The sequence below is a fragment of the Pontibacter sp. BAB1700 genome (assembly GCF_000277005.1).
Taxonomy (GTDB): Bacteria; Bacteroidota; Bacteroidia; order Cytophagales; family Hymenobacteraceae; genus Pontibacter; species Pontibacter lucknowensis.
This window is the reverse complement of record NZ_AKIS01000048.1, coordinates 1-57,671: the sequence shown is the minus strand read 5'-3', so window position 1 is coordinate 57,671 and position 57,671 is coordinate 1. Positions and strand designations below refer to the sequence as shown.

Below are 57,671 nucleotides of genomic sequence, written 5' to 3'. Positions count from 1 at the left end.
ATTCCATTGGCCTAAGAAGCTGAAAACCGGAAAGTCACGCCCCAGCGCATAATTGGTACGGGCACCAGTCAGAATAGTGGCATTGGCGGAGGTGAGGGCAGGCCAGTGTCACAATGATGCCGATGAGCACCATGCCCGTGTCCCCAAGCGTCACCCGTACAAGGTCAGCTGCTATGGCATCAGAGACAGCCATCCCCTCCAGCCCCAGCACATGCAGGTAGGCCAGGTTGATGAGCAGGTAGATCAGGGTGATAACGGCAATACTGGCAATCAGGGCGGTTGCCATGCCCCGGCGTCCGCTCTTGAGCTCCGCAGAAATATAGGCTGCCTCGTTCCAGCCGCCGAAGGTGAGCAGCACAAACACCATGGCCAGGCCCATGGAAGTGCCGTTGCCCGTGCCTGCATTGCCTGCCGCTACTGCTTCATCGGGCGTAAAGAGGAAGCTGCGCCCAGTACGATCAGGATGCCCAGTACCTCCAGTATGATCAGAAAGCGCTGCACACCTGTGCCGAAGCTCACACCCACAATGTTAATCGTAGTGAGCAAGACCACAACCAGTCCCGCATAGATAACTGACGAAAGCTCCCCGATGCTGTAAATCTGGGCCATGTAGTCGCCGATGATAAAAGAAAGCAGCGCAATAGAGCCTGTCTGGATGACACTCATACGCGCCCATGCAAAGAGAAAAGCCAGCCGTTTTCCGAATGCCCTCGTCAGGAAGTGATAGTCACCCCCGGCATGCGGGAAGGTGGTGGTCAGTTCAGCGTAGCAGAGTGCCCGATCAACGAGACCAGCCCACCCAATACCCAGGTGGTGAGAAACATGGTGCCGCTCTCCACATTGGCAGCCACAAGCGAGGGCGTCCGGAATATGCCGGCTCCCACCACCACGCCCACAATCACGGCGATGGCGTCGAACATGCTCAGGGCGGGTCTGGGCTCTGCTTTGGGCTTTTCTTCGGCTGAAACTTCTGGTTGGGTTGAAGCGAGCGTCGCGTCTGCCACAGGATAGTCTTCGTTCAGGTTAGGCATAGTTTTATTGCTAGGTGTAGGCTTTATCGTCTCTGACCCACTGTTTACGGAGTGTAACAGGATCTAAGTTGTAAACCATGCACTTTTTTAAAGAGTAAGTAGTATATAGGAAGGTTTACTGGTTGGGACAAATCAGGTATAGCCTTTGAAGAAAATGTTCACTTCATTCTCAAAAACAGCTGTTATGAACTCTAATCTGCCTATCAGCCAACCCGGTCGTGCGATAATCGGTAAAGCAAGTGGTAAAACATCAATATTTATGGGAAAAGCTGTCGGCACTTTTTTGATTGCCATCCTTTCTGCCGTGCTGGCCATTGTGGGGTATAAACTCTTCGAGGGCAATTCACAACAAAACGGCAACTTCAACAACAATAACAATGCTGCCACACCGGTGGTCTCATCAGTTGGTAACCCGGATTTTGTGCCGGCCGCTGCCAATGTGACGCCTGCCGTCGTGCACATCAAAACGCTCTATAACGTCAACCAAACCAGTCGCAACCCGATCTACGAGTTGTTCGGCATGCCACAGCAATCTACCCCGGCACGCGGCTCGGGCTCAGGAGTACTCATATCAGGCGATGGCTACATCGTGACCAATAATCACGTGATCGACCGGGCCTCAGGTATAGAAGTGGTGCTGCCTGACCGCCGTACCTTCGAGGCCAAGCTAATCGGTACGGACCCAAGCACGGACCTGGCTTTGCTGAAAGTGGAGGCAAGTGACTTACCGGTGGTGCCGCTGGGTGATTCAGATAAAGTGCAGGTGGGAGAATGGGTGCTGGCCGTAGGTTATCCGCTTTCGCTGAACTCGACTGTAACAGCCGGTATCGTCAGTGCCAAGGGCCGCAGTATCGGCATCCTGAACCGGCCAGGGCAGGGCGGATACGTGGATCCGGCACAGGTAGCCAATACCGCCATCGAGTCTTTCATTCAAACTGACGCGGCCATTAACCCCGGCAACAGCGGTGGTGCACTGGTGAACACTTCCGGGCAGCTGATCGGCATCAATACAGCCATTGCCTCGCAAACGGGTAGCTACGCTGGTTATGGCTTTGCTATACCTGTCAACCTGATGCAGAAAGTTGTGGGCGACATACGGAAGTACGGCCAGGTACGTCGTGGCTTTTTAGGTGTGAACTTCCCTGTTCCTGCCGTAGAAGATCAGATGCTGCGGGCACGGGGCATCGATCCGGGTGAGGTGAGTGGCGTGTACATCATGGGGGTTCAGCCTGGTAGCGGCGCCGAAAAGGCAGGTTTGAAAGAAGGCGACATTATACAAGGTATAGACGACATTGAAGTGAACACATCAGCAGAGCTTTCAGAACGCATTGCCCGCTACTACCCCGGCGACAAGGTGGAGCTGGCGATATTGCGGGATGGCAAACAGCGAAAAGCTACGGTCACATTGCAGGGAGAAGAAGAGGAGACAGTTACCGAGGGCGCTGCCAAAGGCTTAGAGGCAAGGTTAGGTGCCACTTTTGCGCCAATCAACGACCGCATGAAGCAGCGCTACGGTCTGAGCGAGGGCGTGTACGTCACCAAGATTCAGCCAGGTGGTTTCTTCGACTCAGCAGGTATACCGGAGGGTACCGTGATCGCCAGAGTGAACGGCCGCCCTGTGAACAGTCTTGCTGACATTAGCAAATCGCTGGCAGCGTCGCGCAGCGGTATGGTGCGGCTGGATGGCATTACGCCAGACGGTACGGCCTTTGTGTTCAACTTCCCGCTGGGTGCGTAAGGCTCATGACGGATACAATTTCAAGTAGGCTGTACATCGGTACTTCCGGCTGGAGCTACCGTTGGCGGGAAGTGCTGTATCCGCCTGAGCTTAAGTCGGCGGACTTCCTGAGCCACTATGCCACTCGTTTCAACTGCACAGAGATCAACAGCAGTTTCTACCACTTCACCATGGCCAAAACCATTGAGAAGTGGCTGGCGCAGACACCGGCGCATTTTAAGTTCGCACCCAAGTTGCACCAGGAGATCACGCACAAGCGCAAGTTTAAGGACATCGAAGAACCGCTGCAGAAATTTATGTCGCGCTACCAGCTGATGGGAGAGCGATTGGGTCCGGTGCTGGTGCAGATCCCCGGTAGTTTCCGTTTCGACAAAGGTATAGCCGGTGATTTTTACCATACCTTGCGGGAGCTGTACCCGGAGCAGCCTTTTGCGCTGGAGGCACGCCACGTCTCGTAGTTCACAGAGGAGTCTTTTGACCTGATGCGCGAACACAACATCTCCACCGTTATCGCCAATGCCGGCAAGCGCTTTCCGGGCACAGAAGTCACGACCACCGATATTGCCTACCTGCGGCTCCACGGCGATGAGAAAATGTACGCTTCGTCCTACTCCGACGAAAAGCTGGAGCGTTATGCCTACATGGTGAAAGACTGGCTGGAAGATGGCAAAGAGGTATGGGTATTCTTTAATAACACCATCGTAGGCAATGCCGTGCTCAATGCCGACAGGCTACGGGAGTTGATTAACGAGCTATAGTTAATATCAGAAAAGGATGATTCTAAGTGTTTAAACTTCAATGAATTAAATTTGATGTTAACGCTCTGAAAATGTAGTCACTAAAAATATATAGTGTTTTCAAAACATTTCAGCTAGAAGTGTGTAATACCTGCGATATGATTTAGCCTTTCAACCATGCGCTTATTCTTCTTTTTCTTACTGCTTTTGCCAACACTTAGCTTTGCACAGTCTGGTGTGATTACGGGTACTGTGCGCGACGCCAACACCAGGGAAGCCCTGATTGGGGTGTCGGTGCAGGTGGTAGGCACGCGAGCTGGGTACGGTCACAAACGAGAGCGGCTCCTACCGGATCGACAACATTCCGCTCGGCAGTTATACCTTACAGAGTTCGTACATCGGTTACCAGCCACTGAGTAAATTCAACGTGAACGTGACCTCAGGCAATGCCAGATCATCAACTTTGAGCTGGTGCCGGCTTCAAGTCAGTTGGGTGAGGTGGAAGTGGTGGCACGTCGCCGGCAGAGCGCGGCCATCGCCGATATCGTGACGCCGCTGTCGGTGCAGAGCCTGAGCACAGAAGAGATCCGCAGCAACCCGGGCGGGAATTTCGACATATCGAAAGTAGTGCAAGTACTACCGGGTGTGGCCACCAGTGGCACAGGCGGGGGCAGCCGCAACGACCTCATCATCCGTGGCGGCGCGCCGAGCGAGAACGTGTATTACCTAGATGGCATCGAAATTCCGCTGATCAACCACTTCACCACGCAGGGCAGCGCCGGCGGCGCGACAGGTATACTCAACGTGTCTTTTATCGAGGACCTGAAACTGAGTTCCTCTGCTTTCGACGCCCGTTACGATAATGCCCTGGCCTCAGTGTTTGAGTTCAGGCAGCGCTATGGCAACCCGGAGCGTTTTTCGGGCAACGTGCGTCTGAGCGGTTCGGAGTTTGCGACAACGCTGGAGGGGCCGCTTTCTTCTAAGACAACCTCTATCTGGTCTCAGCCCGACGCAGTTACCTGCAGTTTCTGTTTAAGCTGCTTGACCTGCCCATCCGGCCAAATTACTGGGACTTCCAGTATAAAGTAGACCATAAGATTGACAGTAAAACCTCACTTTCTTTTATTGGCGTTGGGGCCATAGACGAGTTTGCCTTTGGGGTGCCGCGCAACAGCACGCCAGAAAGTGAGTACATCCTGCGGTCTATACCTTCCAACAATCAATGGAACTATACAACCGGCGTGGCGATGAAGCGACTGGTGCGTGATGGTTACGTGAACCTGGCGCTGAGCCGGAACGCTTTCAACATTGATCTGGAAAAGACGGAGGCGGCGCAGGAGGGAGGCGCATCGCAGCTCACGCTCAAGTCTACTTCACGTGAAACGGAGAACAAACTGCGTCTGGACGTGAACAAATACCAGAACGGATTCAAATACGCTTATGGTGTGTCGGGGCAGTATGTGCAGTTCACCAACGACATCTTCAGTCTGATCCGCAACGAGGTGCGCAACGAAAGTGGCAATCTGGTGCAGCCTGCTGTTACGGTTGATTACGATACTAACCTCGACTTCTTCCGGTATGGCGCATTCGGGCAAGTATCGCGTTCAGTGCTAAACAACCGGCTCGGGCTGTCTTTTGGTTTGCGCACTGACATGAACACCTTCACAGACGAAGGCCGCAATCCGCTGAAAACGCTCTCGCCGCGCCTGTCAGCCTCATACCTGCTCACTGATAAATGGACGATCAACGGCTCCTGGGGCACCTATTATAAACTGCCGACCTATACCGTGCTGGGTTATCAGGAGAATAACCGATTCCTGAACCGCTCAGCTGATTATATCCGGTCCATCCACTATGTGCTGGGCACGGAGTTTCTGCCTCGCGAGGATCTGCGCTTCACAGTGGAGGGCTTCTATAAAGACTATGACAACTACCCTGTGTCGCTGCGCGATGGTATTTCGCTGGCCAACCAGGGAGGTGATTTCGGTTCGATTGGTAATGAAGCCGTAAGCACCACCGGGAAGGGGAGGGCTTACGGAGCGGAGTTTTATGTACAGAAAAAGCTGACGGGAACGGTGTTCGGTGTGCTGTCCTATACCTACGTAATCAGTGAGTTTGCCGGTACCGACGGTCGCTATGTGTCCAGCGCCTGGGATTACCGCCACCTTGCCTCCGGTTTGCTGGGCAAGAAGCTGCCGCGCAACTGGGAGTTTGGGGCCAAGTACCGCTTCGCAGGCGGCGCACCTGCCACGCCCTTCGATCTGGAGGCTTCGCAGCGCAACTATGCCTCGCTGGGTGTAGGCATACTCGACTATACCCGCCTCAACTCGGAGCGCCTGCGGCCGTTCAGCCAACTGGACGTGCGCATCGACAAGAAGTGGAATTTCAGCCGTATCACCCTCGACCTGTTCCTGGACATTGCCAATGTGCTGGCCAGCAACACACCAGGCTTCGACCGCTATACCTTCCAACGCAATGAGGACAATACAGGCTTCGCGACCACCGACGGCAATCCGCTGCGCAACGATGGAAGCAACGCCATACCTGTCATCCTCAAAAACAATGATGGGAATCTAGTGCCTACGTTAGGGTTTATTGTAGAATTTTAGGACTGTAAATTTAGGCCGTTGCTGTGCCTTATTTCTTAAAAGACGTACCTTTGAGAAGTATGTCCTAACATCAGAGAAAGACACAGCATGAGCAACAGAAACTCCGTATTATACAGTATCTTTTTCAACAGATGCCCGCGTTGCCGTGAAGGCAAAATGTTCAAGAGTGGACTCTATACCACCAGGTTTTCTGATATGCACACCAACTGCCCCTGCTGTGGGCAGGAGTTTGAGCCAGAGCCCGGCTTTTATTATGGCGCCATGTACGTGAGTTTTGCCTTCAACGTGGCTATTTTCATTGTATGCCTTTTTATCCTGTACCAGTTCGTAGAGGAGATCACGATGGGCATGATGATCGGTGTAGTAGCAGCTGTGGTAATCGGTTTATTGCCTGTGATCTTCAGGTGGTCGCGTTCGCTGTACATCCACATTTTTGTGCGCTACGAAGGACCCTGTAGTGAAATCCCCAACAAGCTGCATCGTTAGTAACGCTAAACATACTAGCGCACAGTAAAACCCTGCATGGTGTAGAGTATACCCAAACCTAGTGACTGGTTATACTGCACGTCGCTGTCCTGATCGTAGTCGTAGATGAAGTTGGCCATCAGGTTGACGTTGATGTAGCGATTTACCTTAGCCGTGAGGGTAGAGTTGAGCATGTGGTCAATGCGCTTCCCGGATAGCTCCTCGTAATTGATGTATGACATATAATTCAGCCGGAGGTTGACATTAGTGAAGATGTCGCGGTTATAAGTGGCCTGCACCATGGCCGCCAACCACTCTGTGCGTACACTTTTGCCCTCCGGCACGCCGTATCGCTCATTAGCTGCCACGGCATCGTCTGCCAGAAAAGTAAAGCGGGGTGCAAAGGGGCTCAGGCGAAGCGAAAAGTAGGGGTTTGGCTTATACTCAGCCCCCAGCGCAAACGTCAGGAAGCCCGGAGACAGGAAGTTTGAAATAAGCCGGTCGTTGCCGTCGGCGTCCACGTCATATTCATAGCCCCTTGTGAACTGCGACAGGAAGTTAGCCGACACAAAAGTGTTCCAGTCCGAAGAAATAGCATAGCCATACTTGGAGTCCAGGAAGATGCGGTCGATACTCTTGCGCTGTTCCTCTCCCTTGTTTTTAAGCAGACCGTACTGCATTTGCACGGCGTTGTCCCAGGAGGTTTTGCCCAGTTTGTAATCGGCGCGTGCATCCAGGTGTGAATTAAAAGCGATTGAGCTAATGCCGCCTGCCTTCCAGTTGTCGCTGAAGGCGGCCTGGTTCAGGTTGATGCCCGCTGAAAAAGTTCTGCGCCAGGTGGTGTCGGCTTCTACCTGTGCCGAAGCTGTAATTACCGTTAAGAAGATGATCAGGAAGGAAAATAGAATTTTCTGCATGTGTAAGCTTTGTATGGCAAAGGGTTATAAAAAGTCAGGCAAGCATAGGATAATATCTATGCTTGCTGGTTGCTATATAGCGCTTACGCAATTTTGCAGGTATGGGTATGTTTTTTCAGATAACGCTGCCTAATCTATTCTACTTTAATTCGGGATGAAGGGTGATTACTGCTGTCCTTCCCTTGTAAAGGGGACAAATACGACAGGCATCAGGTTGCGGGTCACAGCTTTGCCCTTTTTCTTTTCGATCAGCTTGAGGGTTTGGGTACTGTACACAGGACCGACAGGTATAACCATGCGGCCGCCTTCTTTGAGTTGTTCAAACAGGGGAGGGGGAACTGACTCGGCACCGGCCGTCACGACTATGGCGTCGAAAGGCGCGTGCTTCGTCCAGCCAGCATAACCGTCGCCTATTTTGACTTCCACATTTTCATAACCCAGTTGTTTTAGTCGTGCAGCCGCTGCCCGCCCATGCTCCGGTACAATTTCGATGGTGTATACCTGCTTTACGATTTCAGCCAGCACAGCAGCCTGATAGCCAGATCCTGTGCCGATTTCCAGCACTTTCATATCTGGTTTAGGTCTGATCACCTGCGTCATGTAAGCTACCATGTAAGGCTGTGAGATGGTTTGTTTGTGCCCAATGGGTAATGCGCCATCAGAGTAGGCTTCGGCAGCGATGGAGGGAGGCACAAAGAGGTGCCGTTGCACGGAGCGCATGGCATTTAGCACGGCTTTGTCACTTATGCCCCGTCGCTTGATCTGCTGCTCGACCATTTGCTCACGCTGCACTTTGTAAGCGTCTTCCTGAACGGGCGCAAACAGCAGTATCAGAAAAATGAATATGTTAACCGGAGATCCCATCACACCATCAATCGTCACATCAAACCTCTTCCTTTATATACTTTAGATATAAGAAGATGTTGGCACATATTATACGACAAAAAATGCCCTGACTTAGCTGGAGTCGGGGCATTTCAATAGAATTATTATACCTCTATAGCTTATCGCTTCAGAACCAGCTTAAAGGTTTTAGAACCGGAACTACCTACCAGTCGGGCAAAGTACATACCCTCCTTCAGGTCTTTGCCGTTCACCTCAACACGTGTCATTTCGCCGGCTCTGGCGGTGCCTGACTGCAGTTGCTTTACCAGCATGCCCTGCGCGTCGTAGAGGTTGATGCTGTAGTTTTCTGTCTCACGCACAATGAACTCTACAGTTGTCCGGTCGCTGAAAGCGGTAGGATAGGCCATCGCATGGGTAAAGTTCTCCACAGCTACAGTGCAAGGGCTGCTTGTGACGCTCTCTGTGTGGAACTTGATGTTGTCGATAGCGGCTGATCCAGCAAAATCGCCAGACCCGTCTCTGCCATCCAGCACTACTTTCATTTTCATAACGCCTCTGGTATTCCCCAGGTTGACAAGTTGCTTGCTGTTCATGCCGAGCGGCTTCAGGTATACCTTGTTCAGCTCCTTGCCATTCGCATCGTAGAGGTATACCCAGGATAGATCCTCAAATTTGTCCATACCTACTACTCTGAACGATTCCATCGTCACAGGTCCGATGGCCGAGAAGTCCAGGATCAGTTCGCCGCCCCACTGTGTGGCATCCGGGTAGTCATTCTGGTACTGGTTGATGATGAGCACCTGGCCCCAGTCTGTAGTATAGAGGTTGGTGTCGTCGCCTGTCGGGTCTTGGGAGTCGAAGATGGCGGCATGGTTCTCTGGTGCGTATGTACCATCTGGGTTGCGTTTTCTTCCCGTTATCGCCACTGGTCCTGCTTCGGTGTCAATGCTCGAGATCAGGCCTCTTGGCTGGTCGTCGAAATCAATCAGGTGCTGCGTCATGGTCACCTCAGTTGAGCTAGGCGTTACCACCACACTGGTCGAAGCAGAGCATCCACCATCAGGGTCAGCCACGGTGAGGGTATAGGTGCCCGCCACTTTCACCACAGGGTTTTGTTCTGCTGAGGTATAGCCATTTGGGCCTGTCCAGCTATAGGTCGCATTTTCAGCTGAAGATGAGCTTGTAAGTTGCACGGTTCCAGTGGTGCAATCCAGCTGGCCGCCTGTAGCGTTTACCGTCATATCTTCCTCACGGATAACTTTTACAGTAAAATAAGATACGCAGCCACCTCTCATCAGATTAAGTTCCATCGTGTAAGTACCTGGGGCATCTACTACTGGGTTTAAGGTATTGTGTCCTGATACAATGTTACCTCCATGGCTTGCAACCCATTGCACCATGCCATGACCTGAACCTTCCAGAGTGACGGTGCGATTCTTGCAGGTCAGCACTTTTTCTGGACCGGCACTGCCCTCTGGCAAGGTATACCTGCTTACTCTAATCGGCTCAGATGTGGCGGTAAGATTACGGGCCGTATATGTAACCATTAAGGTATAATCGCCAGCCTCAGTAACAGACACGTTTTTGTCGTTGGATGTATAGCCATTAGGGCCGTTCCATTTGTAAGTGATTCCTTCTGTCACGGTCTGTCCATCGAGCATGGCAACGCCCATCATATAGAAAGAATCAGCAGGGTCACAACCAAGTTGCGGAACACCTGAAGTGGAGATACGTGCTACTAGTGGACTCTCCCCTTCTTCGCGGGTAACTACAACCTCATCAACAAATGTGCATTTGCCTAGACGGTCGGTAATTACCATACGATATGTACCAGGAGTATCAACTTCCGGATTGAGGCTCCATGGTTCCTTTATGGAAGCACCAACATTATTAAACCACATTACTTCATAAAAATCATTGGGTACTGACCCTGGTACTACTGACCCTTCGAGTCTAACAGTAGGGTTTTCGCGTGTCAGTACTTTGTCGGGGCCTGCACTTCCTTCGGGAGAAGGCATTCGAGAAACAGTCATTGTCGCGGTTGCTGTTGCTCCTGTGGCAATGTGTGTAGCCACAAGTGTATAATCCCCTGGCTCATAAATGATTGCTTTCTGTTGTATTGACGTGTAACCAGTAGGACCAGTCCAACTGTAAGTAATACCCTCTTTTATTTCCTCTCCATTAAGTGTAGCGTAGGCATTCAGTGTAATAGGATTTCGATCACAATCCAGTTGTTTTGAAGAGCCATCACCAATGCGTGCAATGAATTGATCTTCTGCTTTGGTAACTTTTACGGTGTATTCTGTCTTGCATCCTCTTCCATCCTGAAGTACTAAGGTATAGGTGCCTGGGGCATCCACAATCGGATTAAGCGTTCTGTAGCCCGAAACAAAATTACCCCCATCGCTGGCTAACCATGTAGGTTGCCCGGAGTTATTTACCACTGATCCCTCTAGTGTAACAGTAGGGTTGTCGCGTGTCAGTACCTTGTCGGGCCCAGCACTTCCCTCAGGTCTGGGTCTCTGAGAAATTTCACGTGTCGCTGTTGCCGTTAAGCCAGTAGCAAGGTATGTTACTACAACTGTATAATCACCTGGCTCTGATATGGTTGGCCCTGATCCTTCTGAGGAAAAACCATTAGGACCAGACCACTTGTAGGTAAGGCCCTCAGTAACCTCATCCCCATTCAGGTAAACATGCGTGTATGCATGAATAGGTGTGCCATAACAATCAATTTGTAAGACACTCCCGCGGCCGATATATACCTCCAAAACATCTTCTCCCTCAGTTACCTCTACCTGATCCTCCATGGTGCAGCCAGAAGTATGGGTGAGGGTTAAGGTATACGTGCCTGGTGCGCCAACGCTTGGGGTAAAGGTGTCAGCACCAGAAACTATGTTGCCTCCGTTGCTGGCAGTCCAGGACGGTGTAAACCCAAATGTTTCCCATGGGTGGGATTCAGCAGCCAATTGTACTGAGGTTTCAGATGTTCTAATCACTTTGTCAGCACCTGCAGCTCCGGCAACACCTCTTACCACGTATTTGGCAGAAGCGGTCAAACCTGCAGCGTTTTGGACCGTGAGTACATACTCGCCTGCTACTGTCACAGCAATCCGAGAACCAGTTGACTTGTAGCCCTCAGGTCCCGTCCAGCTAAAGGAAATGCCATCAGGGTTCTGTTGAACTCCGTTCAGATAAACTGTGGCCACCAAGGTTACTTTCTCGTGATTGCAGCTGATCCAGCCCGGGCCCAGGTGGTTTTCGATGGTCACTGTCAACTGATCCGCTACCATATTAGCATTAGCTGTCGTGTTTGCTTGCAGCCCAGTAGCCGGGTATAGTAAAAAGCACAATAGGCTAAAGGCAAAAAGACGCCAAAGCCGGGAGGAGGTGTGGTAGCTTTGAAATTCAGGAATTGTATAAGTGTAATTTTTTTTCATAGTCGATGATTTAAAATATATGCTGGTAATTGAAATTAAAATGAAACAGACAAGGCGCTGCCAGGCAGGGATTTTTATGTGTCCCGCTCAGTTGGTGAAGTATGTGCCTTGATATATGGTGCCCCTAAAAGGGAAGGTCAATCAGCCCTTAGCTTGGTGGTGAGGTAAGATAATATGGGCTATTTAGCGGAAGAAGTAAGTTTTTTTCCATAGTAGAGGGTTACGTGTACTGGTTAAAAATATTATTAAAACTATATACTGATTCTGCAGCTGATTTTAAATGTACTGTAAACGTTGCTATTAAAACTGCTTTTAGTTTACATACCTTGCTGTACGGGATTGCATTAATTTTATTTACATGATTTTATGAAATTTTTTAATTTGATTAAAAGCATGGTCAGAATGCGCTTTTAATTAGTGAATACAAGATTAATTTGAGTCTAATAAGAAGAGAGGTGCTAGAAGAGGATTACTAAAGTTGTACAGTTAAGGGTCTGATGGTTATTTGGTTATGCTGATTCAGGAGTAAGGAAACATCCGTATGATTTAAAAATAGTGCAATTAAACAGACTGATATAATTTAAATAATATAGGGCTTCAAAAGTATTCAGGCCTGTCTAATTCATCCTGATCCCGATTTTGCTGTAGTCAGTTATGGTGAATTTACTAGTGGACCTTCTTTTACAAATTTGTGAAACTTCCTTTCCTAAAAACCAGAAACTTCCTTTATATTTAAAGCTCATTTCCCTTGTTGGTATATTTCAGGTATGGCTTTTAGTAACATTCAATCGCTTTTAATCCGGAGCGTAGTGGCATGCGCTTTATTTCTATCTTTTAGTGCCTGCTCCGGCTTTCAGAACGAAGAGCTGATCGTCGAGGAGGACTGTGAATTACACGTAGAGGTACCTGAAACCTTTACACCCACCATTGCGACCAAACTTGGTAAAGAGGTCGATTCCCTTTTCACGCATTTGCACAAGCGCAAGGGCTTTAACGGGACAGTACTCGTGACCAAGTATGACCAGATCATTTACCGTGGCGCTTTCGGGTATGCTGATTTCAAGACGAAAGACACCCTCAGCACCCAGACGGTTTTTCAGCTAGCCTCCGTATCGAAGCAGTTTACGGCCATGGCCATCATGATGCTTAAGGAGCGAGGTAAGCTTAGCTACGATGACAGCCTACAGGTATACATCCCTGATTTTCCTTACAAAGGCATAACTGTGCGCCAGCTGCTCACGCACCGCTCCGGTCTGCCCAACTATACCTATTTCAGCGAAGAATTCTGGCCAGACCGTAAAGTGGACCTGAGCAACGATGATGTACTGAGCATGATGGCTGTGCACAAACCCAATATTTATTACCAGCCTGACCGTACCTTCAGCTATAGTAACACAGGCTATGCGCTGCTGGCTTCCGTGGTAGAAAAGGCTTCCGGGCAGCCTTTTGCAGAGTTTATGCGGGAGCATATTTTTGAGCCGCTCAAAATGCATGACACCTATACCTTCAACCACGAACTGGTCACCCAAACCGGTCGTGTGGCTACAGGGCACATTGGTGGTCGTCGCAAGCGCCTGCCCGACTACCAGGACACCGTGCTGGGTGATAAGGGTATGTACTCAACCGTAGAAGACCTTTATAAATGGGACCAGGCGCTCTATACCCAAAAACTGGTGAAGCGCGAAACGCTGGAGGAGGCCTTTATGCCAACCGGAAAGATCAACAAGCGGGCAGAGTCCTACGGCTTCGGCTTTCGTCTGAAGCAGGTGGAGAGTGGCGATACTGTAATTTACCATGGCGGCTTGTGGCATGGTTTCAACACTTATTTCCTGCGCAACCCAAAAGACCACAGTTCCATCATTGTGCTCAGCAACCTGACCAATGGCAGCCTGAACTACATGAAGGATGTGCGCAATTTTATGTATCCGGCCCAACCAAAAAGTACAAAGAAACAGGTGCGGGTAGCCAGTGCACGCTAAATCTCATCAGATACAGATCATGAAGCAACAACCCTTCCCGACTGATTTTATAGCCTACCTGGGCTCCTCCACATTAGTAGGTATAAAAGGAGGCGTAGAACGTGAGACTTTTCTGAACATCTGGATGGTCGAAGTAGCAGGAAGGGTTTTTGCCCGAAGCTGGACCAAAAGTAACAGAAGCTGGTTCACTGCTTTTCTGGAAGAAGGCGTCGGGCAGATTCAATACGGCCAACATGTGCTGAACGTAAGAGGAGAGCAGGTAAGTGATACTGACCTGAACCTGCAGGTAGACCAAGCCTACAAAGCGAAGTACACACAAGAGCACAACCTGCCGTATGTAGCTGGTATTACGCAGCCCGAGTACCACACCTATACCATGGAATTCATTTTTGATAACCAGTCGATTTAGCAGATACTGGCTTCTCTCCCGAATAATATTTTCTGAACGAACAGCCAATCCTTAGGTACTGGCTGTCAACTAAAAGTGGGTTGATGACTCGCCTGATCCCGCTTTTTATATATCTACCTGTGCTGTGCTGCGTAGTTAAAGGCACCCTCAACCAGTCCTGATATTTATGATTACAGCAATCGTTAGTTTTTTGGTAATGCTCAACCCTTTTGCGCTTTTCCTATACCTGAAGCCCATCATGAAAGACCTGTCGGATGAAGACTTCCGATCTGTTTTTATTAAAGCCAGCAGTATTTCCTTTGGTATCTACCTGGTTTTTCTGCTGCTGGGCGACCTGGTGTTTCAGAAAGTGTTCCGCATCAATTTTGAGTCATTTCGGATATTCGGCGGCGTTGTGCTGTTCTCCTTTGCCTATATGTTTATTGTGCAAGGCAAGAAAGCCTTCATTCAGATAAAAGGCGATCTTCACGATCTGGCCTCAGAAATTGCTCTGCCCTTCATGGTGGGTGCCGGTACCATATCGCTTACCGTACTGATGTCGGAGCAAATGGTGCTGTGGCAAGGGGTGCTTTCGCTCGTGAGTATCATGCTGATCAACTTTGGCATTATCATGGGCTGAAATATATACGCCGGAGTATGCGCTCCAAAAAAGTGCAGGTTGCTTTTGATAAGAACATGGAGTTGTTACTGCGTATCAACGGCTTTTTCCTGGGTGCCATCGGTATCGACATGATTGTGTCAGGTATACGCAACCTGGTAACACCTGAGGTCATGTGATGACAGTCATATTTGCTTCTATGGCAGCATCCGGCTTTCTGTAAAACGTATACCTGAAGCTATGTTTGAAATAAATGACCTCCCTAAGTTTTTCCTGGCTTTCTTTCTTGTACTACCGATCATTTCTTTTGTGCACGAGGCAGGTCATGTGTTTTTCGCCTGGCTGATGGGTGGGAAGAACATAAAAGTTTCTATAGGCGCTGGTAAAGTGCTTTTTAGGATAGGTATAGTGGAAGTTCGAAAGTACTACTTTTGGTATGGCCTCTGCACTTTTGAAAACCTGAAGCGAAACGAACGGTTTGCCAACATCCTCATATTTTCTGGAGGAGCATTGTTTAATACACTTGCAGCGCTCGTGGTAATTTACCTCATCGAGAACAAGACACTGGAGCCAGGTATACTAACTTACCAATTCACGTACTTCTCGCTATACTATGTGTTTTTTGCCCTGCTGCCCATGCCTTACCCGGATGGCAACGAGAGCGATGGTAAAGTGATACTTGACCTGATTCAGAACAAAGCGCAGTTTAAAACATACCGGGTGGAATGGAATAAGGAAAAAAAGCAGTGGTGCGTGCTGGACCATGACAGGGAGCTGGTACAGGCATTTGAAGGCGAAGAGCAGGCCCTGGAAAAGGCACATGAGGTAGCGCAGCAGAATAGGCCTAGCCGGCTGAAAATCTTCAAAAGCGGCAAGGAAACAGAAGTGCAGAATTATCCGAAAATACCCTTGTAATAAATGAGTTGATCCTAATCGTTTCAGGTATACCTGGGTGCTGCTGCGCTAGCCCTTAGGTATGAATTGTCGGAGTCTATCCATATGGATTTAGCGGCTTTGCGTAAATATTTGAAGGAAGCTCAGCTGTGCAATAAGATTATTATGGAAATTGGGGCTTAGTAAGATTCGAAAATCAGATACTTTAAAAATAAATCAGGTTATGAGTACCAGAGCAAGGGACCAACAGAAGAAGCAACGCCAAAAAGAGTTTCTGGAAAGGAAAAAACATCAGGAGTCTCTTAAAGCTGCGGCGAAAAAAGCTAAACGCAATGCATCTAAAAATGATGATGAAATTGATCGGTTACCTGCATCCGAAGACTAAACTTGTACCTCTCTTTTGCAGAAGATTATGCGGTAGCCTTCTTTGGTGTTGAAGGCCTCCGAATAACCAACAGTAGTAGTTTAGCATCTTCTCAATCAGTTTAAAACTAGGCAGGAAGTTATATTTTCTACTACTTTGTATTTTATAGCTTACCTCAAGATAATTATTATGGAAGGAAATAAAGTGCTTCATTATATACAAGGTGTATTAGAAAATATGCCAGCCGATTGGTTGAAGCTCACCACCCACCGACTGGATATTTACACTGAACAATTAGCCAAAACCCAATTCTTAGAGCAGTTTGAAAAACTGTACAAAGACAGCAATTCTGAAACATCAGCGCTCAGTGAATTGCCCACTGCATTTGATTATATCCGGTTAGGGCATCCCTTATCTTCTGTACTGGAATGGAGTGTTGCCAAGTTGAATAATCTGAAACCGGAGAATGTTATCAGTTTCTCTTCCAGAACGGTTCCTGTCTTAGCAGTTCTCAGAAAAAACTTACTGGATCGTAAGAACACGCAGATCCTTTATACCGGCGATTTACCAGATGCCTTCGATGCTGAAGTGCTGAAGCAAGTTTATGGTTATAAATTTGACTTAAAGCAGGTTGGAAAAATAGAAGAGGTTTCTGAATTTAATGGTAGTACCATTTTCATTTCGCAGGATGATGAGATTGGTAAAGTGGAACTCAACCCGACGATTGATTTCTTTGTTCAGGTTCACTCTCAGTTTGGAAGTATCTTATTGGTGAATGGTGAACAAAACGAGCGCTATATCTCCGAAATTCAGCATGTGCGCAGAAGAGAAACCATTGCCATGACGCCGGCCAATAGTTTTGCTGCCTTGCAGCAGCTGACAGGAAAGCCTTCTTCCGATCATAGGCAGCGTGATGTAGCCAAGAACAAAGCCCGTGTAGTAGAGTCAATCAGAAAAATCACGGGAACTAATACAAAAGCGCTCGTTGCTTCATCCGGCCTGTCTATGCAGTATGCCATCATGATGGGGCTGGTACACGAGGCCCTGGAAAGACATAAAGGAAAGGGTATTCGCTTTATTGTTCCCCCCAATTGCTATGGTGGAACAAACGACCAGGCAAGACGGGTAGCTGCCTGTTTGGATAATGTGGAAATAGTGGACTTACTTGTTGATGGGGAGCACGATATGGTTCAAAGTATTGATACCGTGCTGGACAGGATTGCCAACCAGGACGCTGTCCCTTACATCATCGCTGAGATTCCAACAAACCCGAGGGTCGAGGTTCCGGATCTTCAAAAACTAAGAGATGTCTTAAGTAAAGAGCGTAGGAATGCAGCCGGTGAGGTTGCGATCGATCCGGTCTTTATCCTGGATCAGACATTTTGCCCGAATGTACAGTTCGCAAGTGAAGGAAGTATCCTCTCCACGATCAGAACAATTTCATATGTTAGCGGATCGAAATTCCCGAGTGGCGGAAAAGTTACTGCCGGCTACTGTGTAGCAAACAAAAAGGCAGAAGCTTTGCTCGAAAAAATAGAACAGCACCTGATACTCTGTGACAACGAGGCTACAGATCTTCAGATGGAGATACTCGCAGAGCAGTTGCCTTCCATGAATCAACGGATTGCAGATGCTTATAAGAACACACGTGACTATGTAAACTTCATCAAGGAAGTTTTGCCAGCAGCTAAAATCAATTTTGTTTCCGAAGAACTGGCGCAGGAAGGATTTACGCCATCCGTGTTTTCACTGGATCTTCCTACGAAAGGGGATACCGATGCAGAAAGGGAAGCCTATAAAAGGGAGTTGAATTTAAAGCTGATCAATTTAATGATCGAAGAAATTCCCCACGAAAGTAAATACTGCGTGAGCTACGGGCAACTGAAAGGATGTTATTGGACAATACCTGCTACATCCACTCAAGGGACAACGAAAGAAGACGACAAGGACTACATAGCCCGTGTAGCACTTTCACCTGACATGGACCTTGAGCTGCATAAAAAGGTCTTTTTAGATTTTGTGGAGCAGATTTGAGTCTTTCACAACGCCCCATTGCTACAGGTTGCAATGGGCGTTGGTGTTCAGGCCAGGTAGACCAGGGAAGTCTGCACGGGTGCTTGACATTGGAAGAGGTTGAAGAAACGGTAGCTCGTATAAAAGGCACCTCCGTAGTGGCAGGGGACTTCAATGTAAGGGATGTGGCGTCTAAATAACTCCTTTGATGCAACATCTCTTATCTTTCGGTGGCTATTGAACCACGTGTACGTCCCCAAAGAAATCAGAATGGTTGAGCTAGAGAGACTAAGAGAGTTCGGATCCTATCACTTTCCTATATTCCCAAATACCTCCTATACCTGACCTGATTTGAAAATCGACTAAAAAGTAGGCTGATTTTATTAGTTGAGCGTTTGAAGACAGGTAGATTACCAACCTTAGCACAACCTGACAGTTTTCTGTAACTTTTAGTGAATTGTTTCGAGCGCCCCAAAGGCAAGCCAAACATTTTCAGTATCACTAAAGGCTATAATATAGTTTCAGAAGTTAATGGTGATGGAACCGCAACTTATATTGGTGATGTAAATCGAACCTCTATGAACAATTGGCATACAAAAACAAGCGAGCAGGTCTTTTCTGAATTGAGGACATCAGCCACGGGCCTTACAGATACCAATGCCGAGGCTATTCTGAGGGAGGTGGGGCCAAATAAGCTGGAGGAAAAGAAAGGGAAAAGTCCTTTCAAGATGCTGCTTCAGCAGTTCACAGAGACCATGGTGGTTATCCTGATAGTCGCCGCGTTGCTTTCTCTTTTCCTTGGCAAGACCACCGAGGCGGTGGCCATCCTCGCTATCGTGCTGCTCTTCGGGCTTCTCGGCTTCTTCCAGGAGTACCGCGCAGACCGCGCCATGGCCGCGCTGAACCGTATGGTGGTTCCGAAAGTGCGGGTCAGAAGAGGCGGGAAAGTCAGGGAAGTTTCGGCAACCGATTTGGTGCCTGGAGACATAGTAGAGCTGGAGGCAGGCAACGTGTACCTGCAGACCTCCGGGTGATAGACGGATTTAACCTCAAAATACAGGAGGCAGCCCTGACAGGTGAGTCGGAGCCCATAGACAAGGACACCGCCCCTATCCCCAAGGAAGACCCCCCGCTGGGTGACAGGAAGAACATGGCCTACATGGGCACGGTGGTGACCTATGGAAGAGGGGTCGGTGTCACCGTCTCCACAGGGATGAAGACCGAGCTCGGGACAATCGCCAACCTCATAGACTCCGTTGATTCAGGCAAGACCCCTTTGCAGGAAAGGCTGGACAAGCTCGGCAAGATGCTTGCCCTGTTCGGCGCCGCGGCGGCCGCACTGGTATTCGGTGTGGGGATGCTTATGGGGGAGGCTGCCGCAGACATGTTTCTCACAGCTGTGAGCGTGGCAGTGGCTGTCGTTCCCGAGGGACTTCCTGCGGTTGTCACCATCACACTGGCATTGGGAGGGCAGCGCATGCTAAAACGAAACGCGCTGATCAGAAAGCTTCCTGCAGTTGAGACATTGGGCTCCGTCACGGTCATCTGCTCAGACAAGACAGGCACCCTTACCCAGAACAAGATGACGGTGACGGTGGTGGACCTGCCGGAGCGGTCGGTGGAGATAGACCCCTCCGCCATGACGGAAATGGACAGCGCGTCAGCAGATGACCTGGATTTCGCCCTTGCCGTTTCGGTACTATGCAATGACGCCACCCTCGACCACGGGGCAGAATATGATAGCGGGAAGGTCATAGGAGACCCTACAGAGGCCGCCTTGCTCATAGCCGGCGCGAAAAGAGAAATCAGTAAAGAGCATCTCTACGAAACCCTGCCGAGGGTGGATGAGGTGCCTTTTGACAGCACCAGGAAAAGGATGTCCACCATTCATAAAGTGGAAGGTGGGTTACCCGGTTATTTACTTCCGCTTCAGAACACTCCCTTTTTGCTCTGCACCAAAGGCGCGCCCGATTCTCTGCTGAGCGTTTCGGAGTATGTGTGGGTGAACAACTCGCAGGTGCCGCTGAACGCTGAGTGGCGGGAGCGAATTCTGGAGGCCAACTCGAGGCTGGCCCAAAATGGCATGAGGGTGCTGGGGCTTGCTTTCCGCAGCCTGGAGGCGCCGAGCAGTGGAACGGATGCGGAGCAGGGGTTGGTCTTCGTAGGCCTTGCAGGTATGATAGACCCGCCACGTGAAGAAGTGAAAGCGGCCGTGGAGAATTGTAAACTAGCAGGTATTCGCCCTGTCATGATTACCGGCGACCATCCCCTGACTGCCTCGGCAATTGGCCGTGAGCTGCTGTTCACGGAGCAGTATGATGCGGTGACAGGCCAAAAGCTGCAGCAGGCAGATGAGGGTGAGCTCCTGGGTTTGGCCAAAACCACCTCCGTCTATGCCCGCGTCTCCCCGGAGGACAAACTAAGGATTGTAAGCGCACTGCAGAGCCAGGGGGAGGTCGTGGCCATGACGGGCGACGGGGTGAATGACGCCCCGGCACTGCGAAGGGCTGACATTGGGGTAGCCATGGGCATAACCGGAACCGACGTGGCCAAGGAAGCGGCGGACATGGTGCTACTCGACGACAACTTCACAACCATTGTCGCTGCTGTGGAGGAAGGCAGGGTGATATTCGATAACCTGATTAGGTTCATCAAGTTCTCCCTGGCAGGCAACATCGGCAAGGTGCTGATCATGCTCCTTGCTCCCCTGTTTGGTATGGTCATCGCCTTGCAGCCCTTGCAGCTGCTGTGGCTGAACCTGCTCACAGATGGCTTGCTCGGCCTGGGCTTGGGCACGGAGCCTGGGGAGAAGGACACCATGAGAAGACCACCGAGAAATCCGGAGAAAGGGGCGCTGGAGAGAAAAGACTTCTACCAGATGGGAGTAGTCGGCGTGACCATTGCGGCGGTTTCGCTGGGACTGGCCCTGTACTACTACAACCCAAACAACCCTGAGGACCTGACCTGGCAAACGATGATTTTCGCGACCGTAGGGTTTGCGCAGGTTTTCCAGGCCCTTGCTTTGCGCTCTTCGGCCCATTCTCCGCTTGCCATCAGCACAAACCCACTGATGGTAGTGGTGGTGATATCCGCTATCCTGCTACAGCTCGCCGTTATTTATCTGCCGTTTATGGAGAGCTTTTTCAGGCTTGTGCCTTTGTCAGCACAGGACCTGCTGATTTCTATTGCAGCAGGGAGTTTGGTTTTTATTGTTGTAAAAATAGATAGGAAAATCTTCAGAAGGTAAGGTTGAGTCTAGTACTCCTCAGCCACTGTTCCTAATCCATCCGGGACAGGGCAAGATGAAGGCTTACTAAATCACCTGATAAATCCTCAACCTACAGTATTGATACTTTTCGGGCTGGAGTAGAAAGTGGTTGAAAAAGAAAAGGGGAAAAGCGATTCTCAAAATCACTTTTCCCCTTTTGTAGTCCGTAGGGGAATCGAACCCCTGTTGCCAGAATGAAAATCTGGAGTCCTAACCCCTAGACGAACGGACCGTGCTACTGTATTGCGGGTGCAAATATACAAGCTGATTTTTAGTATGCAAAATTATTTTCCGAAAAAGTGGAAGTTCTGCATCGTCCCCCCTTTTGATGCCTTAGCAGGTGATTCTTGCATATGACGAGCGGTAACTTTTGTAAACTTCGTCTTATCTTGTGCCGTTATACTTTCATTCATAAAAGGGATAAATACTATGTCAAAAAGAGCACTATATACCGGCGTAACGCCTGAGGCTTACAATGAACTGAAAAGCAAACTTCAGACCTATGGCATGAACTTACAGGGCAACAGCGGACGCATAAACGAGAAGGGGGTCAATGCCAGTTTCAACTATAATCCTGAGGCAAAGTCGCTTGAGATCAGTGACCTGTCAGTAGGATTTCCGGCCAGCATGATGATCAGCGCCGAAAGTCTGATGCAGCGCATGAGCGAGATGATCACCAAGTACGGTGGTCGTGCAGAGGGGTAGGTCATATCCTGTCGCGCATAATGCCGTATAAGAAAATCACTTGAACTTAATACCTAAACGAAACCGAGTATAACTATGGAAAACGATAACAAGAGCAACCAGAATGCCGGCAATGGCGGACAAAGCCAGGGCAAGAAGGAACAAAGTGCTCTCAAACTTCTACAGCCACATGATATGTCTAAAACAGTAGAGTCGGCTATGCATGTGTTCCAGGGCAAACATGATAAACTGCCTGAGCTATTGCACGATGTTGGCAAACTGGTGCTGCAGGGTGCCCGCCGCATGAGCACGACACAGCTTATCCTGACGGCTGGTGCTGTGACACTGGGCGCTGTGCTGGTAGCCAAATATGTAGCTGACCAGGATTTTGACTTAGAGGCTTAGTAAGCAACTCATGCTATTAGAAACCCTTCGCTTAAATCGTGAAGGGTTTTTTTGTGCAAATCCATTTCTGGTACGGCCTTTGTAATTGGTTCTATATAGCAAGTAGCTATATTTACCAGAGTGTTTCTAACCTTTTTATTCAATACTATGAAAAAAGTATCTTTTATCGCCCTTGTGTTTTTGCTGGCAGCTATGTTTCCGGCAATGGCCCAGCAACAGATCATGCCTCCGCTTATCAGTGTGAACGGAATAGGGGAGGTGAAGCTTGAACCAAATGAAGTTGTGATAAGCCTGGGAGTGGAAACACGTGAGAAGACCCTGGATCAGGCCCGGAAGCAAACCGATAAGCAAGCCGCTGCCATTATTGCCTACCTGCGCAAGCAGGGCGTGGATGCCAAGGATATCCAGACCTCTTTCGTGAACCTGCAGCCTATTTATTCAGGTAACGAATTTGGGAAAGCACAGCCCGAATTTTACATGGCGCAGAAAACCATGACCATTGTCATCAGAAAAATCAACAGGTTTGACGAACTGCTTTCTGGTTTGTACGACAATGGGGTGAATCGCATCGATAACATTTATTTCAGAGTTTCAGACATTGAGAAGCACCGTGCTGAAGCCCGCAAGAAAGCGGTGGCCGACGCCAAACAAAAAGCCAATGCCCTGACAGCTGAACTAGGTGCTAAAGTGGGTAAGGTATACTCCATCAACGAACATACTTCTAACGGCTCTCCGCGAATAGGCTATGCAAAAATGTCGATGGATATGGAAATGGCACAAAGTGGCGGTCCGTCCATAGCAGGAGGGGAAGTGACGGTGACTTCTAATGTTAACGTGAGCTTTGTGATAGAGCAGTAGAGTATAATAGTAACCAAATTAAAAAGAGCTCCCTGGCACAGGCCGGGGAGCTCTTTTTAATTTTGGAACAGGTATAAAGCGAAACGGATTCAGCTTATTTCTGAAAACGCTCCATTGGTTTAAGGTTTTGCTGATCATCCAGTAGAAAACTTAGTGGTTTGCCAGGTTCAGCGAGTATCTCTTTTTCGCGGATGTCCCAGGGTTTGAGCATTTCCTCCAACATATGGGCATAAGAAGTCAACTCCCAGGGGTTGAAAATCTCGTTCGTCACATCATCGATAATGGTGTCAAGGGTAATATGGGTATCCTCCGGCTTGAGTGGTCGCTCAAAGTACTCGGGCACTACATTGAAGATATAAGCCGCATAAAATACACGCGCTTTAAACTCAGCCACCTGTACCGGATGCAGCTGTTGATCCTGTGTCAGGCGGTAAAGTTTGCCAAGGGCTCTGCCAATGATGCCATTGTCGAGAAGCGTGCATACGAGCACGACCGGCCCCAGCTTGATATTAAAAGCCATGGTTGTCAGTTCGTCCTGGTATTCAAAAGGTAGTTCGTCATCTGTAGGGCTCACCTCCAGCATAAACAGGGAGCAGGGTAGAAAATCGGAAAACTCCATCGGCACCCGCATGGACTGCAGCACCTTGAAGAATTCACGGAATTTGCCCAGCATTTTCGGGTTCTCACTCACCGGGTTCTGCGGCATAATCAGCGGGTCCGCTTCCTTGATCAGCTCCGTGATCAGCGTACCATAGTACATTTTTCCAATCCACTGGAACAGCTTTTTAGGATCCAGCGCCTGCAGCCCGGCCATGCCTGTTTCTGTGGCTTTGGCTATTTCTTCCTCCAGTGGAATAACGTGCTGGGTATGGCAATGGTCGCAGCAGGGGATGGTGAGCTCACCATAGGTGCTGACGCTCTTGTCGAGCATAAGCAGCTCCTTGTCACGCAGCTTATACCTGTCCTGCAGCCAGGTGGCGAATACAGGTGTTCGGTTCTCGGGTCCGGTATGTGCCCCGCACAAAAAGCAGTGCTTTTCGCTGAACTGCATGTTCGGGAAGGGGTCGTATAGTTTCAACTCAGTCATAATCGCGTCATTTGAGGGTGCAAAGATACGAAGAAGAGCTTGTCTGAATCAGGATTTACAGGATTTTAAGAGGGCCCCTACCTCACGGACAAATAGGATTTTCATGCATGATTGTCATCCCCCTGTCAAGAGCGTTCAGCGAGTGGGGGTAGGGGCCCTCGATTTTTGTGTCAAGACAAAAAGTAAGGCCCGCCTGGCCAGGGCATAAGGTGCCCTCCGCACAGGCGAAGCAATGAAACAAGTTAGGTTGCTATGCCTGCAAATGTCGCTGGTACGCCAGTTACAAACTGGCCCCATGCACAACAACATTTGCGCTAACGCTAAACTTGCGGTATACCAATGTCGCCGCTATACCTGTAACCTACTCTACGCTAGAGAAAAGGAAGAAATGAATTGAAAAGAAAGAAAAGTTTAACAGCAAGCCTGTAAGCCGGGTTCTGTCGCTGTGCCGAAGCCCAACGTCTTATCATTTATCTAGGCCTGCACTCGCGCACAGGCTCCATCGACCTACCCACTGACATCGGACGAGCAGCCCTTAGCTCCGCCGAAGCGAGGCGCTGTCAGCCTATTTGGTCTTTCAACTCCTAAGGTTTACCCAGCCGGACTGGTCACCCAGCCGCTGGTGCGCTCTTACCGCACCTTTTCACCCTTACCAGCTTTGCAGCTGGCGGTTATTTTCTGTGGCACTGGCTGTAGCTACCCGTCTCCCGGAAGGCCCCTTCCCGTTAGGAAGTAGGATGCTCTGTGTTGCCCGGACTTTCCTCTCCTCCAAGCGGAGCAGCGATAAGACGGCTTGCTGTTAAGCTTTCTATACCTGCAAAGGTATGGCAAATTGTTGAATTGCTTACAGGTTAAATTGTTGAAAGCAGGTATAAGTTCCCTTCAAAATAGGCGGTCAGGGCACAGATTTCCAATCAAGCACGGACGATACCGTGTAACGCTACTAACTTCTACCTTCTAAACTCTCAAACTCCTCAACTCCTCAACTCACCTCAGTCTCACCAGGGTAGCGCCATACCCGAACTTCTCTTTCTTGGCATCCTCGAAGAAGCGGATGCCAGGGGTGCGGCTCAGTATCTTTTGGATCTCCTTGCGGAGCACGCCGTTGCCGGTGCCGTGGATGAACACGATCTCGTGCATGTTGGCGGCCATGGCGCGGTCCAGTGCATCCTGAAAACGATCAAGTTGTAGCCTCAGCATGGCGCTGTTGCTCATACCGCTGTAATCTTCCACCAGCTTGTCGATGTGCAGGTCTACTTCGTGCTCAGGCGCCTGTACTTTTATATTCTCCTGTGCTGCGGGCTTTTCGGAAAGCTGTTCTTTTATCTTGTCGGTGTCTACGGCCACCGGTTTGGTGTCGAGCTGAAACAGGTAGGCCTCTTTGTTGAGGACAGGAGCGGTTTTCTTGCTCTTATAAAAGGAGTTAGCTCGGAACTGCACCTTCTTGGTCACCGGCTCCAACAAGCTCGGACTGCCATTGCGGTGCTGCAAAAACTGCACGATCAGCGTGGGCCATTTCTCGAAGTCTTTCATGTGGTAATGACTCACAACCCGGCTGGCTTTCGGAGCCAACTTATCGTTCTGCAAACCGCGGTACTGATTGTTGCGCTCTTCGCCACAGGTGAACAGCACGTCGTAGTCGGTATTGTTCACCACCGTGGCGGCCAGTAGTTCGTCTGACTGGTGCACCATGGCCAGGTATATGCCTTTTTCGGCCAATACGGGCGCAGGCGGTTCCTTGCGGGCAGCTGGCTTTGCGTAGGGCTCAGGCTCTGCATTTCGGAAAGCCTTGGCTTCTTCCGGCGCGATCAGCACGATTTCACGACGTGACACAGGTATAGTGAAGTCGTTGTCGATGGCGACCTCTACTATGTTATTATCCAGTATGCGGGTGATGATGCCTTCCTCTCGTCCTGACATCAGGCGCACGCGATCTCCTACGTTCATATTTTCGTTGGTTGTTATCGTTAATGGTTGTTCATTAGTCACAAGTATAAAGTCTGTGCTGAGGCATAGCGTTGTTTGCTATACCTTATTATACAAGTACAAATTGACTTTACACAAAGATACGATTTGTGCGGCGGAATAATCGTGCCGAGTTAGAAGTATACAGGATGGAAGCGCAGCCCGTCTGTGCGATTGTACTCCAGGGCGGGAGCCGGGATTTTGATGATGCTAAGCACGTATAGCGTGGTGTTGAGCACTTTGCTGCGTCCTTTGAAGTACATCAGGTTGAGGTCGGGGCTGAGGTAGAACTGGCGGCGGGCATTGAAACCGCGTACCTTATTCAACTCCGGATCATTGTATACCATACCTTGTGCACCATAGCCAACCGCGATGCTCAGCCACTTGGGGTATCTGCTCTCTTCTTTCAGAAAGCTGCCTACATTGACGGAAAGCCAGTAGGTCTGCCCATTGTAGTCTTTGAGCACTTGCTCCGGCAGGGTACTACCCAGCACATTGGGACGCTCTTCGGCGTACCGGGTGGTCTGGAAAGAAAACTTTGGCATGATGCGCACCTCCCGCCAGGCCAACTCCTGGGCCACCACAGCAGCTGAGCCCACCGTGTTAGCAATCGCATCGCCCACTGAAGCGCCGTAGTCAGACTGGAAACCGTCGAATATCTCGATAGGCGTTTGTAGAATAATACCTGTCAGGCCGCCGTACCAGATTGCTTTTTTGTCAGGTACGCCTGCCCAGCGCAGCAGGTCTATACCTGCACGGCTCTGGTGAAAGGCACCCCAGAAATGACCGGCTTTGTCCATCTGCTTCCACTGCCGGTTGTCGTTGAAGAAGTGGAAACCCGTACGTTCCTGATCGCTGTACCATGCCTTGTTCAGTGAAACCAGCATGGCCGTGTAGCCGACCGTAAAGCCACTGCCGAGTAGCAGCAGACGTCCTTTGTCTGGCGCTGCATTGGTGCTGTCAGGTATAGCGGCCATGCCCTGCAAGGGTTGGAGCAGGAGCAGACAAGATAGCCAGAGAAGAAGCAGGTTTTGCGACATTGCGTGGCAAAGATACACATACCTGTCAAAAACAGTTTGTCTGCCTGCCTCATATCAGCTGCTTTAATCTATTTCTAATCTATTTTTAATATGCCTTTAATAGTGCCGTTCTACTTTCGCTCATATTTCGGTTTAACCCTTTTATGAAACGGACTTTTTTTCTTTCAGCTTTTATTACCACACTTTCTTTTACTGCTTACGCACAAGAAACAGCCATACCTGACACAAGCCAGCAGCAAGCTCCAAAACCGCTCAAACTGAACCACGCAGAGCCCCTGTACATTGACCTGATCCGGGATCTTGGCGCACACAAAGGGGAAAAGGAGTGGAACATCGGTGCCGGCATGACCGACAACCTTGGCTACGACCGCTATGAATTTCTGGTGGAGTACGAATGGGCGCCGATCGACAGGTTGGGTCTGGAAATCGAAGTGCCAGTATCGGTTTACACAACCAATAGCAAAGACCGACGCCCTGAGGTGAACCGACCCTCTGACCGCATCGAGTCGCTGAAGCTGGCGGCGCAGTATACCTTTCTGGTGAACAAGCGGTTCAATACGTCCATGGCCTTGGGCACCATCACTGAGTTCGAACTGACAGACCTCGACCGCATCCGGAGGGATGACGTGTTTCAGGGATTTCTTTTTAACCCTTTTCTAGTGGCGGCCAAAAAGTGGGGCAGCAACTTTCACTCGCTGATCTATACCGGTCCGCGGGTGTTCAATCACTTTGGCCACAGCGGGCTGGAGACCAGTTACGAGATCAACACCAGTGCCCACTACATGATACCGAACAGCCGCAACTTTGTAGGCCTTGAGGTAAACAAGGAAATGCAGGGCGGACACATGGACATGGTGCTGCGTCCGCAGATGCGATTGGTGATCAACGAGGGCCTGATGATCGGTATTGTGACAGGTATACCTGTTACAAAAGAGCGGGAGCGCATGAGCACCTTTTTCCGGCTGATCTACGAACCGGGGCACAAAAAGCACTAAGGCTAGACAAGTATAGCTATAGGTTTTCTAATCAGATTAAAGTTTAGGTTGTTGTTTATTTGGTAGCGTCACTGATTAACGGTGGCGCTATTTTTTGCTATCTGCCTAACTACAGGTATATTAGTGTTTTGCAATATGTTGCAGGTGCTTTAATCTATAGGTATAAATACCGCTGTATATCCTTCGGATTTGCAATATAACCTTATCCGGAAAAAGCCTGTATTAAGGGGTGTTTTCAAAACGGCAGGTCGCTTCATTTCCCGTCTGCCATTCGTCTATACTAGATTATTATAGTGTTGCTTATACCTGTGGCGCATCGGTGTTCCCCTTTTCGCCCTTTATCCATAAAAATATAGTGCAGCTATACCTTACATCTCACCTTATATGAAAATCAAAAAAGTACTTGTCGCTAACCGCGGCGAAATTGCCATCCGTGTGCTCAGAGCCTGTACGGAGCTTAATATCCAAACGGTGGCCATTTATACCTATGAAGATCGTTACTCCCTGCACCGTTACAAGGCCGACGAGGCTTACCAGATCGGCAAAGACAACCAGCCGCTGCAGCCTTACCTCGACATCGACGGCATCATCGCCATCGCCAAAGAGAACGGAGTAGATGCCATTCACCCGGGCTACGGATTCCTATCTGAAAACCAGCACTTCTCTCGCAAGTGCGCCGAGAACGGCATCATCTTCATCGGTCCACGACCAGAGGTGATGGGGGCGCTGGGCGACAAAGTATCGGCCAAAAAAGTAGCCGTAAGCTGTGAGGTACCCATTATCCAGAGCAACGACCTGGATCTGAACACCTATGACACCGCTTTGGAAGAAGCGCACCGCATTGGTTATCCGCTTATGCTCAAGGCAGCTGCCGGCGGCGGCGGTCGGGGTATGCGTGTGATCCGGGACGACGAGCAACTAGAGAAAGGTTTTTTTGAGGCGAAGAACGAAGCCCTGAAAGCCTTCGGCGACGATACGCTCTTCCTGGAAAAGTACGTCGAGAACCCAAAGCACATTGAAGTGCAGATCGTGGCCGATAACTTTGGCAACATCACCCACCTTTTCGAGCGCGACTGCTCGGTGCAGCGCCGCTTCCAGAAAGTGGTAGAAGTGGCTCCGGCCATCAGCCTGAGCGAAGAAACCCGTCACCAACTCTACGACTACGCCATCCGCATTTGCAAAGCCGTGAACTACAACAACGTGGGCACAGTGGAGTTTTTGGTGGAGCCGCACAACAATAACATCTACTTCATCGAGGTGAATCCCCGCATACAGGTGGAGCACACCGTGACCGAGATGATCACAGGCATTGACCTGATCAAAACGCAGATCTTTATTGCCGATGGCTATACCCTGGATCACGAGGAAGTACTGCTCGGGCCGCAGCACACGGTACGGGCAAACGGTGTGGCCATCCAGTGCCGTATCACCACCGAAGACCCGGAGAACGATTTCAAACCGGATTATGGCACCATCATCGCTTACCGCAGTGCCGGTGGCTTTGGCATTCGTCTCGACCAGGGCAGTGTATACCAGGGTGCCAAGATCAGTCCGTTCTTCGACTCTCTTCTGGTAAAAGTATCAGCACAGGCACCGACTTTGCGCCATGCCGCTATGAAGATGTCGCGCACGCTGGACGAATTCCGAATCCGAGGCGTGAAGCAGAACATCCAGTTCCTGCAGAACATTATCAACCACCCGACCTTCATCTCCGGTGACGCGACTGTGGATTTTGTGAAGAATCACTCAGAGCTCTTTGTGTTCCGCAAGAGCAAGGACCGCGCAACCAAACTTCTCAGTTTCCTGGCTGATGTGATCGTGAACGGTCACCCGGATGTAAAGAAACCTGATCCGGACAAAGTGCTTTCCAAACCGGATTTCACAGGCTTCAACCTGAACAAACCCTACGAGCGCGGTACAAAAGACCTGCTGACAGAACTGGGCCCTGAGGAGTTTTCTAAATGGCTGCGCAACGATAAGCAAATCCACTATACCGATACCACTTTCCGGGATGCACATCAGTCCTTGCTGGCTACCCGCATGCGCTCTTTCGACATGCTCAAAATAGCCGAAGCCTATGCCAAGGACCATCCACAGACCTTCAGCATGGAGGTATGGGGTGGGGCCACCTTCGACGTGTGCCTGCGCTTCCTGCACGAAGACCCGTGGCGCCGGCTGGCCGAGATCCGGGAGGCGGTGCCGAACATCCTGCTGCAGATGCTCATCCGCGGCTCTAATGGGGTAGGGTACAAGGCCTATCCGGATAACCTGATTGAGTCGTTTGTCGAGAAGTCCTGGGAGACGGGCGTGGATATTTTCCGCATCTTCGACTCCCTCAACTGGATGAAGAGCATGGAGCCCTGCATCGACTTCGTGCGAAAGCGCACAGGCGGTCTGGCGGAGGGTACGCTTTGCTATACCGGCGATATTCTCAATCCGAAGAAAACCAAGTATAACCTGGAGTACTACCTGCAACTGGCCAAGCAATTGGAAGATGCCGGTGCCCACATTCTGGCTATCAAAGACATGGCTGGTTTGCTCAAGCCATACGCTGCGCAGGTGCTGGTAGAGGCGCTGCGAGATACGGTGAAACTGCCTATTCACCTGCACACACACGACACATCAGGTATACAGTCAGCCACCTATCTCAAAGCCATAGAGGCAGGCGTGGATGTGGTGGACGTGGCTTTGGGTTCTATGTCGGGCCTTACCTCGCAGCCGAACTTTAACTCAATGGTGGAAGCCATGCGTTTTCAAGAGCGACACCGCGAGTTCGATCAGAAGAGCCTCAATCGCCACTCCAACTACTGGGAAACAGTGCGCGAGTACTACTATCCTTTTGAGTCTGGCTTGAAAGCTGGCACGGCTGAGGTATACCACCACGAAATTCCGGGCGGTCAATACTCCAACCTTCGTCCGCAGGCCAATGCACTGGGCTTGGGTGATAAGTGGGAATTGATCAAAGAAACCTATGCCGAAGTGAACCAGTTGTTTGGCGACCTGGTGAAAGTAACGCCGAGCTCCAAAGTAGTGGGTGATATGGCGTTATACCTTGTTTCCAATGGTCTGACCACGGTGGATGTTCTCGAGCGTGGCGAGCAGATTTCCTTCCCGGAATCAGTGCAGTCGCTGTTCCGCGGTGATCTGGGCCAGCCGGTGGGCGGTTTCCCGAAAAAGCTGCAGGCTATCGTGCTCAAAGACGAACAGCCATACGACGGGCGTCCGAACGAGCACCTCGAGCCAATTAATCTGGACCAGGAATTCAGGGAGTTTCAGGAGAAATTCGGGGAGCATACCAAGTATACCGACTTTCTTTCGTACCAGCTCTACCCCAAGGTATACGAGGCCTATCACAAACACTTTGAACAGTACGGCAACGTCTCCAAAATCCCGACGCGCCTTTTCTTCTATGGCATGAAGCCCGGTGAAGAGGCCATCATAGACATCGCCCGCGGCAAGTCCATCGTGATCAAGTACCAGTCGCTGGGCCACGTGGACGAGGACGGTATGCGCACCGTGTTCTTCAAACTCAATGGCCAGACGCGAAACATCGAAGTGCGTGACAAGTCGGTGAAAGTGGAGCGGGTACAGCACCAGAAAGTGGACAAAGGCAATCCGAAGCACATCGGGGCACCGTTGCAGGGGCTGCTTTCAAAGATACTGGTGGAGAAGGACCAGGAAGTGAAGAAAAACACACCGCTGTTTGTGATAGAGGCCATGAAAATGGAAACCACCATCACAGCTTCAGAAGCCACCAGGATTGCCGACCTGCATTTGCCGGAAGGCTCTTTGGTGAACACCGACGATCTGGTGGTTAGTTTATCGTAGCTATCCAAAGTATAAACAGGAAAAGCCACCAAACCTGCAAAGGCGGTGGCTTTTCTTTTTGCTATCGTAAACCTTCGGGCGCTATATCTAGTACGCTACAGAAGCCATTAGAAAACATTTCGGCATAAAAGCCTGTTTTATACTTGCAGATATGCTGCATGCATACTATTTTTGATCTGTAGCGCAAAAGGTGCTACTCGTCTTCGTAGTCAAGGCCTGCAAACTTGTTGTACGCCTGTTGCAACTCTGCAAATGCGTGCATGTTGCCTTCCTGACGGCTGATCAGCATGCCTTTTTTGTAGGTCTGCTCAGCTTTTTCAGGTTGCCCAAGTTCTGCGTACAGACTGGCAGCATGGTAATAAGTGCCTACGTAGCGCTCGTGTTCGTTGAGCAATATTTCGTAGTACTCCATTGCCTTTTGCGGCTCGGAGTTGCGCAATTCTGTCGCAATCGCATATATCGTGAACGGGTCGTTGGGGTCTTCTTTGTAGAATTGGAAGAGTTGCAGCAATCTATTTTGAGACATTTCCATTTGGCTATATTTTAACTAACTTCGCATCAAATTTAACTTTTAATAAGCTAACATTTTATTATATGAAAATATTAGTTTGCATCAGTAACGTTCCGGATACTACTTCCAAGATCAACTTTACTGGAGATAACAAAGAGTTCGACAAGAACGGGGTGCAGTACGTAATCAACCCTTGGGATGAGTACGCTCTGACCCGCGCCATTGAGCTGAAAGAGGCCAAAGGCGGCAGCGTAACCGTGCTGAACGTAGGCGAAGCTGACGCTGAGCCCAATATACGTAAGGCACTGGCCATTGGCGCCGACGACGCCATCCGCGTGAACGCACACCCGAAAGACGCTTACTTCGTGGCGCAGCAGATTACTGCCGTAGCCAACGAGGGCGGTTACGATATGATTCTAATGGGCAAGGAATCCATTGATTACAACGGCTTCCAGGTGCACAACATGGTAGGCGAGATGATGGGCATTCCGTCTGTGACGCCAGCCTTTAAACTGGACATGGTAGACGACAGCACGGCCCGTCTGGAGCGTGAGATTGAGGGTGGCAAAGAAGTGGTAGAGGTAAAACTGCCATTTGTAGCCAGCGCCCAGCAGCCGATGTGCGAGCCACGCATACCAAACATGCGCGGCATCATGACGGCCCGCACCAAACCACTCAAAGTTGTGGAGCCTACGGGCGGCGAAGCCAAGTCGGAGTACGTGAACTACAGCAAGCCCGAGAAAAAGAGCGGCGTGAAGCTGATTGAACCGGAGAACGCCGGCGAATTGATTAAACTATTGAGAAACGAAGCTAAAGTACTGTAATATGTCTGTATTAGTATTTGTAGAAGGTCTGAACGGAGAGATCAAGAAGTCCTCACTCGAGGCAGCATCCTACGGCAGTCAGGTGGCGCAGGCCATGGGCACAACCGCCACAGCGGTAGCCATTGGTGATGTACACGAAGAGGCACTGGCCAAACTAGGCGAGCAGGGCATCAGCAAGGTATTGTACGACGCTGACGACCGCCTAAAGCAGTTTGTAGCCGACGCGTACGTGAAAGTAATTGCAAAGGCAGCGCAGCAGGAAAGCGCCAAAGTACTGGTGTTCTCCAACTCCAACATTGGTGCTGCGGTAGGCTCTAAGCTGGCTGTTCGCCTGAACGCCTCACTGGCTACCAACGTAACCGAACTGCCGAAGATAGATGGCGGTAACTTTACTGTGACACGCGGTGTGTTCTCAGGCAAGGCGTTTGCTCAGGTAAACCTGACATCCGATGTGAAGATCATCGCAGTAAAGAAAAACAGCACCGACATCATCAGCAACGGCGGTTCTGCTGCTACGGTAGAGAAGCTTTCCGCTGATCTGGCGGAGTCTGATTTTGCTGCTGCTCCAAAAGAGACGGTGATGCAGGACACCGGTGGAGGCGTGCTACTGCCAGAGGCGGAGATCGTCGTATCCGGCGGTCGCGGTATGAAAGGCCCTGAGAACTGGCACCTGATCGAGGAACTGGCCAAAGAACTGGGTGCGGCAACGGCCTGTTCCAAGCCTGTTTCGGACATCGGCTGGCGCCCTCACCACGAGCACGTGGGCCAGACTGGTATCACCGTAAGCCCTAACCTGTACATTGCTGCCGGCATCTCTGGTGCCATTCAGCACCTGGCGGGGGTTAACTCTTCTAAAGTGATTGTCGTTATTAATAAGGATCCGGAAGCGCCGTTCTTTAAAGCCGCTGATTATGGCATAGTTGGCGATGCGCTCGAGGTACTTCCTAAATTAATTGAAGCTGCAAAAGCTTTAGACAAATAGAATAGAAGAGCTTAATTGTGAAAAAAATACAGCTAGAGATACTCGGGCTCTCCTCCAGCCAATCGCAGACGGGATCGTTTGCGCTGGTGTTGGGTGAGCGTGATGGAAACCGCAGGCTACCGATCATCATTGGTATGTTCGAGGCGCAGTCCATTGCCATACAGATAGAAAAAATCAACCCAAACCGTCCGCTCACGCACGACTTGTTCAAGACCTTTGCCGAGCAGATGAACGTGAACATCACCGAGATCCTGATCTCAGACCTGAAGGAGGGCGTGTTCTATTCCAAGATCATGTGCACCGACGGAGAAAAGGAGTTCGAACTGGATGCACGTCCGTCCGATGCCATTGCCATCGGATTGCGCTTTGGGGTGCCTATCTACACGGTGGAAAGTGTGCTTTCGGAAGCTGGCATTATTTTGAGCGACCTGGAAGAAGAAGAAGATGAAAATGAAGAAATGGCCGTGAAAAGCAGTTCTTCATCGACTCCGAGCGCCAAGGAGCCGCTCAACCAGACGTCAGTTGATGACCTGAATAAGATGCTCAATGAAGCTCTTGAAAAAGAGGACTACGAGCGTGCCGCCAAGATCCGCGACGAGTTGAACAAGCGAAACTAGCATAACATACGCTATACTTTAAAAGTCCTGCCCCTAATCGGGGTGGGACTTTTTGTTTTAACAGATATTCGCCTTACTTTTGGCCAAATTTTGTCCCACAGCATGTTCGATATTTTCAGAGGGCTTCTTGGCCTACTAGCCATTATTGCCATCGCCTTTGCGTTCTCTAAAAGCCGCAAAAACATTGATTGGAGACTCGTAGGTTACGGTGTCTGTCTGCAAATCCTTTTTGGTGTGCTTGTTACGCAGGTACCTGTGGTGGCAAAAGGCTTTGCCTACGTAAGCGAGGGCTTCGTTACTTTTCTGGATTTCTCACAGGCGGGCGCACAATTCCTCTTCGGCAATCTGGCCGACCCGTCTAAGAACAGCGGGCTAGGCTTTATCTTTGCTTTCTCGGTTCTTCCGACCATTATCTTCTTTTCCACAGTATCGGCTGGTTTGTACTACCTCGGTGTGCTCCAGAAGATCGTGTACGGCATCGCTGGGTGATGTCGAAGGTGATGCGCCTGTCCGGTCCTGAGAGCCTTTCTGCTGCTGGCAACATCTTTTTAGGACAGACAGAGGCACCGTTACTTGTACGTCCATTTATAGCCCGCATGACGCGTTCCGAACTGATGTGTCTGATGACAGGTGGTATGGCGACGCTGGCCGGTGGTGTACTGGCGGCCTACGTTTCTTTCCTCGGCGGTACTGATCCGGCACAGAAAGCCATCTTTGCGGCACACCTCCTCACTGCCTCTATCATGAACGCCCCGGCAGGTATCGTACTGGCTAAAATCCTGGTACCAGAAACAGAACACGAAGAAATCACGAACAAGCTCGAAGTAAACGAAGAGCAGCTGGGTGTGAACCTGATTGATGCTCTCTCAAGAGGAGCTGGTGACGGTCTGCGACTAGCCGCGAACGTAGGTGGTATGTTGCTCGCTTTCATTGCCGTGATTGCTTTGGTGAACTATATCCTGACGGATATGATCGGTGTTTGGACTGGTCTGAACGGGATGGTGGCCAGCAGCACAAACGGCCAGTTCAGCGGTTTCTCTTTACAGTATATTCTGGGCCAGATCTTCCGCGTGTTTGCCTTTATTATGGGTGTGCCATGGGCCGATACTTTGCAAGTGGGAAGCTTGCTCGGACAGAAAACGGCTATCAACGAATTCGTGGCCTACCTCGACCTGGCTAACATGAAAGAAGCGGGCACATTGGGTCCGAAAGCCCTGGTGATGGCAACCTATGCCTTGGCTGGCTTCTCTAACTTTAGCTCGATTGCCATCCAGATTGGTGGTATCGGTAGCATGGCGCCCAACCAGCAGGGACAGCTTTCCAAACTCGGCTTTATCGCCTTGCTCGGAGCTTCGCTTGCCTGTATGATGACGGCTACCGTGGCAGGTATGCTGTTCGGCTTGAACTTCTAAACAAGAAGCTATACTAATAAAAAAGGCTCCCGCTATACCTAAGCGGGAGCCTTTTTTTATGATTTAAAGCTTTGTAGCTCTTTGCTTATACCTGTACCTGGGTTTATACTTTGTCGTTACCGGTTTGGGTAGTAGCGGTAGGGCCTTCCGGGTTGTCGGGATGTGGCTCCTTCACTGTTTCCGCTGATTCTTCAGAAGGAGCTTTTTCTTTGCCTGTGAAGCCAGCTGCCCATTGTGTCTGCGCTCTTCCTCTTCTTCGCGCTCTTCTTCTTCCACCTTCTTGGCATCACGCATCAGACGGTTGGCGAATATAAAGTCGTTGAGCTCTTTGATATCTGTGTCCATGATGTCATCGCGGGTGCTTCCCAGAGCTTCTTGCCTTCGTAAAGGAAAAAGATCTTGTCACCGATCTCTATCACCGAGTTCATGTCGTGCGTCACGATGATCGTGGTGATGTTGTATTCTTCGGTAATCTCTTTGATAAGTTCGTCAATCTTGAGTGCTGTTTGTGGGTCAAGGCCGGAGTTAGGTTCGTCGCAGAACAGGTAGGTACAGTGCGGGGCAATGGCGCGGGCTATGCCGACACGCTTCTTCATACCGCCACTGATCTCGGAAGGCATTTTTTTATTGGCACCCTCCAGGCCGACACGCTTCAGGCAAAAGTCAACACGCTCTTTACGCTCCTCCTTAGTCATGTCAGTAAGCATCTTGAGTGGGAACTCCACATTCTGCTCTACCGTCATGGAGTCAAACAAGGCGGAGCCCTGGAAGAGCATGCCGATCTTGCGGCGGATCTCCTGCCGGATATCGAGCTTGTTGTTGGTAAAGTAAGTCCCGTCGAGGTCACACTGCCAAGGTCGGGCTTGATGAGACCCACGATGCACTTGAGCAGCACACTTTTGCCGGTACCACTGGCACCAAGAAGCAGATTGGTTTTGCCCGTCTCAAAGACGCCGCTTACACCGTCCAGTACTTTCTTGCCGTTAAATGCTTTATGTATGTTATGTATTTCAATCATGTTGATTCTTGTATTCGGGAGCTAAAGGCAAAGACGCGATGAACTCCAGTAGATTTTTTAATGGTCAACAAACCTACAGTAAGATATATGCCAGCACAAAGTCACCGATCAGAATGGCGATGACGCTGCTAGTTACAGCTGAGGTACTGGCAGCTCCGACTTCCAGCGCCCCGCCTGAGGTATAGTAACCGCGAAAGGAGGAGATAGACGAAATCAGAAAAGCAAACACTACTGATTTGATCAGTGCAAATGTGATGTTATACGGAATAAACCCGTCACGTATACCTGTAATGTACTCCTGAGGTGTTAATTCACCTGAAAGCGTTCCGGCTAAGTAGCCTCCCAGTATAGAAAGGAACATGGCCAGTATCACCAGCATCGGAAACACCAGGATGGCTGCGACCACCTTAGGCAGTACCAGGTACGAGGCCGAGTTGATACCCATTACTTCCAGGGCGTCTACCTGCTCGGTGATCTGCATGGTGCCCAGACCACCGGCGATGCTCGAGCCAACCTTGCCTGCCAGTACAATAGAGGTGATAGTAGGAGCCAGTTCCAGAATAGTCATTTCGCGCACCATAAAACCAATGGTGGAACGGGGTATGAAAGCATTGTTGAGGTTATATGACACCTGCACACAGGTAACCGCACCGATAAAGGTGGAAACGATGGCAACGATGAATATAGAGTTGATGCCGATCAAAATAGCCTCGTCGACGGTGCGCCCGAACAGAATCCTGGCGGATTCTTTACGGATGAAAAGGCTTTGCATGAACAGCAGGTATTTCCCAAAGGATTGTAGCATACAGGCGTTACGTGTTAAACAAGGTATTAAACGTGTTTCTAAACAAAAATACTGTTTAAATGCCTATATTACGGTTAAATTTTGAAAACGTATTATCTAATATCTATATAGAGCACATGCAGCAGTATATTTTGGTGACAGGTGGCACAAAAGGCATTGGCAGGGCCGTGATCGAACAATTTGCAAAAGAGGGCTTTCATATCATTACTTGTTCCCGAAACGAAAAAGACCTGAAAAAGCTGAAACTGGAAATTGAGGAGCGCTATACCTTTTCCAAAGTATTCTACCAGGAGGCCGATCTGAGCGATATGGGCTCACTCAAAAACTTTATCGCTTATGTGAAAGGCCTTGAGGTCAAGATCGAGGTGATTGTCAACAACAGTGGACTGTTTATACCTGGCAAAGTGCACGAGGAGGATGATGCGGCGCTTCCAATGATGATCAATACGAACCTCTACAGCGCCTACTACATCACCAAGGCTTTTGTGCTGGATATGAAGAAGCGCAGAAGCGGGCATGTCTTCAATATGTGCTCCACGGCCAGCATCACCCCCTACACCAATGGCGGCTCATATTGTATTTCAAAATACGCCTTGCTCGGGATGTCAAAAGTATTGCGTGAGGAGATGAAAGAGCATGGTGTCCGTGTTACGGCTATTTTGCCCGGCGCAACCTTAACAGCCAGCTGGGAAGGCGTGGACCTGCCGCCCGAGCGTTTTATGCGGGCCGAAGATGTAGCCATGGCCATTTATGGAGCCTACGCCATGTCACCTAACAGTGTGGTGGAGGAGATCCTGATCAGACCGCAACTAGGTGATATTTAATTTAAGAAAGTAAAGAGGGAAGGCAGGGTTGATTTGAATTAGAAAACAAACTTATACCTATATGAAAAAAGTATACCTGCTTTTGCTTGCGCTAGGTAGCGCTACTGTAGTATTTGGCCAGAAAATGGAGTACAGCGCCCAGCTAAACTCTGGTTTGTCAAGGTTTACAGGAGAATCGTCTACCAAAACGACTGTAATGGTCCTTAATGATACCTGGGGCAGCGCTCCAATGGTGATCAATCCGTATGGCAACAGGTATAACGTGACATATGGAGGTAGTTTGCAGGCGCAATTTGTTGCAGCTGGTGGCTTTATACTGGGTACTCAGGCAGGGTACGAGCAACTGCGAACACAGGCTAAGATAGACAGAGCCCATGGCTTTTGGTCGCACAGTTCTTCTATGACACATCCGGCTGACGGTAAAGCTGTCATCATAGCCGATTATATCAATCTGCAGCCTTACATTGGCTGGCGGATCAAGCAAAGCCCTATAGACCTGGACCTAACCCTCGGTTCGGATATTGGTTTCAGTCAGCAAATGAAAGAGAGATCGGAGGCGACACTGGAAGATGGAACTGAATTTAAGACAAGAATAGACCGCAACGAATCGATCACTGATTTCAGACCTAGACTGGGTATAACAGGCTACCATGGTCACTTCGGCCTATCCTTGAGTTACGCCCATGGTATCAAGAACTACAAGGCTAACATGGAAGGCGCCAATATGAAGCTATATACCCAAGTAATCCGGGCAGGCCTGCTTTACAGATTATAAACTCCCTATAAACATAAAACTATGAAACTGGAAAATAAGATAGCCGTGGTAACCGGCGTGAGCAGAGGTATAGGACTGGCTGCCGTACATGCGCTGCTGGAGCAGGGCGCGAAAGTAGCAGGCTGGGCAGAACTAACCCAGATGTGCAGCATGAGCATTTTGAGTTTGTAGAATGCGATGTGCGCCGTGCCGACTCGGTTCAAATGGCCTACAAGCACACCGTGGAGCATTTCGGTGGCCATATCAGTGTACTGGTGAACAATGCCGGACTGGGTCGCTCGGCTACGCTCGAAGACCAGGACCTGGAAGAGTGGCATCTGATGTTCGACACAAACGTGCATGGCCTCTTCTACTGTACCCGTCTGGTGGTGCCCGGCATGAAGGAAATGGGAGAGGGTCACATCATCAACATCTCCTCCATAGCAGGTACTACAGGTATAGAGCAGATGTCGGCTTACTGCGCCACCAAGCATGCGGTGCGCGGTATTTCGCACTCGCTCTACAAAGAGGTGCGCGACTATGGCGTGAAAGTAACCTGCATCTACCCTGGCTCCGTGCAAACCAACTTTTTCGACAACATCGATAGCGTAACGGTAAACGATAACATGATGCGTCCGGAGGATATCGCCTCCACCATTGTGCACTGCCTGGAATCGCACGCCAACTACCACCACGTAGACATTGAGGTGCGTCCGCTGATGCCAAAAGGCAGAAAACAGGTATAGCCATAATGTGGAACAGCTTTTGTAGCTTTGCATACCTAATTAAAGCTGAATTCAGAATGGTAAATGAATAATGGTCAGGCCTGAAGCCGATTGTCATTGTTCATTATGCATTCATTACTGTAAATAATGTCTGTCGAAGTAAAAAACCTTACCAAGCTTTTCGGGTCGCAACGGGCTGTCGATGATATTTCGTTTTCGGTCTCGCAGGGGCAAATACTTGGCTTTCTGGGACCTAACGGTGCCGGCAAGTCCACGACCATGAAGATTGCTACCTGCTACCTGCCCCCAAGTGCGGGTACCGTACAGGTAGCCGGCTATGATGTGGTGCAGGATCCTATTGCGGTGCGCCGCCATGTGGGCTATCTGCCGGAGCACAACCCGCTCTACCTGGACATGTATGTGCACGAGTACCTGCAGTTTGTGGCCTCTGTTTACGGCCTGAAAGGGCGAAAGGCAAAAGAGCGGGTGCAGGAGATGGTGGAGCTTTGTGGCCTCACCCTGGAGCAGGGCAAGAAGATCGGTGCGCTTTCCAAAGGTTACCGCCAAAGGGTGGGCCTGGCGCAGGCGCTGGTGCACGACCCCCAGGTGCTGATCCTCGACGAACCGACCACCGGCCTCGACCCAAACCAGATCGTGGAGATACGCTCCCTCATCAAGCGTATCGGGCAGGACAAAACCGTGATCTTCTCAACCCATATCATGCAGGAGGTGACCGCCATCTGCGATCGCGTCGTGATCATCAACCGCGGCAAACTGGTGGCTGACAGCGATGTGGCCAGTCTGCAGGCTGGCTCCCGCAATGAAAAGACAACCCTGGTGGAGTTCGAGCAGCCTATACCTGTCGAGGCGCTTGAGCAAGTGCCTGGAGTTCTGACAGCGACTCTAGTTGAGGGTGCGACCTACCGGGTGGTTTCCCGCAAGGATACTGACATCCGCGCGACCCTTTTCCGGGTGGCTGCCGAGCGCAACTGGCCACTGGTAGGACTGCGCCACGAAGAAAACTCCCTCGAAAAGATTTTCCAACAACTGACGAAGTAGGTATACCTAATGCTCGCTATACTTAAAAAAGAATTTAACGGCTTCCTGAACACACTGATTGCCTATATCGTGATCACGGTTTTTCTGGTGGCCATCGGCATGTTCATGTGGGTGTTCCCCGAAAGTAACGTGCTCGACTACGGCTTTGCCGACATGCAGACGCTGTTCAACATGGCGCCCTGGCTGTTCCTGTTCCTGATTCCGGCGATCACCATGCGCACCTTTGCCGAGGAGAAACGGGAGGGCACGATCGAACTCCTGCTCACCAAGCCGATCTCGGACTTACAGCTTATTCTGGGTAAATACTTCGCTGCGCTCCTGCTGGCGCTTTTTGCCCTTATACCTACGCTGATCTACTACTATAGCGTATATGAGCTCGGCAACCGCAAGGCAACGTAGACTCAGCGCTGTGGTGGGCTCATACCTTGGCTTGGTGTTCCTAGCTGGCGTATTTGCCGCTATCGGGGTCTTTGCCTCCTCTGTCTCAGACAACCAGATCATCTCTTTCGTGATCGCTATTTTCCTGTGCTACATCTTCTACGCAGGCTTCGAATTGATTGCATCTATACCTGTGTGGGGCGGCTATAGCTACTTCATCAGTCAGTTAGGTATAGAGTATCACTACACGGCCATCAGCAAAGGGCTGATCGACTCGCGCGACGTGCTGTACTTCCTGAGTGTGATTGCGATCATGATTCTTTCCACCAAACTTGTATTGAGCAGCAGAAAATGGTAACGGAGCAGGCAACGAAACACAAAAGCAAGCGCAGCCGCGACCTGACCCGCTTTCTGATCGCGTTGGCAGCCATTGTGCTGCTCAACATACTGGTCGCCAACTTCTTCTTCCGCCTCGACCTGACCGAGGATAAGCGCTATACCATTTCGCCTGTTACCAAGCAGATGCTGTCGGAGTTGCCGGAGCCGGTGTTTGTAGAGGTATACCTTGAGGGGGAATTTCCAGCAGGTTTTAAACGCCTGCAGCAGTCGGTACGCGAGACCCTGGACGAATTCCGTATTTACGCAGGCGGCAATGTGCGCTACGAGTTCATTGATCCGAATGACATCACAGACGAGAAGCAGCGGGTGGAGTTTTTCCAGAAGCTAGCGCAGGCAGGTATACAGCCTACTAACCTACGCGCTAACGAAGGCGGCAAGCAGGTGGAACGACTGGTATTTCCGGGTGCTCGCGTGATGTACAAAGGCAAAGAAACCGGCGTAATGCTCCTGAAAGGCAACCTGGCGGCCTCTCCTGACGAACGCCTGAACCAGTCAGTAGAGGGAGTGGAGTACGAACTAGCTACGGCGATACGCAAAATGGCCTTCCAGGGCAGTAAGACCATCGGCTACATCAGCGGACAGGGGCAGTTGGAGACACAGAATGTGACGGATTTACTGGGTTCTTTGCAGGAGTTCTACCGGGTGGCCCGCGGCGAACTGCGTGATATCCCTACCTTGCAAGGCCTGGACCTGATCATCATTGCCAAACCAACCCAACCTTTTACCGAAGCCGACAAGTACAAGATTGACCAGTTCATCATGAACGGGGGCAAGGCAGTATTTTTTGTAGATGCCTTAAACGCGAATATGGATAGCGTAGGAGCAGGCGGGATGTTCGCCATGCCTTACAATCTCAATCTGGATGACCTGTTCTTCCGTTATGGCGTGCGCCTGAACCCAACCATGATCATGGATCTGAATTCTGGCTTTATACCCATTGTAACAGGCTATACCGGTGAGCGGCCGCAAACCGAGATGATCAACTGGCGTTTCTATCCACTGCTCAACACCTTTGCCAAGCACCCAATTACGCGCAACATCGATGCGGTGTATTCCAAGTTTATTGGAACGATGGATACTGTAAGAGCTGACGGCATTCGCAAAACACCGCTGGCCTTTACCTCAGTTTATTCCCGTATCATGCAGGCGCCGGTACCGCTAACGCTTGAAGAAGCCCGTATGGATGTAAAACCGGAGCAATACCAGGCGGGGCCTCAGCCTGTAGGCTATCTGCTGGAGGGCGCCTTTACATCGCTCTTCCGTAACAGAAGAGCTCCGGAGGGAGCGGCTGATCCACAGGTGAAAGAGACAGGCGTACCAACCAAAATAGCAGTTTTCTCGGATGGTGACCTTGTGCGCAACGATGTGAACCCACGTACGGGGCAGGCTTACGAGCTGGGTTTTGACAGGTACAACAATGTAACGTTTGCGAACCGTGAGCTGGCCATGAACACCATTCATTACCTGCTGGACTCTGAGGGTCTGATCAATGTGCGCAGCAAAGAAATACAACTGCGGCCACTGGATAGGGTGCGTGTGAAAGAAGAGCGTACCTATTGGCAGCTGCTCAACATCGTGGCTCCGATCGTGCTGCTGGCCCTGTTTGGGGTGCTGCGCTACTACCTGCGCAAGCGTCGCTACGAACGCTTCTGATTTTTTTTTGCCTGTATGTAAAGAAATTGTGAAAAAGCCGGGCCCGTGCAGGTAGCATAAATGCGAAAAATTTTTAACTTTGTCCAAATAACATTATAGCTATACATAATGAAATTTATCGTCTCTTCTTCTGCTCTTTTGAAGCAGTTAGCCAGCATAAACGGTGTGGTAACCAACAACCCGGTGGTTCCTATCCTTGAGAACTTCCTGTTCGAGATCAACGACAGCACCCTCACCATCACAGCCAGTGACCTGGAAACTTCCATGATCACTGAACTGCAGGTGGAGGCGAAGGAGAGTGGCCGCATTGCTGCCCCTGCCAAGATCCTGATCGAGACGCTGAAGAACCTGCCAGACCAGCCGGTGACTTTCACGATTGACGAAGAGACCTATACCATTGAGATCAGTTCAGCAAACGGACGCTACAAGCTTTCTGGTGAGAACGCAACCGACTTCCCGCGTGTACCGGTAGTGAAGGGTGGCAGCGCCATCGAGATCCCGTCTAACGTGCTGGCTCGTGCCATCAACAAGACGATCTTTGCAGTAAGCAACGACGAGCTACGTCCAGCCATGACGGGTATCTATGTGCAACTGCGCCCTGACAATGTAACGTTCGTAGCCACAGACGGTCACCGTCTGCTGCGTTTCCGTCGTACGGACATCGCCACGAGCCAAGAAGCATCGCTTATCATTCCACGCAAGGCTTTCACGCTTCTGAAGTCAACGCTGCCTTCTGAGGCAACTGCCGTGCGCATGGAGTTCAACCAGTCCAACGCCTTCTTCAGCTTCGACAACATCCGCATGATCTGCCGTCTGATTGACGAGCGTTATCCGGACTACGAGAACGTTATACCTGTACAGAACCCGAACAAACTGGTGATCGACCGTTCTGCATTGCTGAGCTCTGTGCGTCGTATTTCCATCTACTCAAATAAAACCACGCACCAGATTCGTCTGAAGCTGTCCGGCTCTGAGCTGCAGGTTTCTGCCGAAGACCTCGACTTCTCGAACGAAGCGAACGAGCGCCTGACTTGCCAATATGACGGTGAGGACATGGAAATCGGCTTTAATGCGAAGTTTTTGATCGAAATGCTCAACAACATCGACGCTGACGAAATCTCGTTTGAGCTGTCCACACCGAACCGTGCTGGTCTGTTGATGCCGCTTGCAAATGAAGATAATGAAAATGTTCTGATGCTGGTGATGCCTGTAATGCTGAACAATTACGTATAAGAAGATAATTTCTCCTAATGCAGAAAGGCGGACCGTTATGGTTCGCCTTTCTTGTTTTTAGGGTGTCGTCTATCTCAGTGTATAGCCTACTTTTGCAGTTTGATGTATACCGGGAAGTGGTCGCTGTACCCGCCGATGTAAAGGGTACCGGACCAGGTCTGACGAGGCGTATCCTTATACCTGCCGAAGGTGAATTTGGCAAACTCCGGATCGTGGATGAAGGCAGAGCCGTGCGCGTAGTGCAAACCACCTCTGGTATTCAGGAGCGACTTGGACACCAGGATCTGATCTCGCATTTTGTTGTCGTTGCGGGTATGGAAGCTGCCGTGCCCCTGCACGTACCACAAATAAAAGGTGTTAAACAGCTCTTCATTGTAAGACGGATCAGGGCGGCCTGTCGCTCTCAGTACCTTTTCCATGTTGGAGGACTTCGGCTCATCAGTAAAATCACCCAGCACGATTATTTTGGCATCCCTGTCTGCTTTCTGCTGCGCATCCAGCTGCCGTCTGAGTTCTACCGCTGCCTCTCTTCTGCGGGCAGTACCGAGCGTCGTGCTGCCACGGTCTTCCGGCCAGTGATTTACATAAATCGTCACAGGCTCGCCTGCCAGCGTTCCTTTTACCTGCAGTATGCCCCGTGAGCTAAAGCCCTTTTCGGAGAACTTGATAGGTAGGTTTGTATGGGTCGTTGGTTTGAAAACCTGGGGTTGTAGAGCAGGGCCACATCCAGCCCCTCAGGGTCGGGAGAGTCGTAATGAATAATATTGTAGCGGCGCTTGCGAAGAGGAGAGGAGCTGACCAGGTCCTCCAGCACCTGCCGGTTCTCCACCTCGCTGACACCTAATAGGTCAGCTCCGTTTTTGCCGCCAATGGACTCAATGACTTTCGCAATATTGCGAATTTTGGTCTTATACCTGTCCTCATCCCACTGCATGATACCTTCAGGGGTGAAGCCGTCATCATCTGTTTTGGGGTCATTCTTCGTGTCGTAGAGTTTCTCTGTATTATAAAAAGCGACTGTGTAGAGTTTCGTTTTTTTAGTAGAGGAGGTTAAGCTGGCACACCCCGAAAGGATGGTCAGGCTAAAAAGAAAGAAGAAGGTTTTTATTACGTAGCGCATCGCGTAACTTTGTACTTAGTTTGAGTATTCAAGCATAGTACGAGATATATATAGCACAAAGTTTAACAGAAACGAAAATGAAGAAGTCAGAAATATACTTTAGCATCGCGCTGGACGAGCAGCGTGTACCGGAAGCCATCAGCTGGAGAGCCACCGATGCAGGCGAAAAAATCCATTTTGCGAAGGCCATCAATATTTCCCTATGGGACCGTGATGAAGCAGGTACCATGAAAATCGACCTGTGGACCAAGGACATGCCGATCGATGAAATGAAATACTTCTACATCGACACCATTGGTGCTATGGCCCAGAGCATCGCTACGGCCACCAGCGATAAGGTAATGGCTGATAAAATGCGTGCTCTTTGTGAAGACTTGATGAAGCACGTAGAAGAGGAACGCAAGAAGGAAAGTAACTAGACTAGTCCTATAAACAACGAAAGCCACCCTTTGAGGTGGCTTTTATGCTTTTATTTAAAATGTCGAATTAGTTTACGTTTGAGACAGTCGTATTTTCAGTGCCCTTTTCGTTCGTAGCCAGGTTCTGAGAACCTTGTTCGTCCAAGCTTGCCATAAACTCACGGTCTACTTTAGAATATACTTTACGGTCACCGAAGTAATCGTTATACTGCACAGTGCTCAGGATGTCTTCAAACTCCAGGTCACGCACGGCCAGTACTGCTTTGCACTTCTCTGTGATCAGTTGCTCGTTACCTTCATGCTTCTGCTCAATCTCAGTGATCTGGGCAGCTACGTCCAGGTTAATCTCTCTAATCTTATTGGCCTGGTAGTTATTCAAACGAAGCTCACGAATCATCTGGTCAGTGAGGTGGTTGGCACGCTTCTCAGCAATCACTGTTACATTATTACCTGTAGCAAATGCGCCGTATACGGTTCCGAATACCATCAATGTTATTACCAGTAGCTTTTTCATAATCTTAGTGTTTTTGGTGTTTTCAATGCTTTTCATTCTCTCCTGAGGCATTGTAGTTTTAAAACGCAGGCCACCGTGAAATGATTCCGGCATTTAAAAATTTTCCTGCTTGCCTTTCAGTGTCGAATACGTGTAATATAGTGCAGGAATTATGCCAAAAAAGGTCAAATAAGCTAATATTTGACCTTTTTTTAATGTTTTTTAGGTAGAAATTACCATTCGTTGCGCCACATCATCGATTCGACAGGCTTGGTTGTGCGGTTGTTATACTTGGCATTGTCTTTACTGTTGTAATAGTTTTCAATGCCGCCTTTTACTTCAAAATAAATCAGCTGACCAATCGGCATGCCATGGTATACACGTACCTGCTGCGTTACAGAAATTTCCAAAGTCCATGTGTTGCAGAAGCCTACATCACCTTTACCGGCCGTTGCGTGGATGTCGATGCCGAGACGACCTACGCTTGACTTACCTTCCAGAAAAGGTACGTGCGCATGTGTTTCGGTGTACTCCAGCGTCACACCCAGGTATAAGGTGTTAGGTTGCAGGACAAAGCCTTCCTCCGGGATTTCAAAGACATCAATCTGGTTGTGCTGACGGGCATCGAGTACTTCGTCGCGGTAAGTGGCCAGGTAGCGGCCCAGGTGTACATCGTAAGAGTTGGTGCCAAGGCTGGAGCGCCTGAACGGCTCAATTAAAATAGTGCCTTTCTCAACCTCTTCTAAAATCTGCTTATCTGTAAGAATCATGGGGGTGCAATGTTATGACCGTAAAAGTACGGAAAATGGGCGAATTGTTGATTGTGAAATGTTAATTAGCTAAATGGTTAAATTGCAAAATTGTTGAAAGGCTAACCGGAGGGGGATAACGGTGCTGGAGTTAGAATGCATGCCCGCCGGAAAAGATGGTCTGGCTGTACCTCCCTATAATAATAACGGCAGCCTTGGTGTAGGCTGCCGTCTCTTTTATAATCACTAAGGTATAGCTTACTGTTGTACTGCCTCCTGAAGTGCTTCTCGGTTTGCCTGCAGGTACTCCTGCACCAGCTCCTCGGTAATGGCTGTAGACACGAACAATGATTCGTATTGGGAAGGAGCCAGGTATACGCCGCGCTGTAGCATGCTGTTGAAATAGCGACCGAACATGGCGGTGTCAGATGTTTTGGCACTTTCGAAATCGGTAACAGGCTGCTCTGTGAAGAAGATGCTGAACATAGAGCCCACATGGTTGATGGTGAAGTTCATCCCCAGTTCCTGCATATTCTGCTTCATGCCTTTTACCATTTTGGTAGTCGTCTGCTCCAGGTTCGTGTATACTTCCGGATGACCTTGCAGGTACTGCAGCATGGCCATACCTGCCGACATGGCGATCGGGTTACCGGAGAGGGTACCAGCCTGGTAAACCGGTCCGGCTGGCGCTACAAAGTTCATGATCTCTTTCTTGCCGCCGTAGGCACCCACTGGCATACCGCCACCTATGATCTTACCGAGTGTAGTCAGATCCGGCGTTACACCGAATAACTGCTGTGCACCGCCTGGTGCCAGACGGAAACCGGTCATCACTTCGTCAAAGATTAATACGATGCCTTCTTTGGTGCAAAGGTCACGCAGCCCCTGCAGGAAGCCTTGCTCCGGCAGCACGAGCCCCATATTACCGGCAACCGGCTCCAGGATGATAGCCGCTACCTGGTCTTTATTGGCTTCGACGAGTGTTTTTACAGCCTCCAGGTCATTGAATGGGGCCGTAAGCGTATCAGCTGCTACACCCTGCGTTACACCCGGGCTATCGGGCACCCCTAAAGTAATGGCACCGCTACCGGCAGCGATCAAGAAAGAGTCGCCGTGGCCGTGGTAACAGCCTTCGAATTTGATCATTTTGTTGCGACCAGTATAGCCTCTGGCCACACGTACTGCCGACATGGTAGCCTCAGTGCCGGAATTTACCATGCGTACTTTCTCTATTGAGGGCACCATGTCCACGATCAGCTCTGCGATTTCTATTTCCTTACGGGTAGGAGCTCCAAAAGAAAGCGAGTTCGGTATAGCCTTTTGCACGGCCTCCTGCACTATTTCCGCTGCATGACCCAAGATCATAGGCCCCCAGGAGTTAATAAGCTCCATGTAGCGGTTGCCGTCCTCGTCGAACATATAAGGGCCTTTGGCTGATACCATAAAACGTGGATTTCCGCCCACGGCTCTGAAGGCTCGTACAGGAGAGTTTACCCCGCCTGGTATGGAGTGCTGTGCACGCTGGAAAAGTTCTTCGCTGATTGGTGCTATTTTCATAATTCTGATTTCTTTGAATTTAAAAGCAATGATATGGGCAGGGTGCTATACCTGATGTGTAATGCCTGGAGCATTAAAAGATCGGGTTTACAACAGTTAGTTGCAGGTTTTCCAGTTTGGTAATCGGAATGTACTGGTTGTCACGGCGCACTTCATTGAGAGCTGCACGATCGGTGTAGCCTATGCCTTTGTAAAAAACACCCGGGCGGAGTCCCTCTGAGCCAAGTGCCAGATTAAAGCGGGGACCGTAATTTTGGAGCAGTGTTCCAAAATAATACATCATTTCAAAACCGGCATAGGCATACTGTGAGGGTGGCATGTTATACCTGGCCGTATACCTCTTACGGAAGTGACGCGCTGCCGAACTCATCTGATCGATGTATTTCGGGTTTACAAAATAGATCTCCAGATCGTCTAACTGGCGCAGAGTCAGCTGCCCTATACCCAGCCACTTTTCGAATGTCACGAGTGGCAGCGTGGCTGCTCTGGACTGTAAGGTACTAACCGTATTTGCCGCAGCCGTCATCTGATCAGAGAAAACAGCCAGGTGGCCAACATTTTCCAATTTCAGGTCTTTGAAAACAGCGGCGGTGGCAGCGCTCTGTGCAGAGTTTATCTTTTTGTAAGCTGCCACTTTACCCCCTAATTTCAGGAACTGCTCGCGGTAATGCTGGCTAAACGCGATGTCATCTTTGTTGTCTTCATACAGGATGACAGCCGTTTTAGGCTCGAAAGTGTTGTAAGCGTAGGTAGCAGCCTGTCGTGCCTGCGTCGCTACAGAAGACTCAAATAGAAAAATATTGGCATTATCAGCAGCTACTTCCAGGTCCTGAGTAAGCGGGTTGATTACATTCACATTATTCTGAGTGGCAAAACGGGCTGCAATCTTGGCCGATGACCTGTAAACAGGACCGATAACCAGATCCATGCTTTTGAGCTCCGAAGTTTCCAGGATTCGCTTTACAGCGGTTGTATCGGTGCCTGCATCGTAAGCATAGAGGTTTATATTTATTCCCTGACGTTTGAGGGAGTCCTGCGCCATCTTCATGCCTGCGAAAAGGTCGGTGGCAAACTGATTCTTACGTGCTGCCTGCCCCAGGTCCTGGTCCAGCTGAAACGGCATCAGGGCTGCTACATTATAAGCCTGCTTGCGCATGGCATTGGCACTCAGGTAGCGGCTGCGGTCCAGGTGGTGCTTTGAGACAATGCTTTCCAGCGTGGTTCTGTCCTCAGGACGATACCAACCTGCCAGCAACTTGTCAGCATAGGTCTGTGCGACAGCTTTATCTTCCGGATAGCGCTGCAGTAACTGCTCGAAAATTCCGCGGTCCGTGATGCGCATCAGGTAGTGACGCTTCAGATTTTCGGCATCGGCTTGTAGTTTAGCGGAACGAAGGCTACTTAGTTCAGCCAATGCCTGCTCATACTCGCCTTGTTCAAAAAGTACATTAGCAAGTAAATAGCTTGCTTCAGGTTGATTGGGCCAATTAGAGTGCTGGCCCTGTAGCTGTTGCAGCATACGCCGCGCTTCAGGCAGTTTGTTTGCCTTGAGCGCCGCTACGGCATACAAGTAAGAAGCTTCGGGAGCGTATTGATTTTTGGGACCAGCCTGCGTGATAGGTAGTAACTCGGCCATGGCCTTGTCATAGCGCTCCTGCTCTATCAGTACCTTGCCATTGCTATAGGTCGTGCCATAATCCTGCTGGGCCTGTACCGGCAGCGCAAGCGCAGCCATTAGCAGCATACCCGCTGCATGCTTCAATAAGCTTCTCTTCATGTTGTTCTATTTTTGAATTAGTGATTGAGTGATTATAATAAAGTCGAAGGCTTAACTAACCTATTTCTTAGCTGCAGCCTTACCAATGCTAAACCAAGTATTCACTAATTCACTCAATCACCCAATCACTAATTCACTCAATAATATTACTCCCACTCGATGGTTGCTGGTGGCTTCGAGCTGATGTCGTACACAACGCGGTTCACACCCTTTACTTTGTTGATGATCTCGTTGGATACATCGGCCAGGAACTCATACGGTAAACGGCTCCAGTCCGCTGTCATGCCGTCGATAGAGGTTACAGCACGAAGGGCCACCACATTTTCGTAAGTACGTTCATCACCCATTACACCAACTGATTGCAAAGGTGTCAGGATAGCGCCAGCCTGCCATACCTCATCATACAGTCCTGATTTTTTCAGGTTGCTGATGAAGATGTGATCTACCTGCTGCAGCACGTGTACCTTCTCCGGTGTGATGTCACCCAATATACGGATAGCCAGACCAGGACCAGGGAAAGGATGGCGACCAAGGATGGTATCATCTATCTTAAGGGTCTTACCTACCAAACGCACCTCATCTTTGAAAAGTGTTTTGAGTGGTTCTACCACTTTCAGTTTCATGAAGTCAGGCAGACCGCCCACGTTGTGGTGCGATTTGATCGTAGCCGAAGGACCTTTCACGCTCAGCGACTCAATCACGTCCGGGTAAATAGTGCCTTGTGCCAGCCACTTCACGTCCTCAATCTGATGCGCTTCGTCGTCGAATACCTCAATAAACACACGGCCAATCGCCTTGCGCTTGCCTTCCGGATCGGAGATGCCGGCTAGTGCTGCGTAGAAGCGGTCTTTGGCGTCCACACCTTTCACGTTCAGACCCATGTGCTTATATGAATCAAGTACGGTCTCAAACTCGTCCTTGCGCAGCAATCCGTTATCTACGAAGATGCAGTACAGGTTTTTACCGATCGCCTGGTGGATCAGCATGGCCGCCACACTGGAGTCTACACCGCCAGACAGGCCAAGTACCACCTTGTCATTGCCCAGCTGCTCTCTCAGATCAGCCACCGTGGCATCCACGAACTGCTCGGAGGTCCAGTCCTGCTGGCAATCGCAGATGTGCACCACAAAATTGCGGAGCAGGGTTTTGCCTTCGTCGGAGTGGGTTACCTCTGGGTGGAACTGAATACCGTAGGTTTCCTGGTCGCGCAGCTTGTACGCGGCTACACGTACCGTTTCCGTGCTGGCTATAACTTCAAAATTGTCTGGAATTTCTTTGATCGTGTCGCCATGCGACATCCATACCACAGAACCTGGGGTAAGTTCTTTCATCAGGCGGTTTGCCGTGTGCAGCTCCGTAAGTCTGGCACGACCGTATTCGCGAATGGTAGATGGGGTTACTTCGCCCTGGTGCTCGTAAGCGATCAGCTGTGCGCCGTAGCACACGCCCAGTAAGGGAAGCTTGCCCATGTACTGGCTTAAATCGATGGTTGGGTGTTCGTGGTCGCGCACCGAGCAGGGGCTGCCCGATAGAATAACGCCTTTGACATCTTCCGTGAGTTCCGGAACATTATTGTAAGGGTAAATCTCACAATACACATTTAGCTCGCGCACCCGTCTTGCAATCAATTGGGTGTACTGGGAGCCGAAGTCGAGAATCAGTATTTTTTCTGGCATGCGCAAAGGTAAGGTGTATTAGGCTTTTTTGCCAAAAATAGGGGAGATATGTTTTTGAGGGGTGTTGAAAGTGGGGGTGGGCTGAAATGGCGGCGAGACTTGTAGTATGGTTCAAGCATCCCCGCTTGTGTCTGTTATAGTGAGTCCTCTGGAACACACCACCGGTTTAGCTTAAGCACAATTTGTGGATATGGATGAAAGGAGGAACTCACTTCAACACTATAGGTATAGCTTTGATGCAGAAAATTCTTTTCTGCATCAAATCCCCTGACCGTAAGAAACATGTGTTCACAATAACGTCTGTCAAACATAATTCCGAAGAATAAATTTGCACTTCAGGATAATCTTCGTACTTTTGTAACGGCAAATCGGCACGGCCAGCTCCCGTCGAACTCCCCCAGGGCCGGAAGGCAGCAAGGGTAGATGGTCGAAGCGGCGCGATGTTGGTTTTGCCACTTTTTTTTGCCCATACTTTTCTGATCGGCTCCCTGCCGGTCTTTTTTATTTAAAGCCCAGCTGCGCCTTCCTATACCCTGCCATACAATAGGTTAACCTGCCTTTGAGGGCTTATACCTCAATTGTCCCGCATCTTTTATACAATGTCTTTTGACTTAGGGCATATTGCGTTAGATTTGTAGGAAAATCTACATCCCCAGCATTATGAAATTCTTTGTTGATACTGCAAACCTGCAGGAAATTCAGGAAGCGCACGACCTCGGTGTGCTCGACGGTGTTACCACCAACCCATCGCTGATGGCCAAAGAAGGTATCTTCGGACACGACAATGTGATGGCGCACTATAAGCAGATTTGCGAAATCGTGGATGGTGACATCAGCGCCGAAGTGATCGCAACGGACTTCGACGGCATGGTACGCGAAGGCGAACTGCTGGCCGAACTACACCCGAACATTGTAGTGAAAGTGCCTATGACACGTGAAGGTGTGAAGGCGATCCGTCACTTCAGCGAGCGCGGCATCAAGACCAACTGTACACTGGTATTCTCTGCTGGTCAGGCGATTCTGGCTGCCAAGGCTGGTGCTACTTATGTGTCTCCTTTCGTAGGTCGTCTGGATGACGTGTCAACGGATGGTTTGCAACTGATCGAGCAGATCGTGCATATTTATGGTAACTACGGTTACCAGACACAGGTACTAGCTGCTTCTGTTCGTCACGTAATGCACCTGGTGCAGTGCGCTGAACTTGGAGCTGATGTGGTAACTTGTCCGCTTTCTGTGATCACGGGCCTGCTGAATCACCCACTGACTGACATCGGTCTGCAGAAATTCCTGGCTGACCACGCAAAAGGAAATAAGTAATAACTAATGAATAATGAGTAATGATTAATGGGGTAAAGTGAATAAGGGGCAATACTTAAACATTTTACTTCATCAATCATTATCCATTCTATACCTGGCAATTCTTCATTAGTCACTACTCATTATTCATTAAAAAAAGATGTACATCATCAAAGTAAAGGGCAAGGCCAAAATTCCGGATTATATTCAGCTGCGCGACGATAATTTCGTGCTGATTGCTTACTTTAGGGCAGACCGGCCACTCAAGAACCTGGACCGCTATGGCTTGGAGGGAAAAGAGGAGGCTTTGGCTGCGCTGATTGAGTCCCTCGAGTTTGGTAAACTGCAGCAACTAGACATTTAATTTTCTTATGAGCTTTTCTTCATCTACACCCGTGGTATCGCTACGCGACGTGGCTATCTATCAGGACGTAAACACCGTGTTGAGCAGTGTCAACTTCGACATTGACAAAGGCGAGTTTGTATACCTGGTGGGGCGCACTGGTAGCGGAAAAAGCTCATTGCTCAAAACTCTTTACGGTGATTTGCCACTTCAGACCGGCGTAGGCACCATCGCCGATTTTAAACTCACGAAGCTCCCGCGTAAGCAAGTACCATTTCTGCGTCGCAAGATCGGTATCGTGTTTCAGGACTTTCAGTTACTTTTCGATCGTACAGTGGCTGAGAATCTGGCCTTTGTACTGAAAGCTACGGGCTGGAAAGATAAGTCGAAACGCAAGCAGCGTATTACAGAAGTGTTGATGCGTGTTGGCCTGGATGCCGCCGCTAACAAACTGCCTCACCAGCTGTCCGGTGGTGAGCAGCAACGCATTGTGGTAGCCCGTGCCCTTCTCAACGAACCGGTTATTTTGCTGGCTGATGAACCAACTGGTAACCTTGACCCGATTGTGGCCGATGGCATCATGCAGCTCTTTAACGAGATCAATAACAGCGGTACTGCTATCCTGATGGCTACGCACAACTACGAGATCATCAACCGCTACCCACACCGCGTACTCAAGTGCGAAAACGGCAAAGTACTCGATTCAAAAGTGGAGTCCTTTAACCTAACAACAGGGTACTAAATCTAATTTTTTTGGTTTTATAATAGTGGAGTTTTTACAGAAAGCTCCCCGCACAGGTGTACCTTTTTCTATACCTGTCACAGTTTTCAGTTAATGAACCCTTCTACTTATTTAAGTCTGCGCCACTGGGCAAACATCCACTGGTTCATGTCCGGATATACCCGTAGGCTGAGCATCAGGCCCATGTAAATGGCGGTAATCAGCAGGGAGCGCACCAGGATGTCCAGGTATAGGTTGCCAAGGTATGGCACCAAGTATGAGACTCCCAACGCAACGGCTGCAATGACTGTCACACCCAGCGAATTCCAGGCAAAAGGTTGCATTTTGTAGAGCCACTGCACAAAGAACAGGCGCAGCAGGTTGATCGTAACATACGAGATCATGGAGGCCATTGCTGCACCGTTTATCCCATAGAGCGGAATGAACACATAGTTCGTCCAAATGGTCAGGCCGGCCAGCACCACATTAAAAAGGAGATCCCAGCGGTACTTCTCGGAAGTAGCCAGAATGATGCCGTTTATACCTGTGGCCAGGTCGATGATGCGAGCCATGGACAGGAACAATACTACATACTTACCTGCCCGGTAGGTTTCCGGCATAAAAGAGAAGAGGTTGTCAATGTTGGCCCAGATGCCTATGAAGAGCAGCAAACCAACGATCAGGTTGATCAGGGTGATTTGCTTGTAAAGCCGCTCCATACCTGCCATGTCCTTGTCTTTCCAGTACTCGGCCACTTGCGGAAAAGCGATCTTGAAAATAGACCTGGCTGGTACCATGATGGCGCTGGTGATGAAAAAAGCTGTGGTGTAAATACCGTTGTCGCCCAGGCTGTAAGAGCTGATCATGATTTGATCGACAGTGGTAATGATGGTAACAGAAATATTGCCCAGGAAGGTGAAAAAACCGAAGTACAGCATTTCACGCAAGGGTACAATACTGAGCGCTGCCAGGCGCGGCTTCAGGAACAGTTGCTTTAACCAGAGCGCATACACTACCAGCGAAAGCGTGATCACCGCATTGATGACAATGTAAAGCAGCACGAACTGCCTGAATTCGATCCAGCCAAGCGCATAAAGACCAATCAGTGCCGTCGTGAGGATGCGCAGCAGAAAGTCCTGGGCGAAGGACGAAATGATGGTCTTGAACAGCGAGCGCAGGTAAGCTGTGAGCAGATTGAAAAGCAGTGTGAAAAAGGCCAGCGGGATCACAAAGTAATAGTAATCGAGCAGGAGCGGAGAATTCTCGATGTAATAGTCGATCACAACCGGCTTGAACAGCAGGAATAATCCGGAGATGGCGCCAAAGCCCAGCACAGGTATAGCCAGCATCAGAAACAGGAAGCCGTGGTGTTCTTTGCTCTTATCCCGGAAATATGGGAAGTAGCGCACACTCATGTTCACGAAGCCGAGTGCGGAGAACTGCGCAAACATCACCGAGATCTGGATCAGCAGACGCGTAAGGCCGACTTCTTCCTCCTCCAAAAAGTTCGGGAACAGCAAGATGGTGTTCACATAGCCGATGGCGATGCCGGCATATGAGATCACGGTGTTCCAAATACCCTCTCGCTGGAGATGTTTACTCATGTTTCTTTTTCAGGCCACAAAGGTAGCCGATTCTTATAATTGATTGGTGGTAGCCAACATTGCTTTTATTAAGTCAGCTGCCAGTTCGCCGCTCCTGCCGTCGTACTCCGTTCCCACAGTCGCGTGGTAATAGCTAGCTCGTTGGTAAACCTGCGGTTTATGTGCTATACCTTGTGCGAGCATTGGCTTGAGCGCATCGTAGGAAGCAGCTTTCTCAATCAGTCCCTGCGCCACAAAGCCATAATAATCATGCAGTTCCTCTGTCGGGTTGAAATTGTAGTAAACCGACCATACATTCAGCAGCACTGCCTCCAGGTGAATGCCGGAGTTACCGCTGATCAGCATTTCCAGATCCCGCAGGTATTCAAACACGGACTGCTGTCGCGCGTTGGTTAGGCTGACGTTTGGGCTGATGCCGGTGACAAAGGTATAGCTGCGTTTGTCGCGGGGGTGGGGGCGCAGCAGAATCCTGAGCTGCGGAAAGTCACGGCTAATCTGGCGCACCAGCAGCTCCACTTCCTCCACCCGGTCCATCAGGTTGCAGGCTATACC

At 49.9% G+C, this 57,671-nt stretch carries 50 protein-coding genes, 1 tRNA gene, 2 other RNA genes and 7 pseudogenes (1 of these 60 running past the window's edge); 37 read left to right on the top strand and 23 right to left on the bottom strand.

Going from position 1 to position 57,671, the window contains the following annotated elements; genetic code table 11:
* The 4 genes in view from O71_RS26360 to O71_RS25310 are tightly spaced (at most 38 nt apart) and all read right to left on the bottom strand, a layout consistent with a single transcriptional unit that may run on beyond the window.
* Positions 1–45 carry the 5' end (the start) of an amino acid permease gene (locus O71_RS26360; RefSeq protein WP_255345356.1) on the bottom strand. It extends 381 nt beyond the left edge of the window, so the window shows 45 of its 426 coding nt (coding positions 1–45); the start codon lies at positions 43–45; its stop codon lies off the left edge, out of view.
* Entirely contained in the window at positions 35–379 is a 345-nt protein-coding gene (locus tag O71_RS26355; RefSeq protein ID WP_255345353.1) for an amino acid permease, read from the bottom strand. Before O71_RS26355 ends, O71_RS26360 begins: the two co-directional genes overlap by 11 nt.
* A gap of 35 nt (positions 380–414) precedes the next feature.
* Positions 415–717 carry a hypothetical protein gene (locus O71_RS26350; protein WP_255345355.1) on the bottom strand — a complete coding sequence of 101 codons (303 nt, stop codon included), beginning with the start codon at positions 715–717 and terminating at the stop codon, positions 415–417.
* Positions 718–755: 38 nt separating this feature from the next.
* The gene (locus O71_RS25310; RefSeq protein WP_237717735.1) at positions 756–1,031 is read right to left on the bottom strand and encodes a hypothetical protein; all 276 of its coding nucleotides are present in this window, start codon (positions 1,029–1,031) and stop codon (positions 756–758) included.
* A 259-nt stretch (positions 1,032–1,290) separates the two neighbouring features.
* On the opposite strand from O71_RS25310, the gene O71_RS06625 reads away from it, so the two are divergent.
* The 7 genes and pseudogenes from O71_RS06625 (at position 1,291) to O71_RS06610 (ending at position 6,601) form a co-directional block, all read left to right on the top strand.
* Positions 1,291–2,769 carry a Do family serine endopeptidase gene (locus tag O71_RS06625; RefSeq protein WP_007654612.1) on the top strand — a complete coding sequence of 493 codons (1,479 nt, stop codon included), beginning with the start codon at positions 1,291–1,293 and terminating at the stop codon, positions 2,767–2,769.
* 5 nt (positions 2,770–2,774) lie between these two features.
* Positions 2,775–3,527: pseudogene (locus tag O71_RS25305) on the top strand (DUF72 domain-containing protein).
* A gap of 156 nt (positions 3,528–3,683) precedes the next feature.
* Positions 3,684–3,926 (top strand): hypothetical protein, encoded by a 243-nt coding sequence (locus tag O71_RS25300; protein ID WP_237717734.1) that lies wholly within the window; start codon positions 3,684–3,686, stop codon positions 3,924–3,926.
* Complete coding sequence (locus O71_RS25295) at positions 3,823–4,056, top strand: carboxypeptidase-like regulatory domain-containing protein (RefSeq protein WP_369750891.1); 234 nt, start codon at positions 3,823–3,825, stop codon at positions 4,054–4,056. Before O71_RS25300 ends, O71_RS25295 begins: the two co-directional genes overlap by 104 nt.
* Positions 3,978–4,595 carry a Plug domain-containing protein gene (locus O71_RS25290; protein WP_237717733.1) on the top strand — a complete coding sequence of 206 codons (618 nt, stop codon included), beginning with the start codon at positions 3,978–3,980 and terminating at the stop codon, positions 4,593–4,595. Before O71_RS25295 ends, O71_RS25290 begins: the two co-directional genes overlap by 79 nt.
* Positions 4,596–4,666: 71 nt before the next feature.
* Entirely contained in the window at positions 4,667–6,115 is a 1,449-nt protein-coding gene (locus O71_RS25285) for a TonB-dependent siderophore receptor (protein ID WP_237717732.1), read from the top strand.
* A gap of 87 nt (positions 6,116–6,202) precedes the next feature.
* The gene (locus O71_RS06610; RefSeq protein WP_007654610.1) at positions 6,203–6,601 is read left to right on the top strand and encodes a DUF983 domain-containing protein; all 399 of its coding nucleotides are present in this window, start codon (positions 6,203–6,205) and stop codon (positions 6,599–6,601) included.
* A gap of 14 nt (positions 6,602–6,615) precedes the next feature.
* Here O71_RS06610 and O71_RS06605 read toward each other — a convergent pair whose 3' ends face one another.
* The 3 genes from O71_RS06605 to O71_RS25280 form a co-directional block, all read right to left on the bottom strand.
* On the bottom strand, positions 6,616–7,497 hold the full coding sequence (locus tag O71_RS06605) for a DUF3078 domain-containing protein (RefSeq protein WP_007654609.1): 882 nt from the start codon (positions 7,495–7,497) through the stop codon (positions 6,616–6,618).
* 165 nt (positions 7,498–7,662) lie between these two features.
* Positions 7,663–8,379 carry a protein-L-isoaspartate(D-aspartate) O-methyltransferase gene (locus O71_RS06600; RefSeq protein WP_007654607.1) on the bottom strand — a complete coding sequence of 239 codons (717 nt, stop codon included), beginning with the start codon at positions 8,377–8,379 and terminating at the stop codon, positions 7,663–7,665.
* Between the two features lie 122 nt (positions 8,380–8,501).
* On the bottom strand, positions 8,502–11,636 hold the full coding sequence (locus tag O71_RS25280) for a T9SS type A sorting domain-containing protein (RefSeq protein ID WP_007654606.1): 3,135 nt from the start codon (positions 11,634–11,636) through the stop codon (positions 8,502–8,504).
* 956 nt (positions 11,637–12,592) lie between these two features.
* Between O71_RS25280 and O71_RS06590 the strand changes: the two genes are divergently transcribed.
* From O71_RS06590 to O71_RS06565, 9 genes are all read left to right on the top strand, one after another.
* Positions 12,593–13,762 carry a serine hydrolase gene (locus O71_RS06590; RefSeq protein ID WP_007654599.1) on the top strand — a complete coding sequence of 390 codons (1,170 nt, stop codon included), beginning with the start codon at positions 12,593–12,595 and terminating at the stop codon, positions 13,760–13,762.
* Positions 13,763–13,781: 19 nt separating this feature from the next.
* Positions 13,782–14,171, top strand: coding sequence for a DUF2255 family protein (locus O71_RS06585; RefSeq protein WP_143732134.1), 390 nt, complete (start codon positions 13,782–13,784; stop codon positions 14,169–14,171).
* A gap of 166 nt (positions 14,172–14,337) precedes the next feature.
* Positions 14,338–14,790: a MarC family protein gene (locus O71_RS06580; protein WP_071530843.1), complete on the top strand. Its 453-nt coding sequence runs from the start codon at positions 14,338–14,340 to the stop codon at positions 14,788–14,790.
* A 17-nt stretch (positions 14,791–14,807) separates the two neighbouring features.
* On the top strand, positions 14,808–14,948 hold the full coding sequence (locus O71_RS23730) for a hypothetical protein (RefSeq protein ID WP_155800630.1): 141 nt from the start codon (positions 14,808–14,810) through the stop codon (positions 14,946–14,948).
* Positions 14,949–15,009: 61 nt separating this feature from the next.
* Positions 15,010–15,684, top strand: a complete 675-nt coding sequence (locus O71_RS06575) for a site-2 protease family protein (RefSeq protein WP_007654593.1) — start codon at positions 15,010–15,012, stop codon at positions 15,682–15,684.
* Between the two features lie 202 nt (positions 15,685–15,886).
* Complete coding sequence (locus tag O71_RS23725) at positions 15,887–16,048, top strand: hypothetical protein (protein WP_155800627.1); 162 nt, start codon at positions 15,887–15,889, stop codon at positions 16,046–16,048.
* A gap of 168 nt (positions 16,049–16,216) precedes the next feature.
* A complete protein-coding gene (locus O71_RS06570; protein WP_007654591.1) occupies positions 16,217–18,061 on the top strand; it encodes a PLP-dependent transferase in 1,845 nt (614 codons plus the stop codon).
* 557 nt (positions 18,062–18,618) lie between these two features.
* Positions 18,619–19,074 carry a cation-transporting P-type ATPase gene (locus tag O71_RS23720; RefSeq protein ID WP_155800624.1) on the top strand — a complete coding sequence of 152 codons (456 nt, stop codon included), beginning with the start codon at positions 18,619–18,621 and terminating at the stop codon, positions 19,072–19,074.
* Entirely contained in the window at positions 19,071–21,287 is a 2,217-nt protein-coding gene (locus O71_RS06565) for an HAD-IC family P-type ATPase (RefSeq protein WP_155800621.1), read from the top strand. Before O71_RS23720 ends, O71_RS06565 begins: the two co-directional genes overlap by 4 nt.
* Before the next feature lie 181 nt (positions 21,288–21,468).
* Here O71_RS06565 and O71_RS06560 read toward each other — a convergent pair.
* Positions 21,469–21,540: transfer RNA gene (locus O71_RS06560), tRNA-Glu, on the bottom strand.
* Between the two features lie 197 nt (positions 21,541–21,737).
* Between O71_RS06560 and O71_RS06555 the strand changes: the two genes are divergently transcribed.
* The 3 genes from O71_RS06555 (at position 21,738) to O71_RS06545 (ending at position 23,255) form a co-directional block, all read left to right on the top strand.
* The gene (locus O71_RS06555; RefSeq protein ID WP_007654589.1) at positions 21,738–22,013 is read left to right on the top strand and encodes a hypothetical protein; all 276 of its coding nucleotides are present in this window, start codon (positions 21,738–21,740) and stop codon (positions 22,011–22,013) included.
* Positions 22,014–22,088: 75 nt separating this feature from the next.
* Entirely contained in the window at positions 22,089–22,397 is a 309-nt protein-coding gene (locus tag O71_RS06550) for a hypothetical protein (RefSeq protein WP_007654587.1), read from the top strand.
* 147 nt (positions 22,398–22,544) lie between these two features.
* Positions 22,545–23,255 carry an SIMPL domain-containing protein gene (locus tag O71_RS06545; RefSeq protein WP_007654579.1) on the top strand — a complete coding sequence of 237 codons (711 nt, stop codon included), beginning with the start codon at positions 22,545–22,547 and terminating at the stop codon, positions 23,253–23,255.
* A gap of 94 nt (positions 23,256–23,349) precedes the next feature.
* Here O71_RS06545 and O71_RS06540 read toward each other — a convergent pair whose 3' ends face one another.
* The 4 genes from O71_RS06540 to O71_RS06530 form a co-directional block, all read right to left on the bottom strand.
* Positions 23,350–24,342, bottom strand: a complete 993-nt coding sequence (locus tag O71_RS06540) for a hypothetical protein (RefSeq protein ID WP_040573836.1) — start codon at positions 24,340–24,342, stop codon at positions 23,350–23,352.
* Between the two features lie 410 nt (positions 24,343–24,752).
* Positions 24,753–25,142: RNase P RNA component class A (gene rnpB / locus O71_RS21520), an RNA gene on the bottom strand.
* Positions 25,143–25,329: 187 nt separating this feature from the next.
* Positions 25,330–26,289: a DUF2027 domain-containing protein gene (locus tag O71_RS06535; RefSeq protein ID WP_007654574.1), complete on the bottom strand. Its 960-nt coding sequence runs from the start codon at positions 26,287–26,289 to the stop codon at positions 25,330–25,332.
* Between the two features lie 152 nt (positions 26,290–26,441).
* Complete coding sequence (locus O71_RS06530) at positions 26,442–27,347, bottom strand: DUF2279 domain-containing protein (RefSeq protein ID WP_040573834.1); 906 nt, start codon at positions 27,345–27,347, stop codon at positions 26,442–26,444.
* Positions 27,348–27,490: 143 nt separating this feature from the next.
* On the opposite strand from O71_RS06530, the gene O71_RS06525 reads away from it, so the two are divergent.
* Positions 27,491–28,342 carry an HAEPLYID family protein gene (locus O71_RS06525; protein ID WP_007654563.1) on the top strand — a complete coding sequence of 284 codons (852 nt, stop codon included), beginning with the start codon at positions 27,491–27,493 and terminating at the stop codon, positions 28,340–28,342.
* Between the two features lie 384 nt (positions 28,343–28,726).
* Entirely contained in the window at positions 28,727–32,170 is a 3,444-nt protein-coding gene (locus tag O71_RS06520) for a pyruvate carboxylase (protein WP_007654562.1), read from the top strand.
* Positions 32,171–32,363: 193 nt separating this feature from the next.
* Here the strand turns inward: O71_RS06520 and O71_RS06515 are convergent, their stop codons facing one another.
* Positions 32,364–32,696 (bottom strand): hypothetical protein, encoded by a 333-nt coding sequence (locus O71_RS06515; protein ID WP_040573853.1) that lies wholly within the window; start codon positions 32,694–32,696, stop codon positions 32,364–32,366.
* A 68-nt stretch (positions 32,697–32,764) separates the two neighbouring features.
* Between O71_RS06515 and O71_RS06510 the strand changes: the two genes are divergently transcribed.
* The 4 genes and pseudogenes from O71_RS06510 to O71_RS06495 all read left to right on the top strand — a co-directional run bounded on the left by O71_RS06510 (position 32,765) and on the right by O71_RS06495 (position 36,516).
* Positions 32,765–33,505 carry an electron transfer flavoprotein subunit beta/FixA family protein gene (locus tag O71_RS06510; RefSeq protein WP_007654560.1) on the top strand — a complete coding sequence of 247 codons (741 nt, stop codon included), beginning with the start codon at positions 32,765–32,767 and terminating at the stop codon, positions 33,503–33,505.
* A 1-nt stretch (position 33,506) separates the two neighbouring features.
* The gene (locus tag O71_RS06505; protein WP_007654559.1) at positions 33,507–34,487 is read left to right on the top strand and encodes an electron transfer flavoprotein subunit alpha/FixB family protein; all 981 of its coding nucleotides are present in this window, start codon (positions 33,507–33,509) and stop codon (positions 34,485–34,487) included.
* A gap of 17 nt (positions 34,488–34,504) precedes the next feature.
* Positions 34,505–35,104: a bifunctional nuclease family protein gene (locus tag O71_RS06500; RefSeq protein WP_007654558.1), complete on the top strand. Its 600-nt coding sequence runs from the start codon at positions 34,505–34,507 to the stop codon at positions 35,102–35,104.
* Between the two features lie 102 nt (positions 35,105–35,206).
* A pseudogene (locus O71_RS06495) lies at positions 35,207–36,516 on the top strand (NupC/NupG family nucleoside CNT transporter).
* A 171-nt stretch (positions 36,517–36,687) separates the two neighbouring features.
* On the opposite strand, the pseudogene O71_RS06490 reads toward O71_RS06495, so the two are convergent.
* Positions 36,688–37,534: pseudogene (locus O71_RS06490) on the bottom strand (ABC transporter ATP-binding protein).
* A 73-nt stretch (positions 37,535–37,607) separates the two neighbouring features.
* Entirely contained in the window at positions 37,608–38,339 is a 732-nt protein-coding gene (locus O71_RS06485) for an ABC transporter permease (protein WP_007654551.1), read from the bottom strand.
* A 116-nt stretch (positions 38,340–38,455) separates the two neighbouring features.
* Here O71_RS06485 and O71_RS06480 point away from each other — a divergent pair, with 116 nt between their 5' ends.
* The 7 genes and pseudogenes from O71_RS06480 (at position 38,456) to dnaN (ending at position 45,364) form a co-directional block, all read left to right on the top strand.
* Positions 38,456–39,163: an SDR family oxidoreductase gene (locus O71_RS06480; RefSeq protein WP_007654548.1), complete on the top strand. Its 708-nt coding sequence runs from the start codon at positions 38,456–38,458 to the stop codon at positions 39,161–39,163.
* Positions 39,164–39,224: 61 nt separating this feature from the next.
* Positions 39,225–39,938, top strand: a complete 714-nt coding sequence (locus O71_RS06475; protein ID WP_007654547.1) for a hypothetical protein — start codon at positions 39,225–39,227, stop codon at positions 39,936–39,938.
* A gap of 21 nt (positions 39,939–39,959) precedes the next feature.
* Positions 39,960–40,663: pseudogene (locus O71_RS06470) on the top strand (SDR family oxidoreductase).
* Positions 40,664–40,789: 126 nt separating this feature from the next.
* A complete protein-coding gene (gene gldA / locus O71_RS06465) occupies positions 40,790–41,701 on the top strand; it encodes a gliding motility-associated ABC transporter ATP-binding subunit GldA (protein WP_007654544.1) in 912 nt (303 codons plus the stop codon).
* Between the two features lie 9 nt (positions 41,702–41,710).
* Positions 41,711–42,437 (top strand): annotated as a pseudogene (gene gldF / locus O71_RS06460) (gliding motility-associated ABC transporter permease subunit GldF).
* A complete protein-coding gene (gldG, locus tag O71_RS06455) occupies positions 42,431–44,131 on the top strand; it encodes a gliding motility-associated ABC transporter substrate-binding protein GldG (protein WP_007654543.1) in 1,701 nt (566 codons plus the stop codon). The pseudogene gldF and the gene gldG overlap by 7 nt, the downstream one beginning before the upstream one ends.
* Positions 44,132–44,239: 108 nt before the next feature.
* On the top strand, positions 44,240–45,364 hold the full coding sequence (gene dnaN / locus O71_RS06450; protein ID WP_007654541.1) for a DNA polymerase III subunit beta: 1,125 nt from the start codon (positions 44,240–44,242) through the stop codon (positions 45,362–45,364).
* Positions 45,365–45,450: 86 nt separating this feature from the next.
* Here dnaN and O71_RS25275 read toward each other — a convergent pair.
* Positions 45,451–46,484, bottom strand: a pseudogene (locus O71_RS25275) (endonuclease/exonuclease/phosphatase family protein).
* A gap of 77 nt (positions 46,485–46,561) precedes the next feature.
* Between O71_RS25275 and gldC the strand changes: the two are divergent.
* Entirely contained in the window at positions 46,562–46,903 is a 342-nt protein-coding gene (gene gldC, locus O71_RS06435; protein WP_007654530.1) for a gliding motility protein GldC, read from the top strand.
* 67 nt (positions 46,904–46,970) lie between these two features.
* Here gldC and O71_RS06430 read toward each other — a convergent pair whose 3' ends face one another.
* From O71_RS06430 to guaA, 5 genes are all read right to left on the bottom strand, one after another.
* Positions 46,971–47,417 carry a hypothetical protein gene (locus O71_RS06430; protein ID WP_155800615.1) on the bottom strand — a complete coding sequence of 149 codons (447 nt, stop codon included), beginning with the start codon at positions 47,415–47,417 and terminating at the stop codon, positions 46,971–46,973.
* A 212-nt stretch (positions 47,418–47,629) separates the two neighbouring features.
* A complete protein-coding gene (gene dcd, locus O71_RS06425; protein ID WP_007654526.1) occupies positions 47,630–48,166 on the bottom strand; it encodes a dCTP deaminase in 537 nt (178 codons plus the stop codon).
* Between the two features lie 237 nt (positions 48,167–48,403).
* The gene (gene hemL, locus O71_RS06420) at positions 48,404–49,702 is read right to left on the bottom strand and encodes a glutamate-1-semialdehyde 2,1-aminomutase (RefSeq protein ID WP_007654517.1); all 1,299 of its coding nucleotides are present in this window, start codon (positions 49,700–49,702) and stop codon (positions 48,404–48,406) included.
* A 73-nt stretch (positions 49,703–49,775) separates the two neighbouring features.
* Positions 49,776–51,479, bottom strand: coding sequence for an ABC transporter substrate-binding protein (locus tag O71_RS06415; RefSeq protein ID WP_237717731.1), 1,704 nt, complete (start codon positions 51,477–51,479; stop codon positions 49,776–49,778).
* A gap of 146 nt (positions 51,480–51,625) precedes the next feature.
* Positions 51,626–53,155 carry a glutamine-hydrolyzing GMP synthase gene (gene guaA / locus O71_RS06410; protein WP_007654514.1) on the bottom strand — a complete coding sequence of 510 codons (1,530 nt, stop codon included), beginning with the start codon at positions 53,153–53,155 and terminating at the stop codon, positions 51,626–51,628.
* Between the two features lie 359 nt (positions 53,156–53,514).
* Between guaA and ffs the strand changes: the two genes are divergently transcribed.
* The 4 genes from ffs to O71_RS06395 all read left to right on the top strand — a co-directional run bounded on the left by ffs (position 53,515) and on the right by O71_RS06395 (position 55,536).
* An RNA gene (gene ffs, locus O71_RS22555) (signal recognition particle sRNA small type) lies at positions 53,515–53,615 on the top strand.
* A gap of 200 nt (positions 53,616–53,815) precedes the next feature.
* Positions 53,816–54,472: a fructose-6-phosphate aldolase gene (gene fsa / locus O71_RS06405; protein WP_007654513.1), complete on the top strand. Its 657-nt coding sequence runs from the start codon at positions 53,816–53,818 to the stop codon at positions 54,470–54,472.
* Positions 54,473–54,611: 139 nt separating this feature from the next.
* Positions 54,612–54,815 carry a hypothetical protein gene (locus tag O71_RS06400; protein WP_007654512.1) on the top strand — a complete coding sequence of 68 codons (204 nt, stop codon included), beginning with the start codon at positions 54,612–54,614 and terminating at the stop codon, positions 54,813–54,815.
* A 7-nt stretch (positions 54,816–54,822) separates the two neighbouring features.
* Positions 54,823–55,536 (top strand): cell division ATP-binding protein FtsE, encoded by a 714-nt coding sequence (locus tag O71_RS06395; protein ID WP_007654511.1) that lies wholly within the window; start codon positions 54,823–54,825, stop codon positions 55,534–55,536.
* 107 nt (positions 55,537–55,643) lie between these two features.
* Here O71_RS06395 and O71_RS06390 read toward each other — a convergent pair whose 3' ends face one another.
* Positions 55,644–57,119 (bottom strand): lipopolysaccharide biosynthesis protein, encoded by a 1,476-nt coding sequence (locus O71_RS06390; RefSeq protein WP_007654510.1) that lies wholly within the window; start codon positions 57,117–57,119, stop codon positions 55,644–55,646.
* 33 nt (positions 57,120–57,152) lie between these two features.
* Positions 57,153–57,671: pseudogene (locus O71_RS24235) on the bottom strand (hypothetical protein); the annotation flags it as partial.

What these genes read in the sequence shown, in the direction of transcription:
- O71_RS06540 (WP_040573836.1), bottom strand. Translation starts at nt 24,342, where the DNA reads ATGACTGAGTTGAAACTATACGACCCCTTCCCGAACATGCAGTTCAGC.
- guaA (WP_007654514.1), bottom strand. Translation starts at nt 53,155, where the DNA reads ATGCCAGAAAAAATACTGATTCTCGACTTCGGCTCCCAGTACACCCAA.
- O71_RS06625 (WP_007654612.1), top strand. Translation starts at nt 1,291, where the DNA reads ATGGGAAAAGCTGTCGGCACTTTTTTGATTGCCATCCTTTCTGCCGTG.
- dnaN (WP_007654541.1), top strand. Translation starts at nt 44,240, where the DNA reads ATGAAATTTATCGTCTCTTCTTCTGCTCTTTTGAAGCAGTTAGCCAGC.
- O71_RS06570 (WP_007654591.1), top strand. Translation starts at nt 16,217, where the DNA reads ATGGAAGGAAATAAAGTGCTTCATTATATACAAGGTGTATTAGAAAAT.
- O71_RS06525 (WP_007654563.1), top strand. Translation starts at nt 27,491, where the DNA reads ATGAAACGGACTTTTTTTCTTTCAGCTTTTATTACCACACTTTCTTTT.
- O71_RS06475 (WP_007654547.1), top strand. Translation starts at nt 39,225, where the DNA reads ATGAAAAAAGTATACCTGCTTTTGCTTGCGCTAGGTAGCGCTACTGTA.
- O71_RS06400 (WP_007654512.1), top strand. Translation starts at nt 54,612, where the DNA reads ATGTACATCATCAAAGTAAAGGGCAAGGCCAAAATTCCGGATTATATT.
- gldA (WP_007654544.1), top strand. Translation starts at nt 40,790, where the DNA reads ATGTCTGTCGAAGTAAAAAACCTTACCAAGCTTTTCGGGTCGCAACGG.
- O71_RS06485 (WP_007654551.1), bottom strand. Translation starts at nt 38,339, where the DNA reads ATGCTACAATCCTTTGGGAAATACCTGCTGTTCATGCAAAGCCTTTTC.
- hemL (WP_007654517.1), bottom strand. Translation starts at nt 49,702, where the DNA reads ATGAAAATAGCACCAATCAGCGAAGAACTTTTCCAGCGTGCACAGCAC.
- O71_RS23725 (WP_155800627.1), top strand. Translation starts at nt 15,887, where the DNA reads ATGAGTACCAGAGCAAGGGACCAACAGAAGAAGCAACGCCAAAAAGAG.
- O71_RS25300 (WP_237717734.1), top strand. Translation starts at nt 3,684, where the DNA reads ATGCGCTTATTCTTCTTTTTCTTACTGCTTTTGCCAACACTTAGCTTT.
- dcd (WP_007654526.1), bottom strand. Translation starts at nt 48,166, where the DNA reads ATGATTCTTACAGATAAGCAGATTTTAGAAGAGGTTGAGAAAGGCACT.
- O71_RS06520 (WP_007654562.1), top strand. Translation starts at nt 28,727, where the DNA reads ATGAAAATCAAAAAAGTACTTGTCGCTAACCGCGGCGAAATTGCCATC.
- O71_RS06580 (WP_071530843.1), top strand. Translation starts at nt 14,338, where the DNA reads ATGATTACAGCAATCGTTAGTTTTTTGGTAATGCTCAACCCTTTTGCG.
- O71_RS06415 (WP_237717731.1), bottom strand. Translation starts at nt 51,479, where the DNA reads ATGAAGAGAAGCTTATTGAAGCATGCAGCGGGTATGCTGCTAATGGCT.
- O71_RS25280 (WP_007654606.1), bottom strand. Translation starts at nt 11,636, where the DNA reads ATGGTAGCGGATCAGTTGACAGTGACCATCGAAAACCACCTGGGCCCG.
- fsa (WP_007654513.1), top strand. Translation starts at nt 53,816, where the DNA reads ATGAAATTCTTTGTTGATACTGCAAACCTGCAGGAAATTCAGGAAGCG.
- O71_RS26355 (WP_255345353.1), bottom strand. Translation starts at nt 379, where the DNA reads ATGGGCCTGGCCATGGTGTTTGTGCTGCTCACCTTCGGCGGCTGGAAC.
- O71_RS06480 (WP_007654548.1), top strand. Translation starts at nt 38,456, where the DNA reads ATGCAGCAGTATATTTTGGTGACAGGTGGCACAAAAGGCATTGGCAGG.
- gldC (WP_007654530.1), top strand. Translation starts at nt 46,562, where the DNA reads ATGAAGAAGTCAGAAATATACTTTAGCATCGCGCTGGACGAGCAGCGT.
- O71_RS06515 (WP_040573853.1), bottom strand. Translation starts at nt 32,696, where the DNA reads ATGTCTCAAAATAGATTGCTGCAACTCTTCCAATTCTACAAAGAAGAC.
- O71_RS06390 (WP_007654510.1), bottom strand. Translation starts at nt 57,119, where the DNA reads ATGAGTAAACATCTCCAGCGAGAGGGTATTTGGAACACCGTGATCTCA.
- O71_RS06605 (WP_007654609.1), bottom strand. Translation starts at nt 7,497, where the DNA reads ATGCAGAAAATTCTATTTTCCTTCCTGATCATCTTCTTAACGGTAATT.
- gldG (WP_007654543.1), top strand. Translation starts at nt 42,431, where the DNA reads ATGGTAACGGAGCAGGCAACGAAACACAAAAGCAAGCGCAGCCGCGAC.
- O71_RS06535 (WP_007654574.1), bottom strand. Translation starts at nt 26,289, where the DNA reads ATGAACGTAGGAGATCGCGTGCGCCTGATGTCAGGACGAGAGGAAGGC.
- O71_RS23720 (WP_155800624.1), top strand. Translation starts at nt 18,619, where the DNA reads ATGAACAATTGGCATACAAAAACAAGCGAGCAGGTCTTTTCTGAATTG.
- O71_RS06555 (WP_007654589.1), top strand. Translation starts at nt 21,738, where the DNA reads ATGTCAAAAAGAGCACTATATACCGGCGTAACGCCTGAGGCTTACAAT.
- O71_RS06505 (WP_007654559.1), top strand. Translation starts at nt 33,507, where the DNA reads ATGTCTGTATTAGTATTTGTAGAAGGTCTGAACGGAGAGATCAAGAAG.
- O71_RS06510 (WP_007654560.1), top strand. Translation starts at nt 32,765, where the DNA reads ATGAAAATATTAGTTTGCATCAGTAACGTTCCGGATACTACTTCCAAG.
- O71_RS06585 (WP_143732134.1), top strand. Translation starts at nt 13,782, where the DNA reads ATGAAGCAACAACCCTTCCCGACTGATTTTATAGCCTACCTGGGCTCC.
- O71_RS06430 (WP_155800615.1), bottom strand. Translation starts at nt 47,417, where the DNA reads ATGAAAAAGCTACTGGTAATAACATTGATGGTATTCGGAACCGTATAC.
- O71_RS23730 (WP_155800630.1), top strand. Translation starts at nt 14,808, where the DNA reads ATGCGCTCCAAAAAAGTGCAGGTTGCTTTTGATAAGAACATGGAGTTG.
- O71_RS25310 (WP_237717735.1), bottom strand. Translation starts at nt 1,031, where the DNA reads ATGCCTAACCTGAACGAAGACTATCCTGTGGCAGACGCGACGCTCGCT.
- O71_RS06575 (WP_007654593.1), top strand. Translation starts at nt 15,010, where the DNA reads ATGTTTGAAATAAATGACCTCCCTAAGTTTTTCCTGGCTTTCTTTCTT.
- O71_RS06530 (WP_040573834.1), bottom strand. Translation starts at nt 27,347, where the DNA reads ATGTCGCAAAACCTGCTTCTTCTCTGGCTATCTTGTCTGCTCCTGCTC.
- O71_RS06610 (WP_007654610.1), top strand. Translation starts at nt 6,203, where the DNA reads ATGAGCAACAGAAACTCCGTATTATACAGTATCTTTTTCAACAGATGC.
- O71_RS06550 (WP_007654587.1), top strand. Translation starts at nt 22,089, where the DNA reads ATGGAAAACGATAACAAGAGCAACCAGAATGCCGGCAATGGCGGACAA.
- O71_RS06395 (WP_007654511.1), top strand. Translation starts at nt 54,823, where the DNA reads ATGAGCTTTTCTTCATCTACACCCGTGGTATCGCTACGCGACGTGGCT.
- O71_RS06545 (WP_007654579.1), top strand. Translation starts at nt 22,545, where the DNA reads ATGAAAAAAGTATCTTTTATCGCCCTTGTGTTTTTGCTGGCAGCTATG.